Origin of the sequence: Kitasatospora sp. NPDC101235 (assembly GCF_044767505.1) — a bacterium.
Classification (GTDB): Bacteria; Actinomycetota; Actinomycetes; order Streptomycetales; family Streptomycetaceae; genus Kitasatospora.
In genome coordinates, this window is record NZ_JBIWNZ010000008.1 from 1 (window position 1) to 53,881 (window position 53,881).

Annotated in this window: 62 protein-coding genes (1 of these 62 cut by a window edge); 37 read left to right on the plus strand and 25 right to left on the minus strand. The window is 72.6% G+C overall.

The annotated features are described in order from the left end of the window. Window positions 1–84 precede the first annotated feature (84 nt). The 16 genes from ACIRRH_RS15425 to ACIRRH_RS15500 all read left to right on the plus strand — a co-directional run bounded on the left by ACIRRH_RS15425 (window position 85) and on the right by ACIRRH_RS15500 (window position 12,043). Window positions 85–396: a hypothetical protein gene (locus tag ACIRRH_RS15425; RefSeq protein ID WP_403066850.1), complete on the plus strand. Its 312-nt coding sequence runs from the start codon at window positions 85–87 to the stop codon at window positions 394–396. Between the two features lie 8 nt (window positions 397–404). Further along, window positions 405–1,685, plus strand: coding sequence for a phage major capsid protein (locus ACIRRH_RS15430; RefSeq protein ID WP_403066852.1), 1,281 nt, complete (start codon window positions 405–407; stop codon window positions 1,683–1,685). 10 nt (window positions 1,686–1,695) lie between these two features. Next, a complete protein-coding gene (locus ACIRRH_RS15435; protein WP_403066854.1) occupies window positions 1,696–1,911 on the plus strand; it encodes a hypothetical protein in 216 nt (71 codons plus the stop codon). A gap of 37 nt (window positions 1,912–1,948) precedes the next feature. After that, window positions 1,949–2,170 (plus strand): hypothetical protein, encoded by a 222-nt coding sequence (locus ACIRRH_RS15440; protein ID WP_403066856.1) that lies wholly within the window; start codon window positions 1,949–1,951, stop codon window positions 2,168–2,170. After that, entirely contained in the window at window positions 2,160–2,711 is a 552-nt protein-coding gene (locus tag ACIRRH_RS15445) for a mobile element protein (protein WP_403066858.1), read from the plus strand. The genes ACIRRH_RS15440 and ACIRRH_RS15445 overlap by 11 nt, the downstream gene beginning before the upstream one ends. Continuing rightward, window positions 2,708–3,055, plus strand: a complete 348-nt coding sequence (locus ACIRRH_RS15450) for a hypothetical protein (protein WP_403066860.1) — start codon at window positions 2,708–2,710, stop codon at window positions 3,053–3,055. The genes ACIRRH_RS15445 and ACIRRH_RS15450 overlap by 4 nt, the downstream gene beginning before the upstream one ends. A gap of 12 nt (window positions 3,056–3,067) precedes the next feature. Further along, on the plus strand, window positions 3,068–3,358 hold the full coding sequence (locus ACIRRH_RS15455; protein ID WP_403066862.1) for a hypothetical protein: 291 nt from the start codon (window positions 3,068–3,070) through the stop codon (window positions 3,356–3,358). Beyond that, a complete protein-coding gene (locus ACIRRH_RS15460; protein ID WP_403066864.1) occupies window positions 3,355–3,777 on the plus strand; it encodes a hypothetical protein in 423 nt (140 codons plus the stop codon). Before ACIRRH_RS15455 ends, ACIRRH_RS15460 begins: the two co-directional genes overlap by 4 nt. Before the next feature lie 25 nt (window positions 3,778–3,802). Beyond that, window positions 3,803–4,582, plus strand: a complete 780-nt coding sequence (locus ACIRRH_RS15465; RefSeq protein ID WP_403066866.1) for an Ig-like domain-containing protein — start codon at window positions 3,803–3,805, stop codon at window positions 4,580–4,582. A gap of 87 nt (window positions 4,583–4,669) precedes the next feature. Beyond that, window positions 4,670–5,020, plus strand: a complete 351-nt coding sequence (locus tag ACIRRH_RS15470; protein ID WP_403066868.1) for a hypothetical protein — start codon at window positions 4,670–4,672, stop codon at window positions 5,018–5,020. Between the two features lie 47 nt (window positions 5,021–5,067). Next, window positions 5,068–5,394 carry a hypothetical protein gene (locus ACIRRH_RS15475; protein WP_403066870.1) on the plus strand — a complete coding sequence of 109 codons (327 nt, stop codon included), beginning with the start codon at window positions 5,068–5,070 and terminating at the stop codon, window positions 5,392–5,394. A 28-nt stretch (window positions 5,395–5,422) separates the two neighbouring features. Continuing rightward, window positions 5,423–8,122, plus strand: coding sequence for a phage tail tape measure protein (locus ACIRRH_RS15480; RefSeq protein WP_403066872.1), 2,700 nt, complete (start codon window positions 5,423–5,425; stop codon window positions 8,120–8,122). Between the two features lie 3 nt (window positions 8,123–8,125). Then, window positions 8,126–9,022: a phage distal tail protein gene (locus ACIRRH_RS15485; protein WP_403066874.1), complete on the plus strand. Its 897-nt coding sequence runs from the start codon at window positions 8,126–8,128 to the stop codon at window positions 9,020–9,022. A gap of 8 nt (window positions 9,023–9,030) precedes the next feature. Next, entirely contained in the window at window positions 9,031–10,203 is a 1,173-nt protein-coding gene (locus tag ACIRRH_RS15490) for a hypothetical protein (protein ID WP_403066876.1), read from the plus strand. Next, entirely contained in the window at window positions 10,203–11,309 is a 1,107-nt protein-coding gene (locus tag ACIRRH_RS15495; protein ID WP_403066878.1) for a hypothetical protein, read from the plus strand. The genes ACIRRH_RS15490 and ACIRRH_RS15495 overlap by 1 nt, the downstream gene beginning before the upstream one ends. Next, window positions 11,309–12,043 (plus strand): hypothetical protein, encoded by a 735-nt coding sequence (locus tag ACIRRH_RS15500; RefSeq protein WP_403066880.1) that lies wholly within the window; start codon window positions 11,309–11,311, stop codon window positions 12,041–12,043. Before ACIRRH_RS15495 ends, ACIRRH_RS15500 begins: the two co-directional genes overlap by 1 nt. On the opposite strand, the gene ACIRRH_RS15505 is transcribed toward ACIRRH_RS15500, so the two are convergent. Then, window positions 12,040–12,489, minus strand: coding sequence for a hypothetical protein (locus ACIRRH_RS15505; RefSeq protein WP_403066882.1), 450 nt, complete (start codon window positions 12,487–12,489; stop codon window positions 12,040–12,042). The genes ACIRRH_RS15500 and ACIRRH_RS15505 overlap by 4 nt on opposite strands. A gap of 157 nt (window positions 12,490–12,646) precedes the next feature. Here ACIRRH_RS15505 and ACIRRH_RS15510 point away from each other — a divergent pair, with 157 nt between their 5' ends. Genes ACIRRH_RS15510 through ACIRRH_RS15520 form a run of 3 tightly spaced genes read left to right on the plus strand, consistent with a single transcriptional unit; the run spans window position 12,647 to window position 14,247 of the window. After that, entirely contained in the window at window positions 12,647–13,714 is a 1,068-nt protein-coding gene (locus tag ACIRRH_RS15510; protein WP_403066884.1) for a peptidoglycan-binding protein, read from the plus strand. Window positions 13,715–13,750: 36 nt separating this feature from the next. Beyond that, on the plus strand, window positions 13,751–13,984 hold the full coding sequence (locus tag ACIRRH_RS15515) for a hypothetical protein (protein WP_403066886.1): 234 nt from the start codon (window positions 13,751–13,753) through the stop codon (window positions 13,982–13,984). After that, window positions 13,981–14,247: a hypothetical protein gene (locus ACIRRH_RS15520; RefSeq protein ID WP_403066888.1), complete on the plus strand. Its 267-nt coding sequence runs from the start codon at window positions 13,981–13,983 to the stop codon at window positions 14,245–14,247. Before ACIRRH_RS15515 ends, ACIRRH_RS15520 begins: the two co-directional genes overlap by 4 nt. Window positions 14,248–14,302: 55 nt before the next feature. Here the strand turns inward: ACIRRH_RS15520 and ACIRRH_RS15525 are convergent, their stop codons facing one another. The 4 genes from ACIRRH_RS15525 to ACIRRH_RS15540 all read right to left on the minus strand — a co-directional run bounded on the left by ACIRRH_RS15525 (window position 14,303) and on the right by ACIRRH_RS15540 (window position 16,990). After that, window positions 14,303–14,788, minus strand: a complete 486-nt coding sequence (locus ACIRRH_RS15525; RefSeq protein ID WP_403066890.1) for a hypothetical protein — start codon at window positions 14,786–14,788, stop codon at window positions 14,303–14,305. A 92-nt stretch (window positions 14,789–14,880) separates the two neighbouring features. After that, entirely contained in the window at window positions 14,881–15,132 is a 252-nt protein-coding gene (locus tag ACIRRH_RS15530; RefSeq protein ID WP_403066892.1) for a hypothetical protein, read from the minus strand. A gap of 35 nt (window positions 15,133–15,167) precedes the next feature. Then, the gene (locus ACIRRH_RS15535) at window positions 15,168–15,713 is read right to left on the minus strand and encodes an NUDIX hydrolase (RefSeq protein ID WP_403066894.1); all 546 of its coding nucleotides are present in this window, start codon (window positions 15,711–15,713) and stop codon (window positions 15,168–15,170) included. Window positions 15,714–15,727: 14 nt separating this feature from the next. Next, the gene (locus ACIRRH_RS15540) at window positions 15,728–16,990 is read right to left on the minus strand and encodes a helix-turn-helix domain-containing protein (protein ID WP_403066896.1); all 1,263 of its coding nucleotides are present in this window, start codon (window positions 16,988–16,990) and stop codon (window positions 15,728–15,730) included. 110 nt (window positions 16,991–17,100) lie between these two features. Here ACIRRH_RS15540 and ACIRRH_RS15545 point away from each other — a divergent pair, with 110 nt between their 5' ends. Further along, window positions 17,101–17,286 carry a hypothetical protein gene (locus ACIRRH_RS15545; protein ID WP_403066898.1) on the plus strand — a complete coding sequence of 62 codons (186 nt, stop codon included), beginning with the start codon at window positions 17,101–17,103 and terminating at the stop codon, window positions 17,284–17,286. A 450-nt stretch (window positions 17,287–17,736) separates the two neighbouring features. Here ACIRRH_RS15545 and ACIRRH_RS15550 read toward each other — a convergent pair whose 3' ends face one another. Continuing rightward, a complete protein-coding gene (locus ACIRRH_RS15550) occupies window positions 17,737–17,982 on the minus strand; it encodes a helix-turn-helix transcriptional regulator (RefSeq protein ID WP_403066900.1) in 246 nt (81 codons plus the stop codon). A gap of 236 nt (window positions 17,983–18,218) precedes the next feature. On the opposite strand from ACIRRH_RS15550, the gene ACIRRH_RS15555 reads away from it, so the two are divergent. From ACIRRH_RS15555 to ACIRRH_RS15570, 4 genes are all read left to right on the plus strand, one after another. Continuing rightward, entirely contained in the window at window positions 18,219–18,437 is a 219-nt protein-coding gene (locus ACIRRH_RS15555) for a hypothetical protein (RefSeq protein ID WP_403066902.1), read from the plus strand. A gap of 59 nt (window positions 18,438–18,496) precedes the next feature. Continuing rightward, window positions 18,497–18,955, plus strand: a complete 459-nt coding sequence (locus ACIRRH_RS15560; RefSeq protein ID WP_403066904.1) for a rhomboid-like protein — start codon at window positions 18,497–18,499, stop codon at window positions 18,953–18,955. 211 nt (window positions 18,956–19,166) lie between these two features. Next, window positions 19,167–20,579, plus strand: a complete 1,413-nt coding sequence (gene argG / locus ACIRRH_RS15565; protein ID WP_403066906.1) for an argininosuccinate synthase — start codon at window positions 19,167–19,169, stop codon at window positions 20,577–20,579. A gap of 226 nt (window positions 20,580–20,805) precedes the next feature. Beyond that, window positions 20,806–21,474, plus strand: a complete 669-nt coding sequence (locus ACIRRH_RS15570; RefSeq protein ID WP_403066908.1) for a GAP family protein — start codon at window positions 20,806–20,808, stop codon at window positions 21,472–21,474. 127 nt (window positions 21,475–21,601) lie between these two features. Here the strand turns inward: ACIRRH_RS15570 and ACIRRH_RS15575 are convergent, their stop codons facing one another. The 3 genes from ACIRRH_RS15575 to ACIRRH_RS15585 all read right to left on the minus strand — a co-directional run bounded on the left by ACIRRH_RS15575 (window position 21,602) and on the right by ACIRRH_RS15585 (window position 23,793). Beyond that, window positions 21,602–22,399: a hypothetical protein gene (locus tag ACIRRH_RS15575; protein WP_403066910.1), complete on the minus strand. Its 798-nt coding sequence runs from the start codon at window positions 22,397–22,399 to the stop codon at window positions 21,602–21,604. Then, on the minus strand, window positions 22,396–22,968 hold the full coding sequence (locus ACIRRH_RS15580) for an RNA polymerase sigma factor (RefSeq protein WP_224282206.1): 573 nt from the start codon (window positions 22,966–22,968) through the stop codon (window positions 22,396–22,398). Before ACIRRH_RS15580 ends, ACIRRH_RS15575 begins: the two co-directional genes overlap by 4 nt. Window positions 22,969–23,319: 351 nt before the next feature. Then, window positions 23,320–23,793, minus strand: a complete 474-nt coding sequence (locus tag ACIRRH_RS15585; protein ID WP_403066912.1) for a MarR family winged helix-turn-helix transcriptional regulator — start codon at window positions 23,791–23,793, stop codon at window positions 23,320–23,322. Between the two features lie 169 nt (window positions 23,794–23,962). Between ACIRRH_RS15585 and ACIRRH_RS15590 the strand changes: the two genes are divergently transcribed. Beyond that, window positions 23,963–24,373: an organic hydroperoxide resistance protein gene (locus ACIRRH_RS15590; protein WP_403066914.1), complete on the plus strand. Its 411-nt coding sequence runs from the start codon at window positions 23,963–23,965 to the stop codon at window positions 24,371–24,373. A 90-nt stretch (window positions 24,374–24,463) separates the two neighbouring features. Here ACIRRH_RS15590 and ACIRRH_RS15595 read toward each other — a convergent pair whose 3' ends face one another. Next, window positions 24,464–24,811, minus strand: a complete 348-nt coding sequence (locus tag ACIRRH_RS15595; protein WP_403066916.1) for an SHOCT domain-containing protein — start codon at window positions 24,809–24,811, stop codon at window positions 24,464–24,466. A gap of 233 nt (window positions 24,812–25,044) precedes the next feature. Here ACIRRH_RS15595 and ACIRRH_RS15600 point away from each other — a divergent pair, with 233 nt between their 5' ends. Further along, window positions 25,045–25,515: a hypothetical protein gene (locus tag ACIRRH_RS15600; RefSeq protein WP_403066918.1), complete on the plus strand. Its 471-nt coding sequence runs from the start codon at window positions 25,045–25,047 to the stop codon at window positions 25,513–25,515. A 37-nt stretch (window positions 25,516–25,552) separates the two neighbouring features. Here the strand turns inward: ACIRRH_RS15600 and ACIRRH_RS15605 are convergent, their stop codons facing one another. The 3 genes from ACIRRH_RS15605 to ACIRRH_RS15615 all read right to left on the minus strand — a co-directional run bounded on the left by ACIRRH_RS15605 (window position 25,553) and on the right by ACIRRH_RS15615 (window position 28,455). Then, window positions 25,553–26,203, minus strand: coding sequence for a beta-glucanase (locus ACIRRH_RS15605; RefSeq protein WP_224282201.1), 651 nt, complete (start codon window positions 26,201–26,203; stop codon window positions 25,553–25,555). A 139-nt stretch (window positions 26,204–26,342) separates the two neighbouring features. Next, window positions 26,343–26,969, minus strand: a complete 627-nt coding sequence (locus ACIRRH_RS15610; RefSeq protein ID WP_403066920.1) for a CBS domain-containing protein — start codon at window positions 26,967–26,969, stop codon at window positions 26,343–26,345. A 298-nt stretch (window positions 26,970–27,267) separates the two neighbouring features. Then, complete coding sequence (locus ACIRRH_RS15615) at window positions 27,268–28,455, minus strand: FAD-dependent monooxygenase (RefSeq protein ID WP_403066922.1); 1,188 nt, start codon at window positions 28,453–28,455, stop codon at window positions 27,268–27,270. Window positions 28,456–28,629: 174 nt separating this feature from the next. On the opposite strand from ACIRRH_RS15615, the gene ACIRRH_RS15620 reads away from it, so the two are divergent. Both ACIRRH_RS15620 and ACIRRH_RS15625 read left to right on the plus strand, forming a co-directional pair. Further along, window positions 28,630–29,340: a TetR/AcrR family transcriptional regulator gene (locus tag ACIRRH_RS15620; protein WP_403066924.1), complete on the plus strand. Its 711-nt coding sequence runs from the start codon at window positions 28,630–28,632 to the stop codon at window positions 29,338–29,340. A gap of 86 nt (window positions 29,341–29,426) precedes the next feature. Continuing rightward, the gene (locus ACIRRH_RS15625) at window positions 29,427–30,221 is read left to right on the plus strand and encodes a HEAT repeat domain-containing protein (RefSeq protein ID WP_403067415.1); all 795 of its coding nucleotides are present in this window, start codon (window positions 29,427–29,429) and stop codon (window positions 30,219–30,221) included. 32 nt (window positions 30,222–30,253) lie between these two features. On the opposite strand, the gene ACIRRH_RS15630 is transcribed toward ACIRRH_RS15625, so the two are convergent. After that, window positions 30,254–30,619 (minus strand): hypothetical protein, encoded by a 366-nt coding sequence (locus ACIRRH_RS15630; RefSeq protein WP_403066926.1) that lies wholly within the window; start codon window positions 30,617–30,619, stop codon window positions 30,254–30,256. A gap of 273 nt (window positions 30,620–30,892) precedes the next feature. On the opposite strand from ACIRRH_RS15630, the gene ACIRRH_RS15635 reads away from it, so the two are divergent. Further along, window positions 30,893–31,162 (plus strand): GlsB/YeaQ/YmgE family stress response membrane protein, encoded by a 270-nt coding sequence (locus ACIRRH_RS15635; protein WP_403066928.1) that lies wholly within the window; start codon window positions 30,893–30,895, stop codon window positions 31,160–31,162. Window positions 31,163–31,249: 87 nt separating this feature from the next. Here ACIRRH_RS15635 and ACIRRH_RS15640 read toward each other — a convergent pair whose 3' ends face one another. Further along, entirely contained in the window at window positions 31,250–33,130 is a 1,881-nt protein-coding gene (locus ACIRRH_RS15640) for an amino acid transporter (RefSeq protein WP_403066930.1), read from the minus strand. Between the two features lie 520 nt (window positions 33,131–33,650). Here ACIRRH_RS15640 and ACIRRH_RS15645 point away from each other — a divergent pair. The 3 genes from ACIRRH_RS15645 to ACIRRH_RS15655 all read left to right on the plus strand — a co-directional run bounded on the left by ACIRRH_RS15645 (window position 33,651) and on the right by ACIRRH_RS15655 (window position 37,515). Continuing rightward, entirely contained in the window at window positions 33,651–35,186 is a 1,536-nt protein-coding gene (locus ACIRRH_RS15645; protein WP_403067417.1) for a N,N-dimethylformamidase beta subunit family domain-containing protein, read from the plus strand. A gap of 205 nt (window positions 35,187–35,391) precedes the next feature. Further along, complete coding sequence (locus tag ACIRRH_RS15650) at window positions 35,392–36,126, plus strand: polyprenol monophosphomannose synthase (RefSeq protein ID WP_403066932.1); 735 nt, start codon at window positions 35,392–35,394, stop codon at window positions 36,124–36,126. Window positions 36,127–36,261: 135 nt separating this feature from the next. Next, a complete protein-coding gene (locus ACIRRH_RS15655) occupies window positions 36,262–37,515 on the plus strand; it encodes an aromatic acid exporter family protein (protein WP_403066934.1) in 1,254 nt (417 codons plus the stop codon). Between the two features lie 101 nt (window positions 37,516–37,616). Here ACIRRH_RS15655 and ACIRRH_RS15660 read toward each other — a convergent pair whose 3' ends face one another. The 6 genes from ACIRRH_RS15660 to ACIRRH_RS15685 all read right to left on the minus strand — a co-directional run bounded on the left by ACIRRH_RS15660 (window position 37,617) and on the right by ACIRRH_RS15685 (window position 43,226). Further along, window positions 37,617–38,066 carry an SRPBCC domain-containing protein gene (locus tag ACIRRH_RS15660; protein ID WP_403066936.1) on the minus strand — a complete coding sequence of 150 codons (450 nt, stop codon included), beginning with the start codon at window positions 38,064–38,066 and terminating at the stop codon, window positions 37,617–37,619. Between the two features lie 4 nt (window positions 38,067–38,070). Continuing rightward, entirely contained in the window at window positions 38,071–38,541 is a 471-nt protein-coding gene (locus ACIRRH_RS15665; RefSeq protein WP_403066938.1) for a VOC family protein, read from the minus strand. Between the two features lie 136 nt (window positions 38,542–38,677). Beyond that, window positions 38,678–40,675, minus strand: coding sequence for a phosphocholine-specific phospholipase C (locus ACIRRH_RS15670; RefSeq protein ID WP_403066940.1), 1,998 nt, complete (start codon window positions 40,673–40,675; stop codon window positions 38,678–38,680). Between the two features lie 44 nt (window positions 40,676–40,719). Further along, on the minus strand, window positions 40,720–42,156 hold the full coding sequence (locus ACIRRH_RS15675; RefSeq protein WP_403066942.1) for an endonuclease/exonuclease/phosphatase family protein: 1,437 nt from the start codon (window positions 42,154–42,156) through the stop codon (window positions 40,720–40,722). A gap of 316 nt (window positions 42,157–42,472) precedes the next feature. Then, window positions 42,473–42,739: a metal-sensitive transcriptional regulator gene (locus ACIRRH_RS15680; protein ID WP_392877763.1), complete on the minus strand. Its 267-nt coding sequence runs from the start codon at window positions 42,737–42,739 to the stop codon at window positions 42,473–42,475. Between the two features lie 127 nt (window positions 42,740–42,866). Continuing rightward, entirely contained in the window at window positions 42,867–43,226 is a 360-nt protein-coding gene (locus ACIRRH_RS15685) for a PRC-barrel domain-containing protein (RefSeq protein WP_403066944.1), read from the minus strand. 236 nt (window positions 43,227–43,462) lie between these two features. Between ACIRRH_RS15685 and ACIRRH_RS15690 the strand changes: the two genes are divergently transcribed. Together ACIRRH_RS15690 and ACIRRH_RS15695 are read left to right on the plus strand one after the other, a co-directional pair. Further along, window positions 43,463–44,278, plus strand: a complete 816-nt coding sequence (locus ACIRRH_RS15690) for an SAM-dependent methyltransferase (protein WP_403067419.1) — start codon at window positions 43,463–43,465, stop codon at window positions 44,276–44,278. Window positions 44,279–44,604: 326 nt separating this feature from the next. After that, window positions 44,605–45,066, plus strand: a complete 462-nt coding sequence (locus ACIRRH_RS15695; protein ID WP_403066946.1) for a GNAT family N-acetyltransferase — start codon at window positions 44,605–44,607, stop codon at window positions 45,064–45,066. 22 nt (window positions 45,067–45,088) lie between these two features. Here the strand turns inward: ACIRRH_RS15695 and ACIRRH_RS15700 are convergent, their stop codons facing one another. From ACIRRH_RS15700 to ACIRRH_RS15710, 3 genes are all read right to left on the minus strand, one after another. Then, entirely contained in the window at window positions 45,089–45,766 is a 678-nt protein-coding gene (locus ACIRRH_RS15700) for a response regulator (protein ID WP_403066948.1), read from the minus strand. Next, complete coding sequence (locus tag ACIRRH_RS15705) at window positions 45,763–47,124, minus strand: sensor histidine kinase (RefSeq protein ID WP_403066950.1); 1,362 nt, start codon at window positions 47,122–47,124, stop codon at window positions 45,763–45,765. Before ACIRRH_RS15705 ends, ACIRRH_RS15700 begins: the two co-directional genes overlap by 4 nt. A gap of 276 nt (window positions 47,125–47,400) precedes the next feature. Next, the gene (locus ACIRRH_RS15710; RefSeq protein ID WP_403066952.1) at window positions 47,401–49,602 is read right to left on the minus strand and encodes an MMPL family transporter; all 2,202 of its coding nucleotides are present in this window, start codon (window positions 49,600–49,602) and stop codon (window positions 47,401–47,403) included. A 379-nt stretch (window positions 49,603–49,981) separates the two neighbouring features. Here ACIRRH_RS15710 and ACIRRH_RS15715 point away from each other — a divergent pair, with 379 nt between their 5' ends. Genes ACIRRH_RS15715 through ACIRRH_RS15725 form a run of 3 tightly spaced genes read left to right on the plus strand, consistent with a single transcriptional unit; the run spans window position 49,982 to window position 53,177 of the window. Next, window positions 49,982–51,106: a DegT/DnrJ/EryC1/StrS family aminotransferase gene (locus ACIRRH_RS15715; protein ID WP_403066954.1), complete on the plus strand. Its 1,125-nt coding sequence runs from the start codon at window positions 49,982–49,984 to the stop codon at window positions 51,104–51,106. 22 nt (window positions 51,107–51,128) lie between these two features. After that, window positions 51,129–52,073: an NAD-dependent epimerase/dehydratase family protein gene (locus ACIRRH_RS15720; protein ID WP_403066956.1), complete on the plus strand. Its 945-nt coding sequence runs from the start codon at window positions 51,129–51,131 to the stop codon at window positions 52,071–52,073. A gap of 12 nt (window positions 52,074–52,085) precedes the next feature. Beyond that, the gene (locus ACIRRH_RS15725) at window positions 52,086–53,177 is read left to right on the plus strand and encodes a hypothetical protein (protein WP_403066958.1); all 1,092 of its coding nucleotides are present in this window, start codon (window positions 52,086–52,088) and stop codon (window positions 53,175–53,177) included. 129 nt (window positions 53,178–53,306) lie between these two features. Here ACIRRH_RS15725 and ACIRRH_RS15730 read toward each other — a convergent pair whose 3' ends face one another. Then, a protein-coding gene (locus ACIRRH_RS15730) for a polysaccharide deacetylase family protein (protein WP_403066960.1) crosses the window boundary here: on the minus strand, window positions 53,307–53,881 show its 3' portion. Its footprint extends 244 nt past the window's final position; 575 of the gene's 819 nt are visible here — the last part of the coding sequence; its start codon lies beyond the right edge, outside the window; its stop codon occupies window positions 53,307–53,309.

A 53,881-nucleotide genomic window follows, 5' to 3' on the forward strand; every position in this document is an offset into this window, starting at 1 on the left:
TTGCTCATGTTGCTCTTGCCACTCACTACCTGGACTGCTTCCTCCGGGACCATCCGTCCCAGTATCGGGCTGTCCAACCGCAGGGTGGAACTTCAGGCCCACCAGGCGCTCGGCGAGGTCATCGCCGCTGCCGCACCCGAGAAGACTACCGAGTCCGCCGGGTCGGCCGTCGCCGAGGCGCCCGCCAAGACCCCGGGGCCCGACACCGACGAACTGTTCGACCGGTTCGCCAACCTGATGGCCGCCAAGTACGGCCTCACCGCCAGCAGCACCGAGCAGACCACGCCGAACCTCCGCGAAGCCCCCCAGCGGGCCGCCAAGGACGACGTCGCCTCGCTCCGCCTGCGCACCGACCTCAACGCACTCGCGCTTGAGGTCTTCACGCTCACGGACTGAGGAACCGCATGGACAAGATCAAGGAGCTCACGGACGAGCTCAAGCACCACCTCTCCGAGGCCCGCGCGATCGCCGCGAAGGCCGACGAGGAGAACCGCGACTTCACCGACACCGAGCGCGGCGCCATCACCGAGGCCATGGCCAAGGCCAACGGCCTCAAGGCCCGCCTGGAGCAGGCCAAGGCCGACGGCGCCGTGCGGCAGGCCATCACGGACCTCGGTGACGGCATCGGCCTCAACGCCAAGGACGGCACCACCCGCACCCCGACCGGCCTGATCGTGCCCGACGGCCGCAAGAGCATCGGCCAGCACTTCACGACCTCCGCCGAGTACGCGGCGCTCATGGCAGGTGCGCCCAACGGCCACTTCGGGGAGAAGGCCCGCGTCCAGTCGATGCCGGTCGGCTTCAAGTCCCTGCTCACCGGCGCATCCGACACCTCCGCCGGCGCCCTTGTCATGGACGACCGGCGGGGCCTGCTGGTGGGCGCCGACGCCTTCCAGCGCCCACTCGTCCTGCGGGACGTTGTCACCCCCGGCACGACCGCCAGCGACACCATCGAGTTCGTGCGCATGACCGCCGCGACCAACGCTGCCGCGCCCGTCGCCGAGGCCACCGCCACGACCGGCACCTCCGGCACCAAGCCGGAGTCGGGTATGACGTGGGCCAAGGTCACCACGCCGGTCCGCACGATCGCTCACTGGCTGCCGCTGACCAAGCGCGCGCTGTCCGATGCCGCACAGATCCTGACGATCATCGACAGCTACCTCCGCTACGGGCTGGAGGAGGAGCTCGAAGACCAGATGATCGCGGGCGACGGCACCGGTGAGAACTTCACCGGTCTCGCCAACACCTCCGGAGTCCAGGCGCCGGCCTTCACCACGGAGACCAACCTGACCCGCCTGCGGCGGGGCAAGACGCTGGTCAAGACCGTGGGCCGGTCCATGGCGAACGCCTACGTCATGAACCCGGCCGACGTCGAGGGCCTGGACCTGCTCACCGACAACGAGGCCCGCTTCTACTTCGGCGGCCCGTCCGGCAGTAGCGGCGGCAACATCCCGCTGTGGAACCTGCCCATCGTCGAGTCCGAGGCCGTTCCGGCTGGCACCGCCTACGTCGGTGACTGGCGCAAGGCGATCCTGTGGGACCGCGAGCAGGCCTCCATCACCATGACCGACTCGCACTCGGACTTCTTCGTCCGGAACATGGTCGCGGTCTTGGCGGAGATGAGGTGCGCGTTCGGGATCATCCAGCCCAACGCGTTCGTCAAGATCCCGCTGGCCGCTTGGTAAGGGGGCTGTCGTGGGATACGCGAACAGCGCCAAGGGCAAGGTCCGCGAGGGCAAGCAGGCCGCCACAGTGGCCGCACTGACCGCCTCCGTCGGCACGTCCGACGGCACGGTGGCCGACGTCGGAGCCGCCTTCAGCCAGACGACCCTGAACAACAACTTCCGGGACCTCGCGGACAAGACCAACGAGATCATCGCCGCGCTGAAGGCCGCCGGGCTAATGGCGTGATTCGGCGGTCGGAACGTCAAGGAGGAGGCGCCCCGTCATGAAAGGACCGCTGAGGCGGTACAGGCTGCGGGTCAACGGCCACGAGGCCGAACTCCAGCTCACCGAGGATGACGCCCAGGCCTTGGGCGCCGTCCTCGTGGAAGGCTCCGGGTCGACGGTTGGTGACGACGGCCTGGCGGAACACAAGACCCGCAGCGCCTCCAGGGCCTCCCGCGGGCGCCCCGCACGGGCGGAGGCCGGTGGCGGCGGTGGCAACTGACCTGCTGGCCGACCCCGCCGAGCTCGCCGTATGGCTCGGTGTCCCGGCTGACGACCCGAAGCTCGTCGCGGCGCTCACCGCGGCGAGCCGGCGCTTCCGCGGGGCCGTCCGACACCCGGTGACCCGAGTCACCGGGGACGTCACCGTCCTGGACGGCAACGGCCGTACCAGCCTGCTGCTGCCCGCCGCGCCGGTCACGGCCGTCACCAGCGTCACCGTGAACGGCGCGCTCCTCACGGAGGGAACCGACTACCGGTGGTCGGCTGACGGCTACCTGCGCCGCCTCGGCGGCTGTACCTGGCCCGATCTGCTGCGGTCGGTCACCGTCGTCTGGGACCACGGGGACGCGATCGTGCCCGAGGACATTCAGGAGGCCGTCATCGACCAGGCCCGCACTCTGTACCGGGTCCAACCCGGCATTCAGGCCTACACGGCGGGCTCGGAGTCCGTGACGTTTGGCGCGCAGGCCGCCGTCGGGGTCACCTCGCAGTGGTCGGCGGCTGTGGACGCCCACCGTCTGCGTCGGGGTGACGAGGCGTGATCTGGGACCAGAGCGTCGTACGGGTCCGGGCGGGCACGCGGACCGACCGCAGCGGCAACGCCGTTCCGGACTGGTCGCCGGCCGCCGTCACCCGTCTCGCCGTCGGCCAGCTGTCCGTTCAGCCCATCTACCAGAACGAGACTGCCACGACGGAGCGCACGGCCGTTCTGACCGGCTGGCGAGTTCTGTCTGCGCCCGGCACCGCCCCGGACGTCCGTTCCGGCGACCGGATCGAGTACGACGGCCTCACCTGCGAGGTGCAGGGCGAGGTCGGCCGCTGGCCGGACCCGATCACCGGAGCTGTTCACCACGTCGAGTGGCAGATGAGTCGCTCGACCGGCTGACAGGAGGCACCCATGCCCCAGCGCGTCGAGTTCCAGCTGGACGCCGCTGGCGTCCGTGAGGTGCTGGAGAGTCCCGAGGTCCGGCAGATGGTGGACGAGGCTGCCGGCCAGATCGCTGACCGCGTGCGTGGCGCCGTCAAAGCACCCGAGACGGTCGAGGTGCACCCGTACACCACGGACCGACAGGCCGCCCGTGTCACGGTCGCCGACCGCCGCGCGATGGCCTGGCAGGCCCGGGACGGCGTTCTCACTCGTGCCGCGGCCGGGATCGGTGCGGACGTGAAGGAACGGGGTGGCCGGTGAAGGCCGTTGTCCTGTTCCCGGATGCCGCGGCGGAGGCCTGCCGGATCCTGCGGGCCGCGCTCGCCGCCCGGGCCGAGCCGTACGCGGCCGGTGCCACGGTCGGCACCAACGTGCCGGATGCCCGTAGCCCGGAGGACCCGCGGCTGCCGTTCGTCCTCGTGGGGCTCGACGGTGCCACCCCGGCACCGTCCCGCCTGAATGCTGTGGTGCTGTTGCGGATCAGCGTCTGGCACGCGGACGAGGACCAGGCCCACGACCTCGCGCAGCTGTGCGCTGCGCTGCTGCACACCGTCGGCGGCCCGATCATCCGCTCCACCCGCCCGGGCACCGGGCCCGTACCCGGCATCGACCCGGACTCGCGCGTCCCGCTGGCCACCCTCACCCTCACGGCCAACATCGCGCCCACCCCCCTGACCTGACACCATCACCACCTGGAGGACCGGCATGTCCGGAACCACCACCAACGCGAGGCTGTGGACGGACGCCGATGTCTGGGTCGCCGCCAGCCTCACCACCCCCAACCCCACCGACGCCAACACCCCGTTCGGCGCCGGCTGGACCATGGTCGGCCTGCTCGACGGCGACGACGGCATGCCCGAGAGCAGGGACGAGGACACCTCCGACTACTACGCCTGGGGCGGCATCCTCGTCCGCAGCTCGCGCAAGAACTTCAAGCTCAGCAAGTCCTTCTCCGCGTTGGAGGACAACGCGACCACCCGCGGCCTGCTGTGGCCCGGGTCGACCAGCACCCAGATCGTCGTTCCCAAGCCCAAGCCCACCAAGATCGCCTTCGAGACGCGGGACGCCGCGACCGGCATCACCCGCCGCGTCATCACCCGCAACTACGCGATCATCACGCTCGACGGTGACCGGGACGAGAACGAAACGGACCTGATGAAGAGCACGTTCGCGTGCGTCATCTACCCCGACAGCAGCGGCGTCCTCTTCGACGTGCAGAACAGCCAGGCCGTCACGGGCCTGGCCGTCGCCCCGGCCACCAAGACCCTCGCCGTGGGCGCGATCGGCGCCCTGACCGCCACCGCCACCCTCGCGGACGCCAGCACCCGCGACGTCACCTTCGACCCGCAGTGCGCATGGACGACCAGCGCCTCGGCGAAGGCCACCGTCTCCTACGGCTACGCCACCGGCATCGCGGCCGGGGCAGCCACGATCACTGCCACCTACCAGGGCCTGACCGCGAGCTGCGCGGTCACCGTGTCCTGACCCTGAGACCCGGGGCGGGCGAGCGGCGCGGTCCGCCCGCCCCGGCCACCACCACGACCACCGCGCACCCGGAGAGGACCACCGCGCATGTCCAACACCCGCCGCCCCCGCCGCCACGACGACGGGCGCCCCTACGACTTTGACCTTGGCGCCGTGAAGGCCGGCGCCGAACTGCGGCCCTTCGTCGTCCGAGACGCCGACGGCACCCGGTGGACGTTTGCCCACATGGACAGTCTGAACATCTGGCCCCTGCTGGCCGCCGCCGAGCAGGGCGACAACATGGCGATGCGCGCCGTGTTCCGCGAAGCCCTCGGCCAGCAGTGGGAAGAGTTCCAGAAGCGGCCCATGCCCGGCTACCGCATGCTGTCCCTGTTCAAGGCCTACCAGAAGCACTGCGGGGCGGCCGAGGGGGAATCGCTGGCCTCTACCGACTCCTAAGAGAGCACGGAGAGGCCATCACGGCCGACCTGCGCGCCGAGTACGGCGTGCGCCTGGCCGACCTCGGTACCGGCCGCCTGACCTGGATGGAGCTGGTCGCACTGGTGCGCGGCCTGCCTCCCACCTCGCGGCTGGCGGCGGCTTTGACCGGCCGTCCCGCCTGGTCTCGGGGCGAGTACCTGCTCGCGGACATCTGGGACGTGCTGGCCAGCGCGAACTGGCAGCGGGGTGGCGATCGGCACGCGCCCCGTCCCAAGCCCTACCCCCGACCCGGCGCCCGCCGCGACCCGGCCGAACGCGCTGCCGCGCTGGCCGCCGCCCGCGAACGCTCCCGAGCGCACCGGGCTGCCGTCGAGGCAGGCCACCTGACCTGACACAGCAGCACCGGAGGGGGTGATCCGGTTGCCCACTGTTGGCTATGCCAGCCTCCAAATCGTCCCCTCCGTACGCGGCATCGGCTCCGCGATCCGTGAGCAGATCACCGGACCCGTTGCAGACGCTGGCGACGAGGCCGGCGGTGGCTTCGCCAAGAAGCTGCTGAAGGGCTCCGCCGTCGTCATCGCCGCTGGCGCGGCCGGTGTCGGCGCCCTGCTCGCCAAGGGCATCGGCGGCGCCATGGAGCAGGAGCAGATCACCGGCAAGCTCCAGGCCCAGCTCGGCGCCACCGGGCCTGAGGCCGCCAAGTACGGCAAGGTCGCCGGCCAGCTGTTCGCCGGCACCATGGCCGAGAACTTCCAGCAGGGCACCGAAGCCATCCGCTCGGTCATGTCCGCCGGGCTGCTGCCCCCGGGCGCCACCGAGGCCCAGATCAAGCAGATCTCGACCAAAGTCCTTGACCTCTCCAACACCTTCGACGTCGACCTCGGCGAGACCGCGACCGCTGTCGGCCAGCTGATCCGCAACGGCATGGCCAAGGACGCCCAGCAGGGCCTCGACCTGGTCGCCGCGGGCCTGCGCGGCACCGATGCCCGAGGCCAGGACGTCCTGGAGACGTTCGGCGAGTACAGCCCGGTCTTCAAGACCATCGGCCTGGACGGCTCCACCGCCATGGGCCTGCTGCGGCAGGGCCTGGAAGGCGGCGCCCGCTCCACCGACAACGTTGCCGACGCCCTCAAGGAGTTCAGCCTCAAGGTCACCGGCGGCGGCGCCGCCATCGACCAGGCGTTCAAGGACGCCGGGCTCAACGCCAAGAAGCTCACCGACGACGTCGCCGCCGGCGGCCCGCGCGCCAGTGCGGCCCTCGGTACCGTCCTCGACGCCCTGCGGGCAATGCCCCCGTCAGTGGAGCGGGCCCAGGCCATCCAGAACCTGTTCGGCGGCCCCGGCGAGGACTTGGGCGCCGCCCTCTTCAGCCTTGACGTCAAGACTGCGGCCAGCAGCCTTGGCGAGGTCGCCGGCGCTGCGGACGCCGCGGGCAACGCCCTGCGCGACAACGCAGCCACCAAGGTCGAGGCGTTCAAGCGGTCCCTGGAGCAGGGGCTGGTCAACTTTGCCGGCGGCCAGGTCCTGCCGGTCCTGGAGCGCATCGGCTCCACCGTGGCCGACCGGCTCGGGCCCGCCTTCGGCGCGGCCTCCGGCTGGATCACCGGTACTGCGGTGCCGGCCATCGCCGGGTTCGGCCGCGAGGCCGCCAACACAGTCCTGCCCGCTCTCTCCAAGGTCGGCAGTGAACTGGCCGACCGGTTCGGCCCGGTGGCTTCCAAGGCCGGCGAGGTACTGCGGGCCGACCTCGTCCCCGCGGTGACCAAGCTCGGCCGTTTCTTGCGGGACGACGTTGTCCCGCCCGTGATCGACGCGGCGAAGTGGCTCGGCGAACACCTCGTACCAGTGGCTGCCACGGCCGCCGGGGTTCTCGCCGGAACCGTCGTACCCGCACTCGCCGACACCGCGCGCTGGCTCGCCGACAACAAGACCGCCGTCGCGATTGTGGCCGGCGTCATCACGGCGCTGCTGCTGCCCGTCCTCATCACGACCGCCGTTGGTTATGCGGAGGCCGGGATCGCCGCGACGATCTCAGCCGCCCAGCAGGTCGCCGCCTGGGTCACCTCGGGCGGCGCCGCCGTCACGAACTCCGCGATGAGCGTCGTCGCGTCCTATCAGACCGTGGGCGGGTGGATCGCTGCCGGCGCCTCCGCCGTAGCTTCGGGCGCCCAGCAGGTGTGGGCGTGGGTCACCTCGGGGGCCGCCGCCATCGCCAGCGGTGCCCAGCAGGCCGCCGCGTGGATCACGATCGGTGCCCGGATCGTCTGGGGCATGGCCCTCCAGGCCGCCGCCGTGGTCGAGATCGTGGCCGGCTGGGTCATGATGGGCGCTCAATCCTTGCTCCAGGCAGCGCGCATGGCTGCCGCCTGGGTGCTGGCGATGGGCCCTCTCGGCTGGGTGATCGCCGCCGTGGTTGCCTTGGTCGCGCTGGTCGTCGCGAACTGGGACACGGTGCGCAACGCCACGGTAGAGGCCTGGAACTGGGTCTCCAACGCTGCAGTCAACGCCGGCCGTGCAATCGTCAACTTCTTCACCGGCTGGGGCCTGGCCGGCGTGCTCTCCCGAATCTGGAGCACCGTCTACGACGGCGCGGTGTCCGGCTGGAACGCCACGATCAACTGGATCCGCGGTGTCCCTGGGTGGATCCGCGACGGGATCGGCGACCTTGGGAATCTGCTGGTCAGCGCTGGTGGTGACGTCGTCCGAGGCCTGTGGCGCGGCATCAGCAGCATGGGCAGCTGGCTCAAGGGACAGCTGATCAGCTTCGCGACGAACATGATCCCGGGCCCGATCGCCAAGGCGCTCGGGATCGCCTCGCCCTCGAAGGTGATGCGCGACCAGATCGGCCGGTGGATCCCCGCTGGTATCGAGGCCGGCATCGAGGACGGACGGACGTCACTGGACCGCACCATGGCCGGCCTCGTCCAGCCACCGGACCTAACAGTCCCGGCCTGGTCCTACCCGGCCCCGGCCCCCATGGGCCCGGCAGGCGGTGGGAGTTGGGCCGAGCAGGCATCGGCCACGCCTGTGCTGAACATCGAGCAGTACTACGAGAGCCCGAACGGCGGCGCAAGGCAGACCGCCATGGACCTCATGCTCCTATCCAAGGGGAGGGGGTGACCCGTGGCCGGTGAGCTCATTACCGCCGACCTGCAGATCGAGTGGGCCGGCCTCCTCCTCGGGGACGGCACCGTCTACGCCGTCGCCGAGGTCCCGGGCTGGGAAGACCTGCCCAGCCTGGACTCTGGCTCTACACCGCGAGCCCAGCAGATCGGCTCCCGGCCCGGACGGCTCCTTGCGCAGTCCCGGGCGATCACCTGCACGATCCGAGTCACCGCCGATTCCAACGAGTGGCCCGCCGTCAGGGCTGCTCTACTGGCGGCGACAACCGTCCGCCAGGACGAGCAGCCGCTGGTCATCAGCCTGGCCGGGCAGCCGCTGTTGGCCTGGGCCCGGATCACCCGCCGCGTCATGTCCACCGACACTGACGGCGTCACCGGTACCCCCTCCGTGAGCCTGCTGTGGGAGGCCAGCGACCCGCGCCGCTACGTCGTTGCCGAGTCCACAGCCTCGGCCGTTCTGCCGATCGCTGAGACCGGCCTCAGCTTCGGCACCCCGACCGAGGTCGGTCTCAGCTTCGGCAGCCCGACCGAGGTCGGTCTCAGCTTCGGTACTCCCGGATCCACCGGTGACCTCATCGCCACCAACTCCGGCACCACCGACGCTCACCCTGTCATCGAGATCCGCGGCCCGGTCACCACACCGACCATCACCATGGGCGCGCTCCGCCTCGAGTACGACATCACCCTCGGCGCGGCCGACACCCTCGTCGTCGACACCTGGGCCGGGACTGTCACCCTCGGCGGCCAGGACCGCCTCTACACCGCCACCAACCGCTCCGCGCCCGAGGGCCTGTTCACGTTGCCGCCGGGCACGAACACCGTTTCGTTCCGGGCCGATCCCGGCTCCACCGACCCTGCCGCGCAGGCCACCGTCCGGTGGCGCTCCGCCTACCTGTAGGAGGTCCGATGGCCGTGTACGCCGCGTGGAACGCGCTGACGGGCCTGACCCGCGTGATGATCCGCCTTGCCACGACCCTGATGACCCCGACCGGCTCGCTCACCGTGCGCTCCGGGGTGATCCCGGGCGGTACTCCGCTACTGCTGACCGGCTCCGGCATGACCGGCTCCGTCGCGCCTGGCCGGGCCGTGGTGCAGGGCACGTCCGCCCAGGGTGCCTACCCGGCCGTGGTGGACACCGCGACCAGCATCACCGTTGCCGCCGGGCACGCCAGCCTCGCGAGGATCGACACGGTGTGGCTGGTCGTCCAGGACACCGACTACGACTCGTCCGGCTCCCGGCAGGCCCAGATCGTCTACCAGCAGGGCACCGCCGGGTCGGGCTCCGCACCGACTGCCCCGGCGTCCGGCACGGCCTACCTGAGGCTGTGGGACATCACCGTTCCGGCCGGTGCGTCGTCCGGGTCCCCGATCAACTGGGGCACTGCGCTGACCGACCAGCGGGTCTACACCGTGCCGGTGGGCGGGATCACGCCCGGCCCCGCAGCCGGCGCCTACGCTGGGCAGTGGCGCGACGCGGGCGGTGTGGCCGGCATCCTGGAGCGTTACTCGGGCAGTGTGTGGGAGGCCGCGGTCCGTCTCGGCAACGCCGGCCTGCTCGGCCTCGGCGACGTAACGATCACCCGCTCCGCGACGGCCACCGCGCAGGTCAACGGCAACCTGTCCGTGACCGGCGTGGGCCAGGTCCTCCACGCCCGCAAGACCAGTGCCACCCAGCCTGTGACCTCCTCGACCACGCTGGTCCCCGCCACTGACCTGGCCCTGCCGGTCGTTGCGGGCGCCACCTACGAGATCGACGGCTGGATCATCTACGACGGGCAGTTCAATGCCGGCGATCTCAAAATCGGCTGGTCCGTGCCGGCCGGTTCCACGGGGACGTGGTCGATCAACGCACCCGGTACGGGCGGCACCTTGACGTACAGCCCCAACACGGTCGCGATTGCGGCCACGACCACGGCTGGCACGTATGGTGCCGGCGGCTTGGTGAACGCCGCCGTCCGCGGGTACATCACCGCCGGCGCGACTGGCACCCTGCAACTCCAGTTCGCCCAAAACTCCTCCAACCCCACCCCAACCAGCGTCTACGCGGGATCCTGGCTACGGCTGCACAGGGTCGCCTGATGGCCACCTACGAGCTGCTGGTCTGCGACCTGCGTACGGACAGGCTCCTCGACCGCATCCCGGCCCGTGACGTGTCCTACGACAACTACATCGGCAAAACCGGCACGCTCAGCGCAACGATCGACCTCTCGAACAGCGACATAGCCCGGCGGGTCCGCACCTCCGTGCTGCCCGGGCGGACCATGCTCTACCTGGAGCGCTGGGACGCGTTCGCCGGGACGATTGTGTGGGGCGGCATCCTGTGGACCCGCACGCCATCACGGGACGCGCGCGGCGTCTGGACGTGCGCCATCCAGGCCGCCGGCCTGGAGTCAGTCCTCCGCTCGCACCGGATGCTGACTGACACCCTGACCTCGACCAACGTCGACCAACTCGACATCGCCCGTACCCTGGTTGCCTACGCCCAGTCCGCACCCGGCGGGAACCTGGGCATCGAGATCGACTACAGCCAGACCAGCGGCGTCCTGCGCGACCGGGTGTACTCCCGCTACGACTTGCCGTGGATCGGCGGCCTGATCGACCAACTGGCTGCCGTCCAGGGCGGCTTCGAGTGGATCATCCAGTGTTACCGGTCGGACGACGGCGCCCGGCACCGGGCCCTGCGCCTGGGATACCCGCGGCTCAGTGTCGGCAGTGGCGACCTCGTGCTGTCCGGCCCGGGCCCAATCACCACCTACTCGCTGCCCGAGGACGCCACTCGGCAGGCCAACGCCTGGCAGAGCAGGGGCGCAACGGTCAACTCCAACCTGGCCGCGGAGTCGACGCCGCTCATGTCCGCCCCGCTGACTACGCCCGCCGACATCGCGGCCGGCTGGCCGAGGCTGGACGGCACCAGCGACTACTCAACCGTGATCAGCCAGGACGTACTCGACCAGCACGCCCGGGCCGACCTCGACGCCGCCCGCCGACCCTCGCTCATCCCGTCCGTCGCGTACACCAGCGGCGGGATTGACCAGCCCCAACTCGGCTCGTACACGCGGATCAGGATCGACGATGTCTGGTACTACGACGGGCTGAGAGCGCGGTACCGGGTCGTCGGCCTCAAGGTCTCGCCGGAGGAACGCGGCCGGTCGGAATCCACCGAGCTCTACCTGGAGGCCACCTGATGCCTGATCTGCCGTTGGACATCCTCGACCGAATCCGTGCGCTGGAGGACCAGGTCCGCCAGCTGTCGGGCAGGTCCCAGATGCGACCCGCCATGAACCAAATCCTTGCCGGGTCCGTGGTGGTGGGCGAGGGTGGCACATTCAAGGTCAACAACCAGCATGGCGACCCGCAGTTCTACGTCGGCGGGGTTTCCCCGCCCAACCCCGACGGCACCCCGCAGCGCGGCCTGCTTGCGTACCGGCAGGACGGCACGATCGCCATCGAGATCGCCAACCAGACCGCGAGCGCTGCCGATCCGCAGTGCATCGTCATCCGCGATGCTCGGAGACAAACGCTCCTGGCCGAAGACACCCTCGGCGGTCTGGCAGCGCCGGTTTTCGGGGGGAGTGGCTGGTACGGGTACACCGAGGTGCCGCAGTGGACTACCTCGTCTTCCAGCTGGGCCACGTGCATGACGATGCACTGGCGGAAGCAAAGCCCCCGCGTGCATGCCTACTACCTGGCGCGCTGCTCGGACGCCAGCACGTCTGGTGAAGTCCGGCTCCTTGACGGGGCCGGATCGGTCATCGGACAGGCGACCCTGCCAGCTGGCACCTACTGGGCCGACTCCGTCTATGGACCGATCACGGGTGCGCACCTGGGCTACCAGGACCTGGTGTGGCAGGCCCGGGTTACCGGTGGTGGCGGCACTGTGGGTGTGAAGGGGTTGAATACGTTCGGTATCGGCAGCTAGGGGTGCTGCTGGAAGGGGTCGCCGGTCGGCAGGCCCGAGGGCGCCGGCGCCTTCGACGGCGGCGCGCCGTTGTCGACGGTTCCGGTTCCGCCGGGGTTCTGGCCGACTCCGGCCGAGGGCTGCGCGGGCGGCTGGGTGTCGGCCGGTGCTGCAGGGGCGATCGGCTGCTGCATGGGGGTCTCCTTCTTCTGGCCCGGCTTCGTGGCGGGTGCGGCCGGGTTGGCCACGTGTGGGGTTGCGGTGCCGGGCGGGGGTTGCAGTTCGCTGGGCCAGGCAGTCGGCGAGGTGCCCGTCAGGCCGCCCCATGCTGTGGCTGTTGCCGTCGGGCTGGGCGGTGTGGTCGGTGTCGGGCTGACCTCGGCGGCCACCTGCTGTGCGGGCGCCGGTTTGTCGTTTCCGCTGGTGAGTGCGGCCGCGGTCACGCTTCCACCTGCGATCACCGCCACGCTGCCGATGATCGCCCACGTCTGCCGTCTCAACGTCCCTACCCCCTGGCCTGTTTGCGGTCCCTTGACGGTACCGGCACCACCTGACACACCGCCATCACATCTCACCCCCGAGCCGTTCCGGCCGGGGCTTTTTCATGCCCAGGAGGCATCCGCTATGCGTGACGAGTTCGTTGCCCTGCTCACCAGCCAGAAGGGCTACCACGAGGGCCGCGACGCCGACGGTACGTGGAACAACATCCAGAAGTTCAGCCCCGCCGTCCCGACTCTGGAGTGGTCCCAGGGCGAGGCCTGGTGTGCGACGTTCACCGCCTGGGGCGCCACCCAGACCGCGGGCATGGCCGACCGGTGGCCGATCACCGCGTCGTGCTGGAACGCCGTGCAGTGGTGGAAGGACAACGGCCGTTTCACCGAGTGGCCGGTCCTCGGCGGCCCGTTCTACATGGGCAGCCGCGGGCAGGACCACGTTGGCGTGGTCACCGGCTACGACGGCCAGTGGATATACACCGTCGAGGGCAACACGAACACCTCCGGCTCGCCTCAGGGGGATGGGGTGTACACCCGTCAGCGCCCGCGCCGCGGCCCGGGCAGCCCGTACGGGTACGGCGTGCCGGACTATCCCGAGGGCACGATCAGCGCGGACCCGGCGCTCGGTGGCGTCCCGGCCGCCCGTGTCGGCACCCCGCAGGCGCCGGCCGAGTCCGCCCCTGCGTCGGACCCGACTCCGGCCCGCTACCAGGTCAACATCGGCGGCCTGGCGTACGGCTACGGCGCCCAGGGCGACCAGGTGACCGAGGTCGGTCGCGCGCTGGTCGCGGCCGGCTACGGCGACCACTACCAGGAGGGCCCCGGCCCGAACTGGACCGACGCCGACACCGAGAACTACGCGGGCTACCAGCGGAGCCTCGGCTACTCCGGGCAGGCGGCGGACGGCGTCCCGGGTGAGGCCTCGCTGAGGCAGCTGCTCGGCTACCTCCCCGGCGGCGCGCCGGACTTCCCCGGCCGGCAGTACTTCGGCCCGGGCCAGACCAACGACTACGTCCGGCAGCTCGGCGAGCAGCTGGTCCGCAAGGGCTTCGGCGGCTCGTACCGGGTCGGCCCCGGCCCGCAGTGGAGCGACGCCGACCGGCGGGCCGTCCAGGCCTACCAGCGCTCCCAGCCCGAGCTCGCTGGCGACGCCGACGGCTACCCGGGGCCGCTGACCTGGCGCCTCCTCTTCTCCTGACCCATCCCCACACCCAGATCGGACACCACCATGCGCATGCCCAGACTCGTCATCGACCTCGCCGAGCGCACCGCCGCCACGTACCTGGAGGCGGCTATCGGCCTGCTCCTCGTCGGCGGGATCACCGGCCTGTCCAGCCTGCAGTCCGCTGCGGTCGCCGCCGTCCCGGCCGGCCTCACTGTGGTCAAGGGAGCGCTCGGCTCCTTCCTCGGCCGCGCCGACACGGCCGCGCTGCTGCCCGCCCGCACCGACCCGGCGAGCCGCGAGTGACCAGCCCGCCCCCGGACGCCGGGATCGTGATCACCGCTACGCAGATGTACGAGGAGGTCCGGCGGGTGGGCAATAGCCTGATCAGGCTGGAGGCCAAGCTGGACGCACTCGGCGCCGCTGATCGGGACGTGGACACCAGACTCGCCGACCACGAGTCCCGGCTCCGCCGGTTGGAGGCCAGCCGTTGGCCACTGCCCGCGGTTGGGGCTCTGACCGGCATCGCGGGCCTGATCGCCGGTGTCGCCCCGCTCCTCTCCCGCTGAACCACTTACGCCCCCGCTCGGCTTCGGCCGGGCGGGGGCGCGTCGTGCGTCCCGGTCAGTACGTCGGGCAGATGTGCTTGCGGACGACCTCAAGGATCTTCGCTGCCTTCTCCGGCCCGAACCCGTCCGGGTGCTTTGCCGAGGTGAACCTCTTGTTGGCGAGGTCGACCAGCTTTGCCTGGTCGGTCGGCCACTCGGCAACGGACGTGCACTGGTCGCGGCCGCGTGACACCGCCCGGTCTGCCTTGTCGCTGACGATCTCCGGATCGATGGCCGTCAGCGCGGCGATGTAGGCCGCGGTGGTCGCGGCATCCGGCTTGGGCGGCGGCCCGCTGGGCTTCGCCCCGGCAGGCGCGGGCGCCGCCGCCCCGGCCTCGGCCTGCGCCTGGGTCGCAGCAGGTGCGGCCGCTGCCGAGGTCTGCGGGGCCGTGGCCGCGCTGCTCGGCGCCGCCCCCTTTGAGCTACTGGTCGAGCTGGAGCAGGCGGTCGAGCCGATGGCGAGCAGCGCGACAACGGCCGCGACGGTGGTACGGGTGCGCATGGTTCCCTCTGGGACGCTGGTTCGTGGTGAGGGGACCGTATCGGCCGGGGGCGCCGGGTTTGGCCGGGTTGGCCGACCCGTGACCAAATGGTTCAGGCCTGCGCGCCGTCGAGCGCCTTCTTGGCCGCGTCGAGCGAGGCCTGCCAGAAGGCCTGGTGCTGGCCTGCCTGGCGCCGCTCCTCCCAGAAGGGGTGGGCCTGCAGAGTCATGGCGGCGGCCAGGTATTCCTCGCGTGCTGCCTCGACGTCCCCGCCGGCCTTCCGGGCTGCGGTCATGGCCCGGTCGGCGCTCAGGGCGGCGACGTGGAGGGGCAGCAGGTCATCGGGGAGTTCGAGGTCGGCCATGCGGACATCGTACGACCGGCATCGGACAGTGCAGGTCAGGGGCATCCAGCGAGCCGGTGCGGGCCCAGGTAGTAGGAGAGCGCGGCGTGCGACGGGCCGTCCGAGACCGCGCCGCTTGTCAGCAGCTTGACCACCTCGGCCTCCGGCACCCACTCGATTCGCGCCGCTTCGGACGCGTCCTCCGGCTCGCCGACCTGGGTGCAGCCAGTGACGTGGTAGGCGCGGAAATGCGCGTCGCTGATGCCGGCCATGGCGTCGTACTCGGTCAGCAACTTAACGTGGCCCGGGCGCCACCCGGTCTCCTCCTCGACCTCGCGGGCGACCGCCGCGGCTGGATCCTCGCCGGGCTCGGCCCATCCGGCCGGCACCTCCCAGCCCCAGCGGCCGGTGATGAACCGGTGCCGGTAGAGGAGGAGGAACTCGCCAGCCTCGTTGGTGACGACAGCAGTGGTCGATCCCTTGGGGTAGCGGACGACGTGGTGGTCGATCCGGCCGACACCTGGCACCTCGACGTCGTCCAGCCAGACCTCAACCCACGGGCTGCCGTAGACCTTTCGGCGTCCGAACGTCTCCCACTCCATGGGCCGCCTCCTCATCACGCACGTACGAGTTGCGCTCCCGACTCTCTCACGCGCGTGGCGAGCTCCCGCACGGGCCTCTCAGCCGACCACGGCGCAAGGGATGCTTGGAGCGCGCGGGCACGTAGAACGATCGGCTGGATGATGGAGGCCTCGACCAGGTCGAGGGCCGAGTGCGCGGTAGCGCATGCAGCATCGACATTGCCCTGAGCAAGCCGCACCTCCGCGAGGTCGAGGGTAAGAACGGCCCTCCCCTTGATGTCGGCGGATGCCCTGCGCCCGATGGCAGTCTCCAGGAGACGACTGGCTGCATCGTGCTCGCCAAGGTGGGCGTACGTCTCGCCGGCGAGGCCGTCGAGGCGCGGGGTCGTGAAGAAGTCCAGGCCGCCGATCGGTCCATCCTCCGCGAGGTCAAGGTGGTGGGCGGCCTGGTCAAGCGCGGCCAGTGCCGCAGTCCGGTCGCCGCCTGCGGCAAGCGCGCGGGCGAGGTTGGCATTGACCCAGGCACGGCGTCGGGGCGCTGCAGTCTCAGCATGCGCGGCGGCCTGTCGGAGGAGAGCGGTGGCGACGTCGCGGCGACCAGCGGTGTACTCGACGATGCTCTGCATGGTGAGGAGCCACGCGGTGAGGTCGTCTGCCTCTCCCTCGCTGGCTGCGACGGCCCCGAGGTGGAAGTGCGAGTCGCTGCGGTTGCGGTCGCCGAGGTCGTGGTGGGCGAGGCCGAGCAGGCCGGAGACGGCGGCCAGTATCCGTACGCCGCGGCGCCGGGCAGCGAGAGACTGCGGGCGGGCGAGCATCTCGTGCACGCCGACCAGCTGCCGTTGGAGGGTGGGCACGGACTCGGCGGGCGGGGTTGACGGGTAGCGGAACGCGGTGTCGGCGACGGCCGCTTCCAGGTGGGTCAGGGCAGCGTCGGATGCGGTGGAGCGGGACAGCATGTCGAGGACTTCCCAGGTCTCGGGGACGGCCGCGGGCCGGTAGGCGGTGGGCTCGGCCACCGACTCCCACGGCCGGTCAGCGAGGCCGAGCATGCGCCCGGGGATCCGTAGGCCGTCGGCGATTCGCTCGACGACGGCCATGCTCTCCACGGTCCGGCCGCCGGCCATGATCTCGCTGACACGGCTGGTCGAGAGGCCGGTGCGGCGGGCGATTTGGGCCGGGCCCATACCTGCACGTCTGGCAGCCACCTGGAACACCAGGCCGATCTGACGGCCAGCGCAGGCTGCCGCGAATGTCGGGTCTGCGAGCAGGTGCGTGGGGAGCGGTTCCGGTGCGGGCATCGGGTCCTCCCGGGGTCGGTGGTGGCATGAGGGTATCTGCCACGGTGGCTCCACGGTGGGTACTCACCATGGCCCTAGTGACAGTCCAAGCAGCAGCCGATGCTGTGCCCGTGACCACGCATCAGCAGCCGCCGACCCGGGCCCAGCTCCAGGCCAAGGCCTGTATCTGCTGTGGCCGCGAGGGCGGCGAGCTGGTCCCGGCTGGCCACGTCTACACGCCGACCGGCGAGACCTCAGCCCCGCTCGGTTGGGCTGTGGTGGCACACCCCGACTGCACTTCCCCGGAGGACCAGTGAGTGAGCAACCCCCCACGAGGATTACGGTGGAGTTCAGGCCGTTCAACGGGGCTGTCCGGCAGCTCCGGGTCGACGGCGACCAGCTACGTGGCAGGACCTGCATCATCGGCAAGAGGTGCTGCGGGACGCGTCTGGTCAACGTCGGCACCGCCTACACCGACGCACCGCCTGGGAGTCCTCAGTACAGCTGGCCCGCCATGGCTCACCCCGAGTGCCTGGAGGCGAGCCGGTGAGCGCCGTCGACGGGAAGCGGGCCGCAAGACCGGCCACTAGGGGCCACTGCCCGCGTTGCAACGGGTACGTCCTTGGACGCCTGATCTGCACGGTCGATGAGAGGCGGGAGCTGGTCGAGCACGACGACTGCCCGGGCCAGCCACCGACCGGCACCAAGCCGCGCAACTACAACGGATAGGAGCCCACTCTGGCCGGCCGCCCCCCAGCGCGGCCGGCCTACTCGTCCCAGAACAGTCGCCAGAGCGGCAGCCTGAGCCCGTACGCGACCTGGGCCAGGTGGTCATGCGTGAGCATGGCGTCTCCAAGCTCGATCTTGGAGATCGTCTTGCGGTGCAGCCCCGACAGCTCTGCCAAATCCTCCTGTGTCAGGCGCTGAAGACGACGCGCCCGGCGGATCCGGTGGCCGGTCGCACGCCTCTGCTGATCGAGATACGCCTGGTCAGGCGGTGGAGGGGGAAGCACCCCTCGACGCTCACCATTTCATGATCAAATGTCTGCCCCCAGCTAGGGACATTTCATGCGAACACGCGTTCGGTATGATTCGCCCAATTCCGCTGGGGGGACTCACCTCGGAGTGCACCATGCCCACCCTCGCCCCCAGCCCCGCTCGCTTAGTTCGCTGGATCACCCCTGCCGGCATACGCGACAGCTTTGCCCTGCCGCCCGCCGTCCCAGCAGCGCCAGATCCCAGTGAGACGATGAACAGCGACACGCCCCACCACCTCGCGCCCGAGCACGCCGCCCGCTACCGCATGGCCGCCGCCGACCTCGACCGCGCCCGCGAACTCGACCTGATGACCACCAGTCGGCCGCGACTCGTGCTTGAGGTGGAGAGGCTCCGCGCCGCCCTCGCGGATGCCCTTCAGCTCGTGCGTGACGTCGCCAGCCCTGAGGACCCGTCCGACCATGCGCTCTGACCTGCCATCATCGCGTTCAGTAGCCAGTGGAGTCACAACGTGCCTGGCAACATGTCTCGGTGGGCAAGTGGTGGACGCTGTTCACCAGCGGCCTGGTGGTCGACGGGGTTCCGGCCTGGGCGGGCATCGCGGCGGTCGCCGTCGTCCTGGGCCTGGCCGAGTGGCGCTGGGGTCCGGCCCGGGCCGGCGCGGTCTTCGTCTTCGGGCACCTGGGCGCCACGCTGCTCACCGAGGGCGCCATGTGGGTGATGGTGACCGCCCGCATCCCGGGCGCGCTCTCCCACGCACGGGACGTGGGCATCAGCTACGGCCTGGTCGCCACCGGCGCCTGCCTCCTCGCCCTCGGCCCGCACCCGCTACGCCGCTACGGCCTGTCGGCGCTCGCCCTGGCCCTGGCCACCGCTTGGGCGCTGGACCAGCAGCTGGCCGACGCCGGCCATCTGGCTGCCCTCGGGCTTGGCGCCCTCGCCTCCCGTACCGCCTGGCTGCGCACCAGGGCGCCCGCCCGGGCCTCCTGACCTACCCAACCATCCGACTGTCCAGACGAGTTGGCCGAATCACCGAAGGCGCGCGACGCCCCGGCAGGCCCCCTTTGCCATCCGGACTTTCGTATGCTCTTGCATTACTCTGCAAATCTATGCCAGAGTTCGGGCATCGGATCGATTACGCCGAATCCCGTTACACATCGCTAGATCAGGGGCCCGCTCCGCGCGGGTCAAGGGTGCATCCATGTCGAAGGTCTTGAGCAAGCTGCCGGTCGGTGAACGGATCGGCATCGCATTCTCCGGTGGGTTGGACACCTCCGTCGCCGTCGCGTGGATGCGCGAGCACGGTGCCCTCCCCTACGCCTACACGGCCGACATCGGCCAGTACGACGAGCCGAACCTCGCCGACGTGCCGGCCCGGGGCCGCGCGTACGGCGCCGAGCAGGCCCGGCTGGTCGACTGCCGGGCCGCGCTGGTCGAGGAGGGCCTGGCCGCCCTCGCCTGCGGCGCCTTCCACATCCGCTCCGCCGGGCAGACGTACTTCAACACCACCCCGCTCGGCCGCGCAGTGACCGGCACTCTGCTGGTGCGCGCCATGCAGGAGGACGGCGTTTCCATCTGGGGCGACGGCTCCACCTACAAGGGCAACGACATCGAGCGGTTCTACCGCTACGGCCTGCTCGCCAACCCCAACCTGCGGATCTACAAGCCGTGGCTGGACCAGGCGTTCGTCGACCAGCTCGGCGGCCGCAAGGAGATGTCCGAGTGGCTCGCCGAGCGGGACCTGCCCTACCGGGACTCCGCCGAGAAGGCCTACTCCACCGACGCCAACATCTGGGGCGCCACCCACGAGGCCAAGCGGCTGGAGTACCTGGACGCCTCCCTGGAGATCGTCAGCCCGATCATGGGCGTGGCCTTCTGGGACCCGGCGGTCGAGATCCAGACCGAGGACGTCACCGTCGAGTTCGAGTTCGGCCGCCCGGTCCGGATCAACGGCCAGGAGTTCGCCAGTGCCGTCGACCTCGTCCACGAGGCCAACACCATCGGTGGCCGCCACGGTCTGGGCATGTCGGACCAGATCGAGAACCGCATCATCGAGGCCAAGAGCCGCGGCATCTACGAGGCCCCCGGCATGGCGCTGCTGCACATCGCCTACGAGCGGCTGCTCAACGCCATCCACAACGAGGACACACTCGCCACGTACCACACCCAGGGCCGGCGGCTCGGCCGGCTGCTCTACGAGGGCCGCTGGTTCGACCCGCAGTCGCTGATGCTCCGGGACAGCATGCAGCGCTGGATCGGCCACCCGGTCACCGGCAGCGTCACCCTGCGGCTGCGGCGCGGCCAGGACTACTCGGTCATCGACACCCAGGGTCCCAACTTCAGCTACCACCCCGAGAAGCTGTCGATGGAGCGCAGCGTCGACGCCGCGTTCGTCCCGGACGACCGCATCGGCCAGCTGACCATGCGCAACCTCGACATCGCCGACTCGCGCAGCAAGCTGGAGCAGTACGCGGTGCACGGACAGCTGGCGCCGTGGAGCGGCCTGATCGGCGAGCTCGCCCCCGGCGGCGCGGCTCCCATCGCCGCCGGCACCGGTGACGAGGGGGGCTCCACCGCCCTCGACCACGCGGCGATCGAGTCCGGCACCGACTGACGCGCCTCGCGCCCGCGCAGGGCCGTCGCACCCCAGCGGTGCGACGGCCCTGCGCCGCTCTCCGCCCGCCCCGACTCCCCCTACCCCGTCTCCTCCTGCCCCCGCCCCCCGCGCCCGCCCTCACCCGAACGGCGGCGCCGGCCGTGCGGCACCCACCCGCAGGTAGCTGAATGGCGGATGGCGCCCGGCGACGGGAAGGCAGGTTCGGGGATGGGTGAGGCAGGGGATGGGTGAGGCAATCGGCCCGATGCTGGCCTCCGCGGTGGCGGTCGCACTCAGCCCGCTGCCGCTGATCGCCCTCCTCCTGGTCCTCGCCTCACCGCGCCGCCGGGCCAACGGGATCGCCTTCACGGCCGGCTGGCTGCTCGGATTGGCCACGCTGGTGGCGGCCATCGTGACGGCGGGCACCGTGCTGAGCCCCGACCGCACCACGCCGACCTGGCCGTCCTGGCTGAAGCTCACCCTCGGCGTCGTCCTCCTCCTGTTGGCCGCCCGGCAGTGGCGCGAACGGCCGCGCCCCGGCCGGGTCACCGCACCACCGGTCTGGTTGCTCTCGATCGACCGGCTGACCGCCGCCCGGTCCGCCGGCCTCGCCGTGGTCCTGGTGGTGGCCCAGCCGAAGACCCTGGTCCCAGCCGTCGGCGGAGCCGCCTCCATCGCCGCCGCGGCGACCGGCGTCGGGGAGAAGGCGGTGGCCGCCGTCGTGATGGTGCTGCTCGGCTCGCTGGGAACCCTGCTGCCACTGGTGGTCCACCTCCGGGGCGACGACCACGCTCGGCACACCCTCGGCGAGTGGCGGGCATGGACGGCCACGCACAGCGCGGCAATCATGATCACCGTCCCACTGCTGCTCGGCGCCGAGTACGTGGGTGCCGCCGTCTCCGGGCTCACCTGAACTCCCCGAGCCACCCAGGCCCCTCCCACCCCGGCCCCGACCGGCCCGATCCAACCCCCGCCGCCCTGCCCGCGCCCCCGCCTGGCGCCCCCATCCCCCGGCCTCCCCGTCACCGCCCCCATCCCCGTCACCGAATCCGCACCACCCCCCGCCCCCGCACCGCCCGGACCCCCAACCGCCCAGGGTCCGCACTCGGCCGCGCCGCCACCGCCTCCCGCACCGTCAGCAGGATCTCGCCGTCGTAGTGCTCCGCCAGCACCCGCGCCAGCTCCGCCGCCCCACCCGGCCGGACGTCGGGCGCCAGCTCCGGCAGCCGACCCGGGGCGCTGAGGTCCTGGGCCTGGGCGGCCCAGCGGGCCGCGTCGCGCCGCTCCCCCTCGGCGGTGTAGTGCACCGCCAGGCAGTGCACGGCCAGCTGGTCCCCGTACTGGGCGGCTATCCGCCACCAGAAGACGCCGTCCGCCGTGCGGCCCATGCCGTACAGCAGGCAGCCGAGGGTGCGGAAGGCGGTCTTCTCGGCGAGCTCGAGGTCCAGGGCCAGTTCCCCCGGCTCCGCCGCGCCCGCCACCCCCACGCACAGGTGCCGCAGGTCGCGCCGCAGCTCCGCCCGCCCTCCGGCCCACCGGGGCTGCCCCGGGACCGCCCCCGGGCCGACGCCCGACCCCGGACCGGAACCGGCGCCCACCCCCGCTCCCGTGCCGAGCCCGGAGCCCGCCCCCGCTGCCGGGCTCGGCCCCGAGGCCGGAGCGTGCGGCGGCCGGGCGCCGGCGGGTGGCCGGGCGGGGCGTTCGCGCACCGTCGGGGCGGGCCGTCGGGCAGCGGCGAGCCGCTCCGCCAGGCGGCGCGTGAAGTCCACCGGATCGTGGTCGTCGAACTCCCGCTCCAGCTCGACGGCGTGCGCGCGCAGCAGGTCCACGACTCTCATGCCTGCGCCCCGCCGTCGTCTGGGTGCTCCAGCAGGTACTCCAGGTGGCGCCGCCCGAGACTGTAGTAGGTGCGGGCGGTGGTGTGCGCGATGCCGAGGGACCGTCCGATGTCGTGGTACGACAGTCCCGCCTGGCGCAGCCGGACCACGTCGGCCTGGACCGGCGCGGCCCGCGCGAGTTCCTCCATCGCCCAGTCCAGGGCGTCCAGCTCGGCGAGCTCGTTCAGATCGTCCTGGCTGGTGTCGGGACGGCGCTGGGCGATCACCCGCTGCCGCTTGCGTTCGGTGCGCCGGCGCTCGCGCAGCACGTCCACCACCGCATCCTTGACGATCTTGAAGGCGAAGGCCTGCGGATCGGGACTGGCCAGGGCCCGGCGCCAGTTCTTGTAGAGCGTGGTGCCCGCGTTCTGGACGGCGTCCTGGGCGTCCTCACGGTGTCGCAGACGCTGCTGGGCGTAGCGGAGGTAGCCGGAGTTCTCTCGGGTGAAGAAGGCCTCGAAGTCGTTCGGCAGGCCGCCGAGCGGGTCGGCTCGCAGGCCCCGCTCCTCGCCCGGCCCGGGAGTGGTCACGCGGGCCCCCCTTTCGTCGGTCAGCTGGCCGGCCCGCCTGGTGGCACGCCGACGGCCCCTTGGGGGCTCGTGGTGTAACCGTCCGGGATGTCCGGGATGTTGACCGGATCGGGCGGACAATTGCCGAACGATTCCGTTCACTTATGAACAGCACTGCTGACCTGCCGCTTCGCCCTCACGAGCCCGGCCGGCGCATCCACAACGTGACCCAGATCACAGTGCACACAGGGGTGGCTTGACAAGCCCCATGGCGCCACCCCGGCACTCCCACACCCCCTCGGGCCCACCTCGCACAGCCGCCCCGCCCCCCTCGGAATCACCCCGCACCCCTGCGGCCCCACGCCCGTACGGCTACGGCGCCGACTCCACCTCCGCCGCGTCCAGCGCGGCGGTCACCCGGTCCAGCAGCCCGCGTAGCGCGGCCAGGTCCTCGACCGGCAGGCCGGTCGCCGCGAGCAGCCGGCGCGGGACCTGCCCGGCCCGCTCACGCAGCGCCGACCCCTCGGGAGTCAGGCGGACGGTGACCGAGCGCTCGTCCTCCGGACTCCGCTCGCGGCTCACCAGCCCGGCCGCCTCCAGGCGCTTGAGCAGCGGGGAGAGCGTCCCGGAGTCCAGTCGCAGCCGCTCGCCGATCCGCTTGACGGGCAACCCGCCCTCCTCCCACAGCACCAGCATGACCAGGTACTGCGGGTAGGTAAGCCCGAGGTCCCGCAGCAACACCCGATACACGCCGCCGAAGGCGCGGGAGGCCGCGTTGAGCGAGAAGCAGATCTGCTGGTCGAGGCGGAGCAGTTCCTCGTCCGCCATGTCGGGGTGGGTGGTCATGGGCCCATGGTACCGATCACCATCACGCCATTGAGTTGTGCGCAATTGAATTGCGTGCTCTACTTGTCGCAGCGCAGCGACGCCCGAGTGGCCGCCGCGAAGCGCATCGGGCCGGCAACCGCCGGAACAACCGATCGCAGGAACACCCAGGACCCGAAGGGAAGCCACCATGGACGCGCTCTACACCGCAGCCGCCACCGCCAACGGCCGGGAGGGCCGCGCCGTCAGCTCCGACGGGCAGCTGGACCTGACGCTGGCCATGCCGCCCGCGCTCGGTGGCAGCGGCCAGGGCACCAACCCGGAGCAGCTCTTCGCCGCCGGCTACGCCGCCTGCTTCGCCAGCGCCCTCGGCCTGGTCGGCCGACAGGCCCGGGTGGACACCAGCGAGGTCTCGGTGACCGCCGAGGTGTCCATCGGCAAGGACGAGGCCGGCTTCGCCCTCGCCGTCGTGCTGCGCGTCGAGCTGCCCGAGTCCCTCGCGGGCGAGACGGGCGAGCAACTGGTCAAGCAGGCGCACGAGGTCTGCCCGTACTCCCGCGCCACCCGGGGAAACGTCCCGGTGGAGCTGGTCGTCGAGTAACCGCCCCGCCGACCGGTCACCGGATCCCCCACCGGCGGACCGGGCCCGCCGCGCGCGAACCGCGGCGGGCCCGGTCCGTCGCCCCCGGGGTCAACCGCCGCCGCCCGGCCCGTTCGCCGAACGCAGCGTGTCCACTCGGTGCCGGTACTCCTCCGCATCGATCTCGCCCCGCGCGAACCGCTCCGCGAGCAACTGCTCCGGGCTCACGCCCTGGCTCCCCTGCCCTGCCTGGCCCCAGCCCCTCGGGCCGTCCGACCCGGATCCCCCGGCGCCCGGTGCCGTCCGACCGGGCGGGTTCGGCTGCCGCGAGCGCGATATGTAACGGAACAGGGCCACCGCCAGGAGCACGAGGATCACCAGGAACAGCAGCATCGCGAACGCCATGATCCCCATGCCCCAGCCACCCACGACGTGGCCGTGGCCGTGCCAGTACCTCATCAGGACCTCCTCCTCCGGCCCCGTCGGGGCCCGCCGAGGCGAGCAGCGCCTTACCACCATCCTGCGCCCGTCACTGGTGAAAGCGGCGTGAGGGAAGCCTGAGAAAGCGATCCGGCGCCCGACCCGGCGCCCACCGGGGTAGCGTGCCGCTCGTGACCCACCACCCGCCGCCCACACCCCATCCCCGGCCGTCCACGCCCCATCCCCAGCGGCCCGCGGCTCAGCAGCCGCCCATGGCCTTCCACCCGCCGGAGGACGACCGCTCCCCCGAGCAGCTCGTCGCCGCCGGGGTGCTGCGGCGACACCCGGACCCGCGCCCGCACCCGGCGCTCGGCCACTCCCCGATCGGCTACGTCGCCACCGCGCTCTGGACCGAGCTCACCGCCCTCGCCATCGCACCGGCCGCCGCCGAGACCACCGCCACCGCGCTGCTGCGCGCGATCGCCGACCACGCCGTGGACGCGGCGCTCGCCCCGGGCAACGAGCGCGCCCCGCGCGACGACCTGTATGTGACCGACCCCGCCCACATCGGCCCGCACCGCCGGACGGTCTGGTTCCAGCGTTCCGACTCACACGGCCCGCACGGCCCGCACCGGCCACACGGCCCCCGTGCCCCCCACGACCTGCTCACCCCGGTCGACCCACGCGGCGGGTACGCCCCCCGCGGCCCGATCACCGCCGCGTTCGCGCCCCACGAGCCGTAGCCGCCCGCGCTGCAGGACCGCGCGCCCGCCCGCACGCTCAGCGCGCGACCTGGAGGCCGTGGCACACCCAGCTCAGCCGGTCCGGCCCGCCGTACGGCGGCCGGTCGTGGTAGGTCCCGTCCGCCACCGACATGTTGACGATCAGGTACGCGTGCCACTCGGACCCGACCCCGTGCAGGTCCGCGTAGACCAGCTCGTCCTCCACGTACCAGTCCACGGAGTTCGCACCGAGCACCACCCGCATGCCGAAGGTCGCCCCCGGACCGATACCGGCGCTCGCGCCGTGCCAGTACCGGTAGCCGCCCCGGACGTGATTGGAGATCTCCAGCAGGTCCGGGTTGTCCGGGTGGTACTCGAAGACGTCCACCTCGTTGCCGCCGTCCCGCCAGGTCCAGATGGCCGGCCACGCGCCCAGCTCGACGGGCAGCGTCACGCTCGCCGTCAGCACGTCCCCGGCACGGAGCTGAAAGCCGTCCGGACTGCCCTCGGTGGTCAGCAGGTTGCAGTTCCACAGCCCGCCGCTGTGCCGCCTGGTCGCGGTGAACACCCCGTCGGGGCAGTAGTCGCGGCTGAGGTAGTCGAGTTTGTGGTCGCTCCGGTTGGTCGGCCCCATCCGGGGATAGGCGCTGCTGCGCCCGGCGATCCACTGACTGGTCGAAGTGAAGTCCGCGTCGAACACGACCGCCACGGCCGCCTCCCCGAAGCTCCGGTGTCCCGGCGGTCCGCACCGCCGGGCACACAGAGTGAGTTACCCGATACCCTCCGCAGTATGCGAAGCGAATCGTCCGACCCTGGACGGGCGTGCGATTCGGGAACGGCGCGGCCGGTCAGCCGACGGGCGCCGCTCCCCCGGCCCCGAGCCGGTCGGTCACCGAGACCACCCCGTCCACCGAGCGGCACAGGTTGAGCACGATCGGCACCAGGTGCGGCTCGGGCACGCTGCCGCTGAGCACCACCCGCCCCTGGTTGACCTCCACCCCGACCTCCGCCGGACTGACCCCGTCGATCCGGCCGAGCACCTCCTCGACGATCTCCCGCCGGATCACCATGTCCTCGCGCAGGAACACCCGCAGCAGGTCACCGCGGCTGACCACGCCGACGACCCGCCCCTCCTCGTCCAGCACCGGCAGCCGCTTCAGGCCGTGCCGGCTCATCAGCCGGGCCGCCGCGACCACGCTGGTGTCGGGCATGGTGCAGACCGGCTGCGCCGTCATCAGGTCGGCCGCGGTCACCTCGCCGTCCGGGCCCGCCTGCGCCGACTCGGGCGCGGGCAGCAGGCTGGCCGAGTCCTCCTGCGCGGCCAGGGTGCGCAGCAGGTCGGCCTCCGAGACCACGCCGAGCGGCCGCCCCTCCCGGTCCACCACCGGCACGCCGGTGATGTCGTACTCGCTCAGCAGCGCCACGATCTCCCGGAATCCGGTCTCGGGCGAGACCAGGACCACGGGGCTGGTCATCACGGATTCGACGGTGGCATGCCGCACGCCGGTTCACCTCGTCCAACGATGCTGGTCCGACCCGGCACGTACCGGCCGGTACCGGCAGCATCGCTCGCGGCGGCCGCGATCGCCAGGGGCCAAGGGGCCGAACGGGTGGGACCTTGGGCCCTGACCTGCGAACACGCCCCCCACCCCGTGGTGGATCGCACCCCTGCCGTCGAGCGAGCCGCCCGGGCGAGCACCCGGGTGGAGGCGCTGCTCGACAACGGCACCCGGCTCGGCCCGCCGCGCCGAGCCCACGCGTTCAGCCCGCGGCCTAGGGCCGACGGGACGGCTCCCGCTCGTAGTCCGGCAGTTCGACGCTGCTGACCTGCTTGCCCAGCTCCAGCATCTTGTCCAGCGCCCAGCGCCGGTTGAGCAGCGCGTTGCGGAACCGCAGTCCCGTGGCCGTGCGCGGCGCGAGGAACGGCCCGGTCCGGTCCCCGCCCTTCTGGCAGCCCTGCGCGTAGCCGCGCAGCAGCTTCTCGTACCGCTCGAAGGCGGCCCGGTGGTCGCCGCGCGCCCGGGCCAGCTCGCCCGCCAGGACGTACGCGGCCACCACCGCCGTTCCGGTGCCCATGCCGCCGATGGTCGCGCCGCAGGCCGCGTCGCCGATCAGGGCGATCCGGCCGGTCGACCAGGCGGGCACGTCGGCGCGGCTGATCGAGTCGAAGTACAGCTCGGGAGTGGCGTCCAGGCTCTCCAGCAGCTGCGGCACCCGCCAGCCGAGGCTCGCGAAGGCGGCCCGGATCAGCGCCTTCTGCTGTGCCGGGTCGTGGCGGTCGTAGCGCAGTTCGGGCGAGGCGAAGAGGCAGAACGCACCGGCCCGGGTCGGGTCCCGGTGAGCGGAGCCGACGGACATCAGCCGGCCGGGGACGTTGAGGCCGACCCCGCCGACCGGCAGTCCGAGCTCGTTGGGCAGCTGCCAGGTCGCCGCGTAGTAGCCGAGGTGGCGGACGTAGTGCCGCTCGGGGCCGAAGGCGAGCCGGCGGACGTTGGAGTGCAGTCCGTCGGCACCGATCACCAGGTCGAACTCGCGCGGCGCCCCGTGCCGGAAGGCGACCCGGACCCCGCTCGCGGTCTCCTCCAGCGCCGTGATCGAGTCGCCGAAGACGTACTCGGCGCGGACGCTGCTGTGCCGGTGGAGCAGCTGGGCCAGCTCCCCGCGCGGGACCTCCAGGTCGCCACCGGCGAACTCGGCGGGCAGGTGGAGCAGGCGGCGCCCGTCCGGGCCCACGAAGGTCATCGGGCTGCCGCCGGTGCCGAGCGCGCGCAGTTCCTCCAGGACGCCCATCCGCTCCAGCACGGTCAGGTGGGTGCGACCGCGGAAGTCGACATCCTGACCGCCGTCGCGCAGTGCGGGGGCCAGCTCGACCACGGTCACCTCGAAGCCGTACCGGCCCAGCCAGTGGGCCAGCGCGGGGCCGGCGACGCTCGCGCCCGAGATCAGGACCTTGGTGCTCACGGAAACCACTCCGTCCGAGGGTCGGGAAACTGTGTCTGGCGGACACTGTTTGTTGCTGTGTACGGTAGACACAGTTGGATCGGGAGGGCAACCCCCGGGTGGAAACGCCGGGGCGAAGACACAGCCGGCAGCCCGGGACGGAACCCGGACGGGGCCCCGGGACGGGAGCGGATGATGGCCGAGGCGGCGAACGACACGGTGCGGCTGCTCTGGGGGCCGCCGGCCAAGCCCACCCGGGGGCCGAAGCCGGCCCTCAGCCTGGAGCGGATCGCCGCGGCCGGGGTCGAGGTCGCCGACGCGGAGGGGCTCGGCGCGGTCTCCATGCAGAAGGTGGCCGGACAGCTCGACTTCACCAAGATGTCGCTCTACCGCTATGTCCCCGGCAAGGCCGAACTGATCGCCCTGATGGTCGAATCGGCCGTCGACGCGCCCCCGGCGGCGCCGGAGGGCGCCGGCTGGCGGGAGCAACTCACCGTCTGGGCCCACCGCCTGGCCGAATCCTTCGCCCGGCACCCGTGGCTGCTGGACGCCACCGTCGGCGCGCGGGCGCTCGGCCCGAAGGAACTCGCCTGGCTGGAGCAGGTGGTGGCGGCACTCGACGGCCACGGGCTGACCGGGCCCGAACGGATGGACGCCGCCGTCCTGCTCACCGGGCACGTGCGCGGGATCGCCGCGCAGTCCCGCGCCGCCGGCCCGGACGGCAATCCGGAGGCCGAACTCCTCGCCGCCCTCGGCACCGTGGTCCAGGAGCACGCCGACCGCTTCCCCGCCGTCGCCGCCGCCATGGCCGACCCGGGCGGTCGCGACCGGGCGCTGGAGTTCGGCCTGGAGCGCATCCTGGACGGACTGGCCGCCCTGATCGAGCGCCGTGCGGAAACCGCCTGACGCACGGAGCCGGCCCGGCGGGTCACGTCCCGGAAAAACCGCTCGAACCGTCACCCGGCCGCTCGCTAGGATCGCGCCCCGTGGCGATGTTCGTGCACCTGACCGCCGCGGCGAACGCGCCGCGCATCCGCCGCGCCGGAATCCGCGCCGACAGCCGGGGCCAGGGCGGCGTGCGCGGGGTGTACTGCTTCCCCGTGCTGCCCTCGTACACGCTGACCCACCAGTGGCTGCGCGAGCTGGCCCGGTTCGGCCCCAAGGGAGCGCTGATCGCGGTGCACCTCCGGCTGGACGACGAGCAGGAGGTCCTCACCGGGCACTACCGCGACCGTGCCCGGGACGCCCAGCAGCCGCTGCGGGCCGCCGAGGCGGTCCGGCGGATCGGCGCACTGCCCGACCCGCGCGGCTGGGAGGTGTTCCTGCCGCGCGCGGTCGGCGCCCGCGAGGTGCACCGGGTCCGCGCCGTGCCGCAGGTCACCGGCTGGCGCTACCTCCCGGGCGCCCACGGCACCCGGCCCTGCACCTGTTTCGGATGCCGCATCTACGGCGAGTACGGCAGCCGCCGGCTGCGCGAGCGCCACCCGCACCCGCTGGACGGCCCGCCGCCGGCCGTCCCCGTGCTGCTCGCGCGGATCGCGGCAGCCGGCGAACCGGGCGATCCTGCCGAGCTGCGCTCCGCGCTGCACTGGTTCGGCCTGCGCCGACGCGGCCCGGTGGACCGCCTCGCCCGCCTGGCCGCCCACCCGGACCCGGCGGTGCGGAAGGACCTGGTCTGGGCCGTCAGCCGCTGGTCCACCCCGGGCGTCGCCGAACTGCTGGACGGCTTGGCGGACGATCCGCACCCGGAGGTCCGCGAGGCCGTCGCGGCCGTCCGGGGCGACTGAGGCCCCGGCGGCCGTCGGGTCGTGCGCCGGCGTCAGGAGACGCGCTTGAGCTGCCAGGAGTTCTTCTCGAGGCTCGGCACCGCGGAGTAGTTGCAGCCGGAGCTGTAGTAGCTGCTCACGATCGTCCAGCCGGCCGGCGGCCAGGTGGAGGCGCAGGCGTTGACCACGGTGCCGACCGGGTAGCCGGTGAGCTGCATGATCTTCTTGGTGTTCGGGTTGAATCCGGAGCCGCAGCCGCCGCTGTTCCACCACTGGACGTCCACGTAGCCGCCCGGCGTCAGCGAGGAGGAGCAGATGGTGCTGGTGTCACCGGGCGCGGCCTGGGCGGTGCCCATGGTCAGGGTCAGTGCGGCGGCGGTACAGCCCAGGGTCAGCGCGGCGGCGCGAAGGCGTATCACGGGGGTCGGCTCCTCTCGGTGACGCGGCGCGTCCGCGTCCCGCCCATTCCTATCCGTGCCGCCGCGCCGACGGACAGTGACTTTCCGGCCCGACCTGCGGCGCGTTCTCGCCCCTCGCCGCCGGGACCGGCCCCACCATCACGCCGCTGACCTGCGCGATCTCCTGTCGACGTGCCCGTCCGCGCGATCCGGGTGATCATGGGACGAACCGCGTCATCGTCGATTCGGTGCACCGGGCCGTCGGCCCGGGGAGCGCCCGGAAGGTGGACCGCGATGTTCCAGCTCCTGTGGATTCTGCTCATCGGTTTCGTTCTGGGCGTGATCGCCAAGCTGATCCTGCGCGGACCGCAGTCGATTCCCTGGTGGCTGACCATGCTGCTCGGCGCCGCCGGGGCCCTGCTCGGCAACGCCGTCTCCGGCTGGATCGGCGTCCGCCACACCTCGGGCATCGACTGGATCCGCCACATCCTGCAGCTCGCCTTCGCCGTCGCCCTGGTGGCCCTGGTCTCCCCCGCGTGGAGCAGGTCCCACCAGAACCGCTGACCCGCCCCGGGCCGGATCGCCGGCCGGACGAGCCGTTCCCGGACGACGTGGGCTGACGCGGCGGCCGGGCTGACGCGGCCGCGCCGTTCAGCCCACGTGCACGGCCGGGCGGCGTGAGCGGTCCGGTTCGGCTTCGCGCAGTACCTCACGGGTGACGGGGGCGATCTCGCCCTGTCCGAACAGGAAGAACCGCAGGAACTGGGCGAAGGGGTTGCCCTCGGTCCACTCGAAGTAGATGTGCGGTTGTTGCCCGGTGAGGTCGCGAACCTGGAGCAGCAGGGCGGCCAGTGCGTTGGGCACGCTGGAGCTCTCCAGCGTCAGCACTCGGTAACGGTCGTGCAGCACCTCGCCGCGCACGGTCAGTTCGGCCTCGAAGTCGGACGGGTCGAGCACGGTGACCTCGACGAAGACCAGGTCGTCCTCGGCCGGGATGTCGTTGTCCCGCCGGATCTGGTGGATCTTGTCGCGGTACTCGGCGAGGTCCCGGCTGTTCGGCTCGTTGGCGATCAGCCGCAGCGGGCGGTGGGTGTAGTCCCGGACGAACCGCTCGGCGACGTCGTCCAGCACCACGTCGGTGACGCGCAGTTCGAAGGCGCGCTTGAGCCGGGAGAGGAAGGAGACCAGCATGATGCCCGCGATGAAGCAGGCGCCGATCTTGACGCCGTCCGGCCGCTCGGCGATGTTCACCGCCGTGGTGTAGAGGAACACCGCGGCGATCACCGCGAAGCCGGTCCGCCAGCGGCGCTGCCGGGCCCTGTGGGCGGCGATGGTGACGGCGATGGCCGCGGAGCTGATCAGCACCAGCACGCCGGTCGCGTACGCGCCGCCCTGAGCGTCCACGTTGGCGTCGAAGATCCAGGTCACCAGGAAGGCGATCAGGGTGAGCACGATGACGGTCGGTCGCACCGCACGGGCCCAGTGCGGGGCCATGCCGTAGCGGGGCAGGTAGCGCGGCATCAGGTTGAGCAGACCGGCCATCGCGGAGGCCCCGGCGAACCAGAGGATGGCGATGGTGGAGAGGTCGTAGACGCTCCCGAAGGTGCTGCCCAGGTACTCGTGGGCGAGGTAGGCGAGCGCCCGCCCGTTGGCCTGGCCGCCGGTCTTGAACTGGTCGGCCGGGATGAGCAGCGTGGTGATGAAGCTGGTGGCGATCAGGAACACACTCATGATCGCGGCGGCGGTGGTCAGCAGTTTGCGGGCACCGCGGATGCGGCCGGTGGGCTTCTCCTCGGTGTCGTCCGGGTCGCCCTCGATGTGCGGCATCACGGCGACGCCGGTCTCGAAGCCGGACAGGCCGAGCGCCAGCTTCGGGAAGACGATGAGCGCGACGCCGATCATCGCGAACGCGTTGCCGTGCTCCACGACCAGCGCGTCCGTCCAGGCGCTGAACACGTGCGGGGCCTTGAGCACGTGCCACAGCCCGTTGGCCACCACCACCACGTTCAGCGTGAGGTACACCGCGACCAGCACCACGGCCAGGCCGATCGCCTCGCTGAAGCCCTTGAGGAAGACCGCGCCGAGCAACGCGATCATGATCATGGTCAGCGTGATCTGCTTGCCGGTCAGGGCGCTGTGCAGGTGCGGGTTCTCGACCAGGTGCGCGCTGGCGTCGGCGGCGGACAGGGTGATGGTGATCATGAAGTCGGTGGCCGCGAAACCCAGCAGGGTGAGCACGAAGAGCTTGCCCTGCCAGAACGACAGCAGCCGTTCCAGCATGGCGATCGAGCCCTCGCCGTGCGGGCTCTCCTGGGCGACCCTCCGGTAGACGGGCAGTGCACCGAGCAGGGTGACCACCACCAGCACGATGGTCGCCAGCGGCGACACCAGGCCGGCCGCGAGCGCGGCGATGCCGGGCTGGTAGCCGAGCGTGGAGAAGTAGTCCAGGCCGGTCAGGCACATGACCCTCCACCAGCGCTGACCCTTCTCCCGCGACGGTTGGGCGTGCGGGCCGGGATGCTGTTTGGCCATGTCGGCCAGGCCTTCCAGCATCCACGCCCGGAACCGCTGGCGCCGGGAGGACGGCCCCGTCCCCGGTTCGGCCGACCCCGACGAAACCACGTGCACCCCTGTCCACGACTCGGCCGGGCGCGCACCGCTCCGGCCCCCCTGTGGCCGCCGGACGGCGGGCCTGGTCAGGCTAGGGGACCGGCTCGCCGGGGCCGGGCAACCCGGCGGGCCGACACGCCCGGGTGCGCCCGTACGGCCCTCCCCGGTGGCGGGCCGTCCCCCGCCGTACACACCGGCCGCACACACCGACCGCACCCGACCGCACCCGGCGGCGCCCGCGGCGCGGCAGCCTGCACGGACCTCGTGAAACACGCGAGGATGTCCGCGCGGCCGGCGCACCGGGCCGGCGCACTCCAGCGCGTCACCGGCCGGATCGACGCGCCCACGGACACGGACCGGGCCCAGGAACGCCCGGGAACAGGGAAACAGGGAGGTCGCGGTGGCGGAGCCGAGCCGGCGGAGGATTCTGGGCCTGGGCCTGATGGCGGCCGCCGTCACCTCCTGCAGCCCCGGTCACCCGGCCGCCGCCCCGCACCCGCCCACCGCGCCGACCGGCTCCGCGCCCGGCGACCCCGGCACCGCCGGTCCGGCCGCCGATGGGCACACCGGTCCGAAGAGCGAGCGCTCCCTCCCCGGCAACCCCGACTGGGAGATCACCGACCCCGGCCCGGACGGCGCCATCGAGGGCTTCGCCGACCGGGTCAGCATCCTGCCCGGTGAGACCTTGGGCCTGCACGTCTCCACCCCGGCCGCCGCCTTCACCGTCTCCGCCTACCGGATGGGCTGGTACGACGGTGCCCGCGCCAGGTTGGTCTGGCGCCGCGAGCACGTCCCCGGCGGCAAACAGGCCGCCCCGCACATGGACCCGGCGACCCGCACCGTGCTGACCGGCTGGCAGCGCACCCTCGCGGTGGACACCACCGGCTGGCCCGAGGGCGCCTACCTGCTGCGCCTGGACGCCGAGGACGGCTCCGGCCGACGCTACGTCCCGCTCACCGTCCGCTCGGCGAGCACCGCCGGCAAGACGGTGGTCATGAGCGCCCCGGCGACCTGGCAGGCCTACAACGAGTGGGGTGGCTACAGCCTCTACAACGGCCCGACCGGTGGCCTGGCCACCCGCTCGCTGAAGGTCGTCTTCGACCGGCCGTACGACTACGACCACGGCGCCGGGCTGTTCCTGGTCTACGAGGCGCCGCTGGTCGCCCTCGCCGAGCGGCTCGGCCTGCCGCTCGCCTACACCACCGGCATCGACGTCGCCCGCGAGCCCGGCCTGCTGGCCGGGGCGAGCGCCGTCCTGTCGCTGGGCCACGACGAGTACTGGTCGCCCGAGCAACGGGCCAACGTGGTCGCGGCCCGCGACGCCGGGACCAACCTGGTGATCCTGGGCGCCAACTGCTGCTTCCGTCGGGTCCGCTTCGAGCCGACCGACCTCGGGCCGGACCGCACCGTGGTCTGCTACAAGGACGCCTGGGCACAGGACCCGGGCCACCGGTCGGGTGCCCCGGCGACCACCGACTTCCGGGTCGGCCCGGGCGCCGACCCGGAGAGCTCGATGCTCGGCGTCATCTACGACGGCTACCCGGTGGACGCCCCGTACGTGGTCACCTCGCCCGGGCACTGGGCCTTCGAGGGGACGGGCGTCGCAGCGGGGGCGTCCTTCCCGCACCTGGTCGGGGTGGAGTACGACCGGGTGGACACCGGCTTCCCCACCCCGCGCCCGATCGAGGTGATCGCCCACTCCCCGGTGGTCTGCGAGGGCCGCCGCTCCCACTCCGACACCGCCTACTACACGGTGCCGAGCGGAGCCGGGGTGTTCGCCACCGGGACGATGCGCTGGGTCGAGGCGCTGGAGGCCCGCGGCCCCGGCGGCGGTAAGGCCGACCACGGCATCGACTCGCACGCCGGGGACCTGGTCCGCCAGGTCACCGAGAACGTCCTGCGCGCCTTCGCCGCCGGCCCGGCCGGCCGTACCCGCCCGGCCCTGGACAACCTCGCCGGCGTCTACGGCACGGCGTAGCGGGCGCGGCTCAGCCGGCCATGAGCGGCGGGGCGGATGCGGCCCGTCACGGCACCGCATCGTGGTCGAACGGACTTCCGCCCCCGGCCGGGGTGAGGGACGCACCGCGCCGCCGGTACACTCACACGGTTCAACCAGCGCAGGTCATCAGGAAATCCGACCGGTGTGGCAACGTGCCGCCGGCGAGGCACGAGGGAAACAGAACATGGTCGAGGCCTCCCCCAAGGTCGTTGTGGTCGTCCCCACGTACAACGAGCGGGAGAACCTCCCGGTCCTCGCGGGCCTGCTCGCGGAGCTTCCGGTGCCCAACCTGCACCTGCTGGTGGTCGACGACAACTCCCCCGACGGCACCGGCGAGATCGCCGACAAGCTCGCCGCGGACTCCGGCGGCACCGTGGGCGTGCTGCACCGCACCGAGAAGGACGGCCTCGGCCGCGCCTACCTGGCCGGCATGGCCAAGGCCCTGGACGAGGGCGCCGACGTCGTGGTGCAGATGGACGCCGACCTCTCCCACCCGGCCTCGGCGATACCCGCGATGGTCGAGGCGCTGCTCACCGACGACACCGCCGTGGTGCTGGGCTCCCGCTACGTCGACGGCGGCTCGACCGCCGAGGAGTGGCCCTGGCACCGCAAGGCGCTCTCCGCCTGGGCGAACCTCTACGTCAACGCGATCCTCAGCCTCGGCGTGAAGGACGCCACCGCCGGCTTCAAGGCCTGGCGGGCCGACACCCTGCGCGCCATCGACCTGCCGACCGTCCGGAGCAACGGCTACTCGTTCCAGGTCGAGATGAACTACCGGGTCGTCAAGCAGGGCATGACGATCCGCGAGGTGCCGATCCGCTTCGAGGAGCGGATCGAGGGCGCCTCGAAGATGAGCGTGGGCGTCCAGGTCGAGTCCGCGCTGGCACCCTGGAAGCTGCGCTTCAACCGCGAGAACTGAGGCGGGCCCGGCCGACACGCCTCGACGGGCCCGTCGGCCCGTCGGCCCGTTCCGATCCGGCCCGATGCGGTCGTACGGGTGGCCGGACGGCCCCGGGAGCGGTGTGAGCAGTGGCTGCGGGGAAAGAAGGGCGACATGGCCCTTCCTTCGGAGACACTCGCGGACCTGGTCCGCCGCAGCGCCCGAGAACCCTTCGTGGTCCAGACCGTCCGGGCCACCGTCGCGGCCACCATCGCCTATGCGGTCGCGACGCAGCTGAGCAGCGAGCCCGCCCCGCTGACGGCACCGCTGACCGCGCTGCTGGTCGTCCAGGTCACCGTCTACTCGACGCTCAAGACCAGCATCCGCCGGGTCACCTCGGTGGTGGTCGGAGTGCTGATCGCGATCGGGTTCAGCGCCGTGGTCGGGCTCTCCTGGTGGAGCCTGGGGCTGATCATCCTGGCCTCGCTGGTCGTCGGCCGGTTCGTCCGGGTCGAGGAGTTCGTCCAGGAGGTCGCGATCAGCGCGATGCTGATCCTGGGCGTGACCAAGCTGGCCTCGCAGGCCTGGGACCGGGTGCTGGAGACGCTCATCGGCGCCGCTGTCGGCCTGCTGTTCAACCTGCTGTTCGCGCCGCCGGTCTGGGTTGACACCGCCGGGGAGTCGATCGAGGACCTCGCCCGGCGCGCCCGCCAGCTGCTGCTCGACATCTCCGAGGAGCTGGGCCGCCCCACCCCGGTGGCCCGGGCCGCCGAGCGGCTGCACGAGGCCCGCCGGCTGGACCAGGCGATCGCCGACGTGGACGCGGCGCTGCGCCAGGCCGAGGACAGCCTGCGGTTCAACCCGCGGATCAGCGAGGGGCTGCTGTCCCGGCTGGTGCTGCGCACCGGGCTGGACACCCTGGAGATCTGCGTCGTCGTGATCCGGGTGCTGGCCCGCTCGCTGACCGACCTGGCCAAGCGGCGCGCGCCCGGCGAGCGGCTCTTCCCGCCGGACGTCGCGGTGGGGCTGGAGGAGCTGCTGGAGCACATCGGCGGCGCGCTGGTGAGCTTCGCGGTCCTGGTGACCACCCAGGTGAGCAGCAGCGCCGAGGAGGCGGAGGAACGGCTGACCTCCGAGCTGGCGGCGGCCTGGGCCTGCCGGGAGAACGTCGCCCAGGTGCTGCTGCGCAGGGTCCAGGAGCACCCGGAGGCCTGGCAGCTGCACGGTTCGATACTGGCCGAGGTGGACCGCATCCTGGACGAGCTGGACCTGGAGCACCGCAGTCGGCGGCTGATGGAGGAACTGGACCGGGCCTCGGTGGCGAACCGGGAGCGCTTCTCCCGCTACGCCGGACTGCGCCGCCTGGTGCGCGGCGAGCGGGCCCGCGGCGACCGGGCGTCCGTCAAGGCGGAGCGCCCGGCGGCGTAGGCCGGGCGCCGTTCCGAATCCGCTGCCGGGGCTTCGGAAGTCAGGAGGTCAGGGGGGCAGGGCCACGGGGTCAAGGGCCACGGAGTCAAGGGCCACCGGGGTCAGGGCATCAGCCAGGGCTGCTGCGGCAGCGGGTGGCCGGTCTCCAGGTAGGTCTTGAGGTTGGCGAGCACCGCCGACCAGCCCTGTTCGGCGTCCGCCCGCGCGGCCTCGTCGGCGAGGTTCTCGTGGGTGACGGTGAGCCGGGTGATGTCCTGCCAGCCCTGGATCTCGAAGGTGACCCGGGAGGGCCAGCCGGCGCGCTGCTCCTGCGGCCCGGCCCAGGTGGTGACCAGCCGGTGTGGACGGTCGACCGCCTCGACGGTGCCGATGACGTCGGCGATGCCGGAGCCGTCGGCCCGCTGGTGCTCCCAGGGCGCCCCGGGCAGCCAGGTGGAGACGTTGCGGTGGCCCCAGTAGAGACCGGACTCGTCGGCGTTGGTGAGCGCGTGCCAGACCCGCTCGGGGGTGGCCCGCAGGTAGGTGATGCCGCGGTGGCCGAAGGCGGTCACGGCCTCACCCCTCGGCCGCGGCGAGCAGCGGCTGGATCTCGATCTTCTGCATCCGCAGCATGGCCTTCATCACGCGGCTCGCCCTGGCCCGGTCCTCGTCGGCGATCAGGTCGAGCAGCACCCGCGGGGTGATCTGCCAGGAGAGGCCGTAGCGGTCCTTGAGCCAGCCGCACGGGCCCTCCTGGCCGCCGGCGCTGAGCTTGGCCCAGAGTTCGTCGACCTCCCGCTGGTCGTCGCACTCCACCTGGAGCGAGACCGCCTCGGTGAAGTGGAACTCGGGGCCGCCGTTGAGCGCCACGTACTCGCGGCCGGCGAGCTCGAACTCGACGGTCATCACCGAGCCGGCCGGGCCGGGGCCGGCCTCGCCGTAGCGGGTGGTCCCGGTGATCCGGGAGTTCGGGAACAGGGTGGTGTAGAAGGCGGCGGCCTCTTCGGCCTGGTCGTCGAACCAGAGGAAGGTGGTGATTTTCTGCATGCGCCCGACGGTAGCCGCGGGCTGCGACGGGGCGGCCGAGCCACGGCCGGGGATCACCGGATCGGCGCCCCGGGGCCCGTCCTCGGACTCCCGCAGTCGGGAGTCCGAGGACGGGCCCCGTGCCGGCGGCGTCGCGTCAGTGCAGCCGGCCCGCGTAGCGCTGGACGAAGCGCTGACCGGTGTGGGCGGTCACGACGACGTCGTAGCGGCCCTGCTTGTCCAGCGGCCAGGCCAGGTTGGCCTGCTTGCCGGGCCTGACCCAGACGGTCTGCGCGGTGCCCGCGAAGTCGTTGGGCGCGGCGGTGAAGGCCACGTCGGTCATCCCGTCGTTGGCCACCTGGAGGGTGAGCTTCGCGTTGCCGTGCAGGTCGGCGGTGACGATCGGCACGCCGATGTCGTTCTGGCCGTCCTGCCCGTCGCGGACCACGGTGCCGGCGAACCGGCGGACGAAGCCGTCCGGGCCGTGCACGGTGAAGTCGTAGCGACCGTTGGTGGCGGCGGCGTCCCAGACGTACCGGGCGGTGGCGCCGGGGGCGACGGTGTACGGGGTGCCGGCGAACGGGAGCAGGATGTTCGGGTAGACGGTGTACGGGAAGGCCACCGAGCCGTCGTTGCTCATCGTGCAGGTGACCTTGCCGGCCTTCCGGTCCACCTCGACGTCGGCCCATGGCTGGTACGGGAGCCGGCGGTGCGGCCGCTCGCCGCGCTCCTGGACCGGCATCGCCTGGGCACCGACCGGCGGCAGCGCGACGCCGGGCAGCCGGGTGCCCGCGTCGGCCCTGGCCATCAGGGCCTTGGTGTCGGGCAGCGCCGGGATGGAGTGCTCGGGGGCGGCGAAGTCGAAGCAGCTGGTGAGGTCGCCGCAGACAGCCCGGCGCCAGGCCGAGATGTTGGGCTCGGCCACCCCGGTGACCAGCTCCATGAAACGCAGCACCGAGGTGTGGTCGAAGACCTGGGAGTTGACCCAGCCGCCGCGCGACCACGGCGAGATGACCCAGAGCGGCACCCGGTTGCCGAGGCCGATGGCCCGTCCCTGGGTGAACTCCTCGGGGGTGCCGGGCTCGGGGGTGGGCGGGACGACGTGGTCGAAGTAGCCGTCGTTCTCGTCGTACATCACCAGGAAGACGGTGTGCCGCCAGACCTCCGGATTGGACATCAGCGACTGCAGGGCCTGGTCGACCCAGTGCGCCCCGTAGGCCGGGCCGGCCTCCGGGTGCTCGGAGAACAGGTAGGGCGCGACCAGCCAGGAGACGGTCGGCAGGGTGCCGTCCTTGCAGTGGCGGTCGAAGTCGGTGGGGTCGAACTTGGTCATCGCGTTGATGTAACGCGGGTCGTCGTGCGGGAAGTTGTGGAACTGCTTGAAGTACGAGAGCGCGTTGTCGTCGTAGTCGCCGGTGCGGTCGTCCTTGCTGGGGTTGTGGTAGACGCGCCAGGTGACGCCGGCCGCCTCCAGGCGCTCGGCGTAGGTGGTCCAGTCGGCGACGGGGTTGTCGGTGACCGGGGTGTTGTCGATCCACGGGCCGGTGGTGCCGTCGCGGCCGGGGCCGGCGGTGCCGGTCCACAGGTAGAGCCGGTTGGGGTCGGTCGGGCCGGCCAGCGAGGTGAAGTAGGCGTCGCAGATGGTGAACGCGTCGGCCAGGGCGTACTGGTAGGGGATGTCGTCCCGGGTGAAGTAGCCCATGGTGCGCTCGCCCTTGGCGGCGATCCACTTGTTCATCGCGCCGTTGTTGATGGCCTGGTGGCCGGTGGCCCAGTCGTGCGGGAGGCCGCCTGCGTTCTGCGCGTTGTACTTGGCGGTGTCCATGCGGTACGGCAGCATCACGCCGCCGTCGCTGCGCCGGCTGTCGGGCTGGCGGAAGACGTCGGTGCCGTCCGGGAACTGGAGCGCCTGCTTGTCGCCGAAGCCGCGGACGCCGGCCAGGGTGCCGAAGTAGTGGTCGAAGGAACGGTTCTCCTGCATCAGGACGACGACGTGCTTGACGTCCTTGATGGTGCCGGTGAGCGGGGTGCCGGGCTTGGCACCGGCGGCGGGGGCCGGGGCGGCGGCGGCCTGGGCGGCCGTCAGGCCGGTCAGGGCGGTGGCGCCGGCGGCCGCGGTGGCGCCGACGAAGGTGCGGCGGGAGAGTTCGGACATGACGAACTGGCCTCTCGGAGCTGGAGGTTGGGGATCCGGTGCGCTCAGAACTGGAAGGTGGCGACCGCGGCGGCGGTGTCGGAGGGCCACTCGTTGGCGGCGGAGCCGGGCTCGGGCTGCGGCCAGTCGGCGACCAGGGTGTGCGCCTCGACCAGCTTCAGCGGGCCCGCGTACTGGACGTAGTCGATGCGGTCCTGCGGCTCGGGGCGGTCGCCGCGCCGCTTGCGGGTGGGCGACCAGGTGGCGCCCGCGGCCTTGACCGGGTCGCGGTTCTCCTCGCGGAAGGTGTCGGTCAGTCCGGCGGCCTGGAGCGCCACGGTGACCGGCCAGGCGAGCGCGCCGACCCCCTGGTGGGCGGCGGCGGTGGCGGCCGTCCAGTCCCGGTGCGAGGGCGAGGAGAGCGCGCCGGCCAGCACCACCGGGGTGCGGCGGGCGATGTCCGAACGGACGGCGGCGGCCAGCGCCTTCGCCTGCTTCAGCCGCAGCGAGCCGTTCTCGGCGGCCTCCACCTCGGCGGCGGTCCGGCCGTCCTGGACGGCGTACGGGCCGTAGCCCGCCTCGTCCAGGTGCGCGGCCCAGAAGCGGATGCTGCGACCGCCGGGGAGCCGCACGGTGGCCGCGGCGGCGGGCAGCTCCGCGGTCGGCGGGGTGACGTCGGTGAGCGGGTGGCGGCTGAGGATGCCGACGCTGCCCGGGCTCTGGTAGGCGTACCAGCCGAGGGCGTCGGCCAGGGTCTTGGCCCGCTCCCCCGCGGTCTCCTGGAGGGCGAGCACGTCCAGGCCCTGGGCGAGGACCACCCTCAGCTGCTTCTCCAGCGCGTCGGTGTGGGCCGAGCCCGCGTCGTGCAGGTTCCAGCTGGCGGCCTTGAGGCGCAGCGGAGCGGCCGGGTCCACCACCGGGACGAGGACGGTGACGGTGTCGGTGGCGCCCGCACTGTCCTTGACGCCGACGACCACCGGCTCGGGGTTCCTGCCGGGGGTGGCGGGGGCGGTGCCGGTGAGCGTGCCGTCTGCGCCGACCGAGGCCCACGCCGGGCCGCCGACCTTGTGGTAGGTGGCGGAGCCGGCCGGGTTGCCGGCCGGACGGGACCAGAGGCCGCCGAGCCTGACCGTCACGGCGGCACCCGGGGCGACGGGCGTGGCCGTGAACGCGTCGACGGCGGCGTGCGGACGAACGACGGCGGGCTTGGGACGGAAGCTGAACGGCTCGGTCCGGGCGAGGATGCCGTAGCCGTCCTTGGCGAGCAGGTAGGCGGTGTACGGGCCGCCGGTCAGCGCGGAGGTGTCGAGCTGGACGTCGCCCGAGGTGCCCGGGGTGTACTTCCACAGCAGCGAGCCGCCGTTGCCGGGCTGGCGGCCGCCGTCGTAGATGCCGACCCAGTTCTTGGCGTCGGGGGCGTCGGTGGTCCAGTGGAAGGTGAGCCGGTCGCCTTCGGTGGGGTTGGGGGAGGAACTGAGCGTCAGGGCGCTGCCTGCGGCCACGGTTGTCCTGTCCGCCGCCCGGGCCCGGGGCCGCCGGGGGACGGCGCGCCGGTGCCGGGTACGGCTGGTCACGGAGGCTGGGAGAAGGAGAGCGCACGCAGTTGGCTGTACAACTGCGGGCGGCCCTCATTCACCCGAAGACCGGCGGCCGACGCGTGAACGGCGCATGACGGAGCGTCGGGCGGTGCGGGAACTTCCGCGGGCACCTGCGCGGGAACCTCCACGGGCGCGCGACGGGGGCACGCGACGGGGGCCGCAGCGGAGGAATCCGCCGCGGCCCCCGTCGGACCACGATCCCGAGGGGAGTGCCGCCCGATCAGGCCAGGGCCAGGAAGAGCTTCTCCAGCTCGGCCTCGCTCATCGGCGGGGCGTCCTCGTCGGCGGCGGCCATGCACTGGCGCATGCCGCTCGCGACGATCTTGAACCCGGCCCGGTCGAGGGCGCGCGAGACGGCGGCGAGCTGGGTGACCACGTCCTTGCAGTCCCGACCCGCCTCGATCATCGCGATCACTCCGGCCAACTGGCCCTGCGCACGGCGCAGCCGGTTCAGGACCGCGCCGACCGCCTCCTCGTCCACCTGCATGTCGGGCCGCCTTTCACATCGACTGTCGATGGACAAGTGTACCCGGCGGGGTATTCATTCCCGGGTGGCGAGAGCCGTGCCCGGCCCGGCTGCTCCCTGGCGCGGGTCAGCGGCGGCCGGACGCGGGTCAGCGGCGGGCCAGGCGACGCTCCCCGCCCGCGCCGGTCGCGTACGGGAACCCGTAGTGCGCGAACACGGCGGGCTCGTCCTCGGCGGGCAGCACGTCGTCGGTACCGATCGACGGGGCCTGCTTGACCTGGTTGCGCGGGTACACCACCCGGAGGTAGTCCGGTCCGGCCACCGCCCCGTTCAGCGGGACGAACACCAGGCGGCGTCGCCGCGCGAAACCGACCGTGACGGTGGCGAAGAACGGCTCGTCGCTGGCCGTCTCCACGTAGACCGACTCCAGCGAACCGATGCGGCGGCCCTTCTCGTCGACCACGGCGCGGCCGCGCCACTCCCGGATGTCCGCCATGGCAATTCCCATGACCCGACCTCCCGTCCCCGGCGTTCCACTGCCCGCTCCCATCCTGCGCCGGGAGCGGCGGGAACGCGCGGCGGGCCCACCACCGTCCCGGCCCGACGAAAGGGACATACGGGGGTGACCCGACCAACCGGCACCAGGGCCGTGACCTGGGCTTTAGGCTGTCCGCCAGCAAGGCCGCGAGTGGAGCGGTCGGTGGTGTCCGGGCGGAGGAGACGGCAGCGGTGGGATACGAGAACATGTGGGAGTCCGGCGAACCCGGGGTCTCGGCGGACCTGCGGCCCGACGTGCCGCACCCGGCCCGGATGTACGACTACTACCTGGGCGGGAAGGACAACTTCCCCGCCGACCGCGCCGCCGCCGAGAAGGCGCTCGCCGCCAACCCGGAGTTCCGCTCCACCGCCCGCGCCAACCGTGGCTTCCTCACCCGCGCGGTGCGGTGCGTCGCCGGCCTCGGCATCGACCAGTTCCTCGACATCGGCACCGGCATCCCGACGGCCGGCAACACCCACGAGATCGCCCAGGCGGCCAGACCGGGCGCGCGGGTCGTCTACGTGGACAACGACCCGATCGTGCTCAGCCACGCGCGCGCCCTGATGGCCGGCTCGGGCCCGGGCCGCACCACCGTCATCCGGGCCGACCTCCGCGAGCCCGCCGCCCTGCTGGACGCCGTCCGGGCGGTGGAACTGCTCGACTTCTCCCGCCCGGTCGGACTCGTCCTCGCCGCCGTCCTCCACTTCCTGCGGGATGAGGACGAGCCCTACCAGGCCCTCGCCACCCTGCTGGACACCCTGCCCTCCGGCAGTCACCTGGTCCTCTCGCACGGCACCGCCGACTTCATCCCGGCCGAGATCCGCGACCGGGTCACCGGCGTCTACGACAAGGCCACCGCGCCCCTCGTCGGCCGCTCCCGCGACGAGGTCCGCGCCTTCTTCGACGGCCTCGACCTCCTCGACCCCGGCGTCACCACCGTCCCCCTCTGGCGCCCCGACACCGACCCCGCCCCCGGCGCCGACCGCGTCAGCATGTACGGCGCCGTGGCCCGCAAGCCCTGACCGCGGCTGCGGGGGCCCTACCGACCGGTCACCGGTCGTCGGGGTACCGGTCCTTCCGGGTCGCGCGGGTCGCGGGCCCAGGACCGGCCGATCGCTGGCGGCCAGGACGGCGCCGCGCACCCGGTCCTGGCGGGTGGCCGGGTACTCCTGAGTGGTCGGGCAGCCTGCCGAGTGGGCGAGCGGGCCGGCAGGCGTCCCGGCGCCGCCGGATTCCGAACAGTGGTCCGGATCGCCTTGAGCGGAGCGGGCCGTTCGGTGAAGGATGGGCCGTTCGAGCACGTCAGTTACGGCGGTTCCGGGGAGAGCCGCGTGATCGGGGAGGCCGTGTGATCATCGCCCGCGAGGTGGAGTTCGACCGCGACGAGGTGTTCAAGCTGTACGACGCGGTGGAGTGGGAGGGCTACACCAGCGACGTCGACAAGCTGATGCGCGGCCTGGCCAACTCCCACCTCGTCGTGACCGCCCGCGACGAGTCGGGAGAACTGCTCGGGCTGGCCCGCACCATCTCCGACGACGAGGCGGTCTGCTACGTCCAGGACGTGCTGGTGCATCCGCGCCACCACCGCAAGGGCGTGGGCCGCGCGTTGATGGAGCACCTGATGGACCGCTACGCGCACTGCCGGTTCTTCCTGCTCTCCACCGACCACGAGTCCACCCCGGAGGGCGTGCGGAACCATGCCTTCTACCGCTCGCTGGGCTTCCTCTCCTACGAGGAGAAGGAGATGTCCGCCTTCGGCCTCCCCCGGATCCGCCCGCCGCGCCCGGGCGCGGAGCGGGCCCGGGACTGACCCGATCGCGCCCGCGGCGTGCTCAGGCCGGGCGGCCGGGTGGAACCAGGCCGCTCTGGTAGGCGATGGCGACGAGCTGGGCGCGGTCGCGGGCGTCCAGCTTGGACATCGCCCGGTGGACGTGGGTGCGGACGGTGAAGGGGCTGACGAACATCCGCTCCGCGATCTCCTCGTTGGTGAGGCCGGTGGCGGCCATCGACATCACCTCGCGCTCGCGGGCGGTGAGGACGGACAGCCGCTCGCTCGTGGGGGTGGCGGACGCCAGGTCGGGCTGGGCGAGGAACTGGTCGATCACGGCCCGGGTGGCGGCGGGCGAGAGCAATGCCTCGCCCGCCGCGACGGTCCGGACGGCGGCGAGCAGCTCCTTCGGGTCGGCTCCCTTGCCGAGGAAACCGCCGGCGCCCGCGCGCAGCGCCTGGGCCACGTACTCGTCTATCTCGAAGGTGGTGAGGATGAGCACCCGGGTGCCGGACAGCTCCTCGTCGCCGCAGATCTCGGCGGTGGCGCCCAGGCCGTCGGTGCCGGGCATCCGGATGTCCATCAGCACGATGTCGGGCTTGGTGGCCCGGGCGAGCGCGACGGCCTCCCGGCCGTCGGCGGCCTCGCCGACCACCTCCATGTCCTCCTCCGCCTCGATCAGCAGGCGGAAGGCACCGCGCAGCAGGGCCTGGTCGTCGGCGAGCAGTACCCGGATGGTCATGCGTGGTCCCTGTCCTCTCGGAGCGCGCCGTCCGCTCGGGCGGCGCCGTCCTGTCCTTCAGCTGGTGTCGGGCGATCGGTACGGGCGGTGCGCGCGAGCCGGGCGGCCCGGGCGACGTCGGCGGTGGTGAGGGCACCCACGGCCTCGGGGCCGTCGTCGCGGACGCCGGTGCGCAGCGGGAGCTCGGCGGTGACCAGGAAGCCGCCGTCGGGCCGTCGGTCGGCGCTGAGCCGGCCGCCGACCGCGCCGGCCCGCTCGCGCATGCCGATCAGACCGAAGCCGCCCTCGCTCGGCGGGTGCTGGGGCAGGGGGACGGCACGGCGGCGACCGCTCGCGGTCGGGCGGCCGTTGGCGACGCTGACCGCGACCCGGCTGCCGCTGTAGGCCAGGGTGATCTCGGCGTCGGCGCCGTGGGCGTGCTTGGCCACGTTGGTCAGCGACTCCTGGACGATCCGGAAGGCGGTGAGGTCCACGCCGGGCGACAGCGGGCGGGCCTCGCCCTCGACGGTGAGCCGGACCGGCAGGCCGGCCCGCTCGAAGGTGTTGATCAGCTCGGGCAGCCGGTCGAGGCCGGGGGTGGGTTCGAGCGGGGCGGGTTCCTCGGCGCGGCGCAGCAGGCCGACGGTGGCGCGCAGTTCCTGGAGGGCCGAGCCGGTGGCGTCGGTGATGTGGCTGAGCACCTCGCGGGCCTGGACGGGGTGGCTGTCCATGAGGTGGACGGCGATGCCGGCCTGGGCGTTGGCGAGGGCGATGTGGTGCGCGACCACGTCGTGGAGGTCGCGGGCGATCCTGATCCGCTCGTCGGCGACCCGTCGGCGGGCCTCCTCCTCGCGGGTGCGCTCGGCGCGTTCGGCGCGTTCCTCGATGGCCGCGAGGTGGGCGCGCCGGTTGCGGATGGAGTCGCCGAGGGCGCCGGGCAGCAGGGCCCAGGCGAGGACGCTGATCCGTTCGCCGATCGGGCCGCTCGGGCCGAACAGCAGCGAGATCCCGGTGAGCAGGACGGCGGTGATGATCGAGGCGCGCAGCGCGGTGGCGCGGTCGGTGCGGACGGCGAGGAAGTAGAGCGCGAGCAGCAGCGGGGTGGCCAGCATCGGGGTGAGCCGGGGGCTGGTGAAGGTGAGCACCATGGTGCAGAGCAGCGTGACGGCGACCACCGCGCGCGGGTAACGGCGGTGGGCGAAGACGGCGGCGGCGGAGAGCAGCGCGAGGGAGCCGGTGGCCGGGTCGACTCCGTTGAAGTGGCCGCCGGTCTGGTCGACGGTGGCGCCGAGGCCGGTGGCCGTGATGAGGGCCACGCCTCCCACGGCGTCGAGCAGCCGAGGGTGGCTGCGGCGCAGGCGCTGCCAGGTGTCGCTCATGGTCGTGCTCTCTGGTCGGGGTGCCCTGGCCGCACCCTCACCGGGCGGCGCCAGTCCATGCCGCACCAGCACTGGTGGGGGCGCGGCAGGCGGGGTCGGAGGCCTCCGTACGGGCGGTGGCCCCGACAGCAACGGTAACGGTTGGGGCTCGAACCGGTGTCCGAGCCGGACGGTGCCGGACCCGGCCCCAGCGGACCCGGCCCCGGCGGAACCGGGCCGGGGTGCCGCCCGGACCTGGCACCGGGTGGTGCCGGGTCAGGTCCGGGCGGTAGCGGCCTAGACGGTGACCGATTCCCGGGCCGGGGCCGGCTCGGGGGCGCCGGTCGCCAGCTTGCTGCCCTCCACGTCCACGTCCGGTATCAGCCGGTCGAGCCAGCGCGGCAGCCACCAGGCGCGGCGGCCGAGCAGGGCGAGGACGGCCGGGACGATGGTCATCCGGACGATGAAGGCGTCGAAGGCGACGGCCGCGGCCAGGCCGAGGCCCATCATCTTGACCATCGGCTCGCTCATCCCGATGAAGCCCGCGAAGACGGCGATCATGATGAGGGCCGCGGCTGTGACCACCCGGGCGTTGTGCCGGAAGCCGGTGACGATCGCCTCGCCGGGCTGCTCGCCGTGGACGAAGCCCTCGCGGATCCGGGTGACCAGGAACACCTCGTAGTCCATGGCGAGGCCGAAGACCACACCGATCATGAAGATCGGCATCATGCTCATCACCGGGCCGGTCTGCTCCACGCCGATCAGATCGGCCAGCCAGCCCCACTGGAAGACCGCGACCACGGCGCCGAGCGCGGCGACCACCGAGAGCAGGAAGCCGAGGGCCGCCTTCAGCGGGACGAGGACGGAGCGGAAGACCACCAGCAGCAGGATGACGGCGAGGCCGACGACCACGGCGAGGTAGGGCAACAGCGCGTCGGACATCTTCTGCGAGACGTCGATGTTCATCGCCGTGGTACCGCTGACCAGGACCGTCGCGCCGGTGGCCGACTTCAGGCCGGCCGCGTCACCGCGAATGGCGTGCACGATGTCCTTGGTCTCGGCCTCGCTCGGGCCGGTCGCCGGGACGGCGCTGAGCAGGGCCGTGTCTCCAGCCTGGTTGAACATCGGCGGCGTCACCGCGACGACCCCGGGCACGCCGGAGACCTTCTTGGCGACCTCGTTCGCGGCGGCCTTCGGGTCGGCGACGCCCTTGGCGTCCACCATGACCGTCAGCGGGCCGTTGAAGCCGGGGCCGAAGCCCTCGGAGAGCAGGTCGTAGGCGCGGCGCTGAGTGGTGGAGGTGGGCTTCGACTCGTCGCCCGGCAGGCCGAGCCGCAGGTCGAGCGCGGGGGCGGCGAGCACGCCGAGGGCGATCACACCTCCGAGCAGCACCGCGAGCGGGCGGCGCAGGATGAAGCGGGCCCAACGGGCGCCGCCGTTCTCCTTCGCGGCCGGGGCCGCCGCGCCGGACGCCTTGCGGGCCTTGCGGGGCAGCACCTTGCGGCCGAGGAAGCCGAGCAGTGCGGGGACCAGGGTGAGCGCGACCAGCACGGCGATCGCGACCGTCCCGGCGGCGGCCATGCCCATCTTGGCCAGGATCGGGATGCCGACCACGGAGAGGCCGGCGAGCGCGATCACCACGGTGAGGCCGGCGAAGACCACCGCGGACCCGGCGGTGCCGACGGCCCGGCCCACCGCCTCCTGGGGCGTCCGGCCCTCGGCGAGCTCGGCACGGTAGCGGGAGACGATGAACACCGCGTAGTCGATGCCGACGGCGAGGCCGAGCATCATGGCGAGCGTGCCGGTGGTGGCGGAGAGCCCGAGCGTGCTGCCGAGCGCGGTGATCAGCGCCATGCCGAGGCCGACGCCGACCACCGCCGTGAGCAGCGGCAGGCCGGCCGCGACCAGCGAGCCGAAGGTGATCACCAGCACGACGGCGGACAGCGCCATGCCGATCGCCTCGCTGCTGCCGCCCGCCTCGGGCTTGGCCGTCAGCGCGGTGCCGCCGATCTCGACCTTGAGCCCGGCGTCCCGGCCGTGCTGGGCGGCCTGCTCCAGGGTGTCGGTGGCGCCCTTGGACACCTCGCCCACCTTGGCGGAGTAGTTGACCGTCGCGTAGGCGGTGGTGCCGTCCTGGGAGATGGCACCGTGCATCGTGAACGGGTTCACCGTACCGGTGACCTGCTCGGACCGGGCGACCTCGTCAACCGTCCGCTCGACCGCCTGTTGGTTGGGCGCGGCGGTGATCTTCTGGCCGGAGGGGGCGACGAACACCAGTCGCGCCGTGGCCCCGTCGGCGTGGCCGCCGGGGAAGCGCTCGTTCATCAGGTCGAAGGCCTTCTGTGCTTCCGTGCCGGGCATCGCGAAGCCGTCGTCGGGTGCGGCGGGCGCCTTGGCCGCCAGGACCCCGCCGACCGCCAGCACGGCGACCCAGAGGAAGGTCACCAGCCGGCGCCGGACGAAGGCCCATCGGCCCAGACGGTAGAGGAACGTGGCCACGGGAGAGCGGACTCCTTCGGATGCGGTTCTCGGAAACGGACGCGCCACGGCCGGCCGGGCGTCCTGGTGGACGCGGTCCGCCGCAGCATGCCCCATCCTTGATCGCCGACCCCCGCTCCGTCGTCGTCCCTGCGCAGGCCGTTTGCGTACTGCGGACGCAGTAGTGCCCTCCCCCGCACGGAGGAGCGCACGCCCCACGCCGGAAGCAGAGCCCGGACCTGCGGCGGAAGCAGTTCCGGTCACCCGTGCGGGCGGCGACCGCGGGCCGCGGACCGGTGGGCGAAGTAGCGTGATGTGCCTGACCCGTCCGCTGTCGTGCGGTTCGGGATGATCCGACCCGATCGGTGCTGCTTTCGCAGCCCGCCGCCGGAGGTGCCCCATGGGCGTTCCAGCCGCCCGCATCGTGTTCGACCAGAGCGACCGAGCGGCGGTCGCCGAAGCGGTGACCGAGATGCTCACCACCGGCGCGCTGACCCTCGGTCCGTGGACCGAGCGCTTCGAGCAGGCCTTCGCCGCCGAGCACGGCGCCTCGCACGCCGTCGCGGTGAGCAGCGGCACGGCGGCGCTGGAGGTGATCCTGCGCAGCATCGACGTCCGGGGCCGCGACGTGGTCGTCCCCGCCGTCACCTTCTACGCGACCGCCGGCGCGGTGGTGCACGCGGGCGGGCGGCCGGTCTTCGCCGACGTCGACCCGGCCACCCTCGCGCTCTCCTCCGAGACCCTGGAGGCGGCGCTCACCCCGGACACCGCCGCCGTCGTCCTGGTGCACATCGGCGGGCTGATCGGCCCGCAGGTCGACGCCGTGCGCGCGCTGTGCGACCGGCGCGGCGTCCCGCTGGTCGAGGACGCCGCGCACGCCCACGGCAGCAGCTTCGACGGGCGCGCCGCCGGGACCTTCGGCCTGGCCGGGGCCTTCTCGTTCTACCCAACCAAGGTCACCACCAGCGGCGAGGGCGGGATGATCCTCACCGAGTCGCCGGAGCTGCGCGACGAGGCCCGGGTCCACCGCGACCAGGGCAAGGGCTCCTTCACCACCAACCACCACGTGAAGCTCGGCTACGCCTGGCGGATGAGCGAGCCGCACGCCGCGATCGGTGCGGTGCACCTGCGCCGGCTGAAGGAGTTCATCGAGACCCGCCGCGCCGTCGCCCGCCGCTACGACGCCGCCCTCGCCGGGCTGGACGGCCTCGACCCGGTGCTCGAACCGCCCGGCTGCCGCGGCAACTACTACAAGTACGTGGCGCTGCTGCCGTCCGGCGTGGACCGCGCGGAGTTCAAGCGGGCGGTGGCCGAGGAGCACGGGGTGCGGCTGTCCGGCGAGGTCTACGACCTGCCGCTGCACCTCCAGCCGGTGCTCGCCCCGTACCGGCGCGGGCCGCTGCCGGTGGCCGAGGACGTCTGCGCGCGGCAGGTCTGCCTGCCGGTGCACTCCGACATGACCGAGGACGAGACGCAGCAGGTGATCGACGCCGTCTCCGCGGTGTACCGGCGACTGGCCGGGTAGCCGGAGCGAAGGGAGCAAGATCGTGCGGATAGCCGTCACCGGGGGCTGCGGGTTCATCGGCTCACACGTCGTGGACCACCTGATCGCGGCCGGCCACGAGGTCCTCGCGGTGGACACCACCGACAAGTACCTCAACCCGGACGCCGAGCACGCGCGGCTCGACGTCCTCGACCTCAAGGCCCTCACCGCGGCGCTGGCCGGCAGCGAGGTGGTCTACCACCTGGCCGCCATGGCCGACGTCGAGCAGGTCTGCGCCGACCCGGTCCGCGCGGTGCGGACCAACATCGACGGCACCGAGGCAGTCCTGGAGGCCGCCCGGCGCAGCGGCCTGAGCCGGACCGTGCTGGCGAGCACCGTCTGGGTCTACGGCGCCGCCATCGCCGACGGTCAACTCGACGGCGGCGAGCAGGAGCTGGACGAACAGGTGCCGATCGAGCTGGAGCACAGCGGCCATCTGTACGTGGCCACCAAGCTCGCTTCCGAGATGCTGGTACACAGCTACCACGAGCTCTACGGGCAGCACTTCACCATCCTGCGCTACGGCATCCCGTACGGCCCCCGGATGCGGGACGAGCTGGTCGTCGCCCGGTTCGTCCAGGCCGCGCTGGCCGGGCGGCCGATCACCATCGCCGGGGACGGCCGGCAGAGCCGCAACTTCGTTTACGTCGAGGACCTCGCGGACGCCCACGTCCGGGTCCTCTCCCCCGCCGCCGAGGACCGGACCTTCGCGCTGGAGGGCTCGACGGCCGTCTCGGTGCGGGACATCGCCGACACCGTGGACGGCCTGCTGGGGCCCGTCACCATCGAGCACATCGACGGGCGGAAGGCCGACTACGCGGGGCGGCGGATCTCCTCGGCACAGGCCAAGCGGCTGCTGGACTGGTCTCCGAGCACCCACTTCACGGACGGCGTGCGGCGGTACGCGGACTGGTACCGGGCCACCGTCGGCTCGGCCGCCGGCGCCTGACGGAGCCGTCCGATGCCACACGCCCTGCTGGTCTCCGGCTCGCTCGGGCAGGGCCACGACGTGATGGCGCAGGCCTGCGCGGACACCCTGCGGGAGTGCGGCTGGACCACCCGCACCGTCGACGCCATGGCCCTGCTCGGGCGGCGCTCGGGCGCGGCCGGGGAGGCGGTGTTCCGCCGGCTGCTCGACCTGCCCGGGGTGTACGACGCCTTCCACTTCTCGGCTCTGCGGCCGGGCGCCCGGATCGCCCTGCTCGCCGACGCGGCGGCCCGCAACCGGCTGGTCCCGGCGCTGCGGGAGCTGATCGGGGCACAGCGGCCGCAGCTGGTGGTCTCGGTGTTCGCCACCGCGGCCTCGGCGGTCGACCGGCTGCTGCGGCAGGCACCGGAGCGGGAGTTCCGGCACTTCGTCTTCTGCACGGACGTGACACCGCACCGGCTCTGGGTGCAGGAGGGGACGGACCTGTTCCTGGTCACCTCGGAGGTCGCCGCGTGTGCGGTGCGGCGGTACCGGCCGGACGCCGACATCGTCGTCGTGCCGGCCCCGCTGCGGAAACCGTTCTACGGGCCGCCGGAACGGGCCGCGGCGCGCGCGGAGCTGGGCGTGCCGGCGGGCGCCGCGTGCGTGCTGCTGATGTCGGGCTCCTGGGGGCTCGGCCCGCTCGCCCGCACCGCCGCCTCGCTGGCCGCCGCCGGACCGCACGTGCTCGCGGTGGCCGGGCACAACCGGGAACTGGAGCGCCGGCTGCGGGGCGCCGCGCGCCGCGAGCCCCGGCTGCACCCCTTCGGCTACACCGAGCGCGTCCCCGCGCTGATGGCCGCCGCCGACCTGGTGGTCACCAGCTCGGGCGACACGTGCAGCGAGGCCCGGGCGCTGGGCCGGCGGCTGCTGCTCCTCGACGTCGTGCAGGGGCACGGACGCGACAACCTCCAGCACGAGCTGGAACTCGGCCACGCCGACGTCGCCACCGCCCACCCGGCCGAGGTGGTCCGCAACGCCCTGGCCGCGCTCGGCCGCCCCGAGCCCCCGCCGTCCGCCGGGGCGACACCGGCGGCCTGGCAGGAGGGGTTCGGGGCGGCGCTGCGGCGGGTGGGGCTGGGATAGCCGAAGCCGGTGCGGCCGGGGTGACCGAGGGTTCGGCGCACGCCGATGGTGCCCGAGCAGGCGAGGGGCCCGGTCGCCGCGCCGGTGCGCTGGGGATGTTGGTGTCCGGTGGCCCTGACAACCTGTCCGTCACACCGGACGGTTCCCGCCGACGGGCGGCGGCACCCGGTGGTCGCGGAGGGGGCCGAGGGTCAGCCGGTGGGTGCGGCAGTGGTCGGCGATCAGCGGGAGCGCGGCGAGGGTGGCGCGCCAGGAGTCGGGGGCGGAGGTGCAGTCGGAGTCGTGCAGCAGGAGGGTGGCACCGCCGGTGAGGCCGGGGCGGGCGGTCGCGTAGACGGACTCGCCGGTGGCCCCCGCCGCCCAGTCGCGGCCCCAGGCGGTCCACAGCACGCTGCGCAGGCCGAGACGGCGGGCGGCCAGGGCCGGGCCGGCGGCCAGGACACCGTACGGCGGCCGGTACCAGAGCGGACGGGCCCCGCAGAGTTCGGTCACGGCCTCGGCGGCACGGCGCAGTTCGCGCAGGTCGCGGGCGGGGGCCGGGTACCACTGCCGCCGGTGGTGCCAGCCGTGGACGGCCACCTCGTGGCCGCGCAGCACCAGCTCGCGGCCGAGCGCGGGGGCGCGCTCCAGCATCGCGCCGAGCAGGAAGAAGGTGGCGCGGGCGCCGAGTTCGTCCAGCGCGTCGAGGACGTACGGGGTGCTGC

What these genes read in the sequence shown, in the direction of transcription:
- ACIRRH_RS15625 (WP_403067415.1), top strand. Translation starts at nt 29,427, where the DNA reads ATGTTCGTGCACCTGACCGCCGCGGCGAACGCGCCGCGCATCCGCCGC.
- ACIRRH_RS15610 (WP_403066920.1), bottom strand. Translation starts at nt 26,969, where the DNA reads ATGACCAGCCCCGTGGTCCTGGTCTCGCCCGAGACCGGATTCCGGGAG.
- ACIRRH_RS15430 (WP_403066852.1), top strand. Translation starts at nt 405, where the DNA reads ATGGACAAGATCAAGGAGCTCACGGACGAGCTCAAGCACCACCTCTCC.
- ACIRRH_RS15490 (WP_403066876.1), top strand. Translation starts at nt 9,031, where the DNA reads ATGGCCGTGTACGCCGCGTGGAACGCGCTGACGGGCCTGACCCGCGTG.
- ACIRRH_RS15725 (WP_403066958.1), top strand. Translation starts at nt 52,086, where the DNA reads ATGCCACACGCCCTGCTGGTCTCCGGCTCGCTCGGGCAGGGCCACGAC.
- ACIRRH_RS15575 (WP_403066910.1), bottom strand. Translation starts at nt 22,399, where the DNA reads ATGAGAGTCGTGGACCTGCTGCGCGCGCACGCCGTCGAGCTGGAGCGG.
- ACIRRH_RS15640 (WP_403066930.1), bottom strand. Translation starts at nt 33,130, where the DNA reads ATGGCCAAACAGCATCCCGGCCCGCACGCCCAACCGTCGCGGGAGAAG.
- ACIRRH_RS15620 (WP_403066924.1), top strand. Translation starts at nt 28,630, where the DNA reads ATGGCCGAGGCGGCGAACGACACGGTGCGGCTGCTCTGGGGGCCGCCG.
- ACIRRH_RS15650 (WP_403066932.1), top strand. Translation starts at nt 35,392, where the DNA reads ATGGTCGAGGCCTCCCCCAAGGTCGTTGTGGTCGTCCCCACGTACAAC.
- ACIRRH_RS15645 (WP_403067417.1), top strand. Translation starts at nt 33,651, where the DNA reads ATGGCGGCCGCCGTCACCTCCTGCAGCCCCGGTCACCCGGCCGCCGCC.
- ACIRRH_RS15465 (WP_403066866.1), top strand. Translation starts at nt 3,803, where the DNA reads ATGTCCGGAACCACCACCAACGCGAGGCTGTGGACGGACGCCGATGTC.
- ACIRRH_RS15540 (WP_403066896.1), bottom strand. Translation starts at nt 16,990, where the DNA reads ATGCCCGCACCGGAACCGCTCCCCACGCACCTGCTCGCAGACCCGACA.
- ACIRRH_RS15555 (WP_403066902.1), top strand. Translation starts at nt 18,219, where the DNA reads ATGAACAGCGACACGCCCCACCACCTCGCGCCCGAGCACGCCGCCCGC.
- ACIRRH_RS15530 (WP_403066892.1), bottom strand. Translation starts at nt 15,132, where the DNA reads ATGGCCGACCTCGAACTCCCCGATGACCTGCTGCCCCTCCACGTCGCC.
- ACIRRH_RS15705 (WP_403066950.1), bottom strand. Translation starts at nt 47,124, where the DNA reads ATGAGCGACACCTGGCAGCGCCTGCGCCGCAGCCACCCTCGGCTGCTC.
- ACIRRH_RS15715 (WP_403066954.1), top strand. Translation starts at nt 49,982, where the DNA reads ATGGGCGTTCCAGCCGCCCGCATCGTGTTCGACCAGAGCGACCGAGCG.
- ACIRRH_RS15440 (WP_403066856.1), top strand. Translation starts at nt 1,949, where the DNA reads ATGAAAGGACCGCTGAGGCGGTACAGGCTGCGGGTCAACGGCCACGAG.
- ACIRRH_RS15635 (WP_403066928.1), top strand. Translation starts at nt 30,893, where the DNA reads ATGTTCCAGCTCCTGTGGATTCTGCTCATCGGTTTCGTTCTGGGCGTG.
- ACIRRH_RS15585 (WP_403066912.1), bottom strand. Translation starts at nt 23,793, where the DNA reads ATGACCACCCACCCCGACATGGCGGACGAGGAACTGCTCCGCCTCGAC.
- ACIRRH_RS15700 (WP_403066948.1), bottom strand. Translation starts at nt 45,766, where the DNA reads ATGACCATCCGGGTACTGCTCGCCGACGACCAGGCCCTGCTGCGCGGT.
- ACIRRH_RS15525 (WP_403066890.1), bottom strand. Translation starts at nt 14,788, where the DNA reads ATGCGCACCCGTACCACCGTCGCGGCCGTTGTCGCGCTGCTCGCCATC.
- ACIRRH_RS15535 (WP_403066894.1), bottom strand. Translation starts at nt 15,713, where the DNA reads ATGGAGTGGGAGACGTTCGGACGCCGAAAGGTCTACGGCAGCCCGTGG.
- ACIRRH_RS15690 (WP_403067419.1), top strand. Translation starts at nt 43,463, where the DNA reads ATGTGGGAGTCCGGCGAACCCGGGGTCTCGGCGGACCTGCGGCCCGAC.
- ACIRRH_RS15455 (WP_403066862.1), top strand. Translation starts at nt 3,068, where the DNA reads ATGCCCCAGCGCGTCGAGTTCCAGCTGGACGCCGCTGGCGTCCGTGAG.
- ACIRRH_RS15665 (WP_403066938.1), bottom strand. Translation starts at nt 38,541, where the DNA reads ATGCAGAAAATCACCACCTTCCTCTGGTTCGACGACCAGGCCGAAGAG.
- ACIRRH_RS15590 (WP_403066914.1), top strand. Translation starts at nt 23,963, where the DNA reads ATGGACGCGCTCTACACCGCAGCCGCCACCGCCAACGGCCGGGAGGGC.
- argG (WP_403066906.1), top strand. Translation starts at nt 19,167, where the DNA reads ATGTCGAAGGTCTTGAGCAAGCTGCCGGTCGGTGAACGGATCGGCATC.
- ACIRRH_RS15655 (WP_403066934.1), top strand. Translation starts at nt 36,262, where the DNA reads ATGGCCCTTCCTTCGGAGACACTCGCGGACCTGGTCCGCCGCAGCGCC.
- ACIRRH_RS15515 (WP_403066886.1), top strand. Translation starts at nt 13,751, where the DNA reads ATGCCCAGACTCGTCATCGACCTCGCCGAGCGCACCGCCGCCACGTAC.
- ACIRRH_RS15470 (WP_403066868.1), top strand. Translation starts at nt 4,670, where the DNA reads ATGTCCAACACCCGCCGCCCCCGCCGCCACGACGACGGGCGCCCCTAC.
- ACIRRH_RS15510 (WP_403066884.1), top strand. Translation starts at nt 12,647, where the DNA reads ATGCGTGACGAGTTCGTTGCCCTGCTCACCAGCCAGAAGGGCTACCAC.
- ACIRRH_RS15600 (WP_403066918.1), top strand. Translation starts at nt 25,045, where the DNA reads ATGGCCTTCCACCCGCCGGAGGACGACCGCTCCCCCGAGCAGCTCGTC.
- ACIRRH_RS15680 (WP_392877763.1), bottom strand. Translation starts at nt 42,739, where the DNA reads ATGCAGGTGGACGAGGAGGCGGTCGGCGCGGTCCTGAACCGGCTGCGC.
- ACIRRH_RS15495 (WP_403066878.1), top strand. Translation starts at nt 10,203, where the DNA reads ATGGCCACCTACGAGCTGCTGGTCTGCGACCTGCGTACGGACAGGCTC.
- ACIRRH_RS15670 (WP_403066940.1), bottom strand. Translation starts at nt 40,675, where the DNA reads ATGTCCGAACTCTCCCGCCGCACCTTCGTCGGCGCCACCGCGGCCGCC.
- ACIRRH_RS15500 (WP_403066880.1), top strand. Translation starts at nt 11,309, where the DNA reads ATGCCTGATCTGCCGTTGGACATCCTCGACCGAATCCGTGCGCTGGAG.
- ACIRRH_RS15685 (WP_403066944.1), bottom strand. Translation starts at nt 43,226, where the DNA reads ATGGGAATTGCCATGGCGGACATCCGGGAGTGGCGCGGCCGCGCCGTG.
- ACIRRH_RS15595 (WP_403066916.1), bottom strand. Translation starts at nt 24,811, where the DNA reads ATGAGGTACTGGCACGGCCACGGCCACGTCGTGGGTGGCTGGGGCATG.
- ACIRRH_RS15570 (WP_403066908.1), top strand. Translation starts at nt 20,806, where the DNA reads ATGGGTGAGGCAATCGGCCCGATGCTGGCCTCCGCGGTGGCGGTCGCA.